The organism is Pseudomonas machongensis (assembly GCF_034961125.1).
Taxonomy (GTDB): domain Bacteria; phylum Pseudomonadota; class Gammaproteobacteria; order Pseudomonadales; family Pseudomonadaceae; genus Aquipseudomonas; species Aquipseudomonas machongensis.
On sequence record NZ_JAYFUI010000033.1, the window covers coordinates 1 to 57,671 of the forward strand.

A 57,671-nucleotide genomic window follows, 5' to 3' on the forward strand; every position below is an offset into this window, starting at 1 on the left:
GCAAACGACCTGGCTCGCCTGGGATTGACGCGGATGACCTTGTAGCCAGCGCTCTGCAGAAAGCTCAGAACCTCACGTTCGTATCCGCCTGTCGCTTCCAGCAGGACGCGCTTGACCTTGAGACCTCGAAGGCTCTTCTCCAATACCTCGAAACCTGCCCGATCGTTGGTGACATTGATCTTGAGGCTCTGGGGACGGACCGCTATGTCCAGCGTGCGACTAGAAACATCGATACCCACAAAGGAAACCATCACCAAAATCTCCTAGACTCAACAGAGTGAGAGGACTTTGGCTTGGCCCACGCTTGTGATTCGAGATCAAGGCCGCATCCAACTGTTCGGGCTCTCGCCAAAGTGGAACGGTGAATGGCAGCTTGTGCTCCCACTCGTGCTCAAGGCACACGCGGCATTCAGCTTGCCATTCACCGCTCTCACTCCAGATTCTAATCCCCTATCAAGACACAAGCGGCGGTTCGCCGCTGCGACTTGCCCGCGAAGAGGCCAGCCTCATCCCAAGCGGAAATGCCCCACCATCCCCTTCAACTCATCCCCCAACTGCGCCAGCTCCACACTCGACCGCGCATTGTCCTGCATCGCCAGCGCCGCCTGATCCGCACTACCGCGAATCTGCGTGACGCTGCGGCTGATCTCCTCGGCCACCGAGCTTTGCTGCTCCGCTGCGGCAGCGATCTGCTGGTTCATCTGCTGGATCAGCGACACGGCCGAGGCGATGCTACCCAGGGCGCTTTCGGTGTGCAGCGCATCAGCCACGGCCATGCGCACCAGCTCGGTACTGCCACGAATCTGCGCCACCGATTGCTGGGCGTTGCCGCGCAGGCTGGCTACCAGGCGCTCGATCTCCTCGGTCGACTGCCGGGTACGCCGTGCCAAGGCCCGCACTTCGTCAGCCACTACGGCAAAACCACGGCCCTGCTCACCAGCGCGCGCGGCCTCGATCGCCGCGTTGAGCGCCAGCAGGTTGGTCTGCTCGGCGACGCTCTTGATCACCTCCAGCACATCGCCGATGGTGTGGATCTCGGCACTCAGGCTGTCGATACCGGCACTGGCAGTTTCCGCAGCCTCAGCCAACTGTTCGATGCGCTGCATGCTCTGGCGGACCACCTGCTGGCCGGACTCGACCTTGTCATCGGCATCCTGCGCCGCTTGTGCTGCCTCCTCGGCGTTGCGCGCCACATCGTGCACGGTCGCAGTCATCTGCTGCATCGCGGTGGCGACCTGTTCGGTCTCCTCCTTCTGGCTGCCTACCTCGCGGTTGGTCTGCTCGGTCACCGCCGACAGCGCCTGGGCATTGCCGGCCAGTTGTTCGATGCCCTGCTGCAATCCGCTCACGATACCTGACAGCCCCGCCGCCATCTGCTGCATGGCCAGGGTGAGTTGCCCCACCTCATCGCGACCTGCCACTTGCGCCTCGACCACCAGATCGCCAGCCGCGATGCGCTGGGCGCTGGCGATCACCCGTTTGAGCGGCCCGACCACGGCGCGCGTGATCAACCAGGCGGCAACGATGCCCACCAGCAACGCCAGGGCCGTGGCGATGGCGATGGCCAGCGCGTTGTGCAGCAGCTCCTGGCGCATGGCTTCCTGCTGCTCCGCATAGGCCTGGTCAACCCGGCTGGTGACCTGTTCGGCGCTGGCCTGCAACTGGGTCTTGGTACCCTGCTCCTTGGCCAGTTCGTCGGTGTATTCGTTGAGTTTGTCGGAGAAGGTGGCGATATGCCCGGCCACTTCGCCCAATACGCTCTGGTAACCGGAATCGGTGACGGCGGTCTTGAGCTGATCGACCAGATTCGCCGCCTCGACCGTCTGCGCGATGCGCCCGGCGGACACCGCCTCGTCCCCCTTGCGCCCCTGCTCCAGACGTACCCGCGCCTCGTCCATCGCCTGCAGCATCAGGCGCGAGACCTGGGCCACCTGCGCGGCCTGATCGAGAAACTCGCTGCCCTGCTGGCCCTGGGACTGCTTGAGGGTGTAGGCGCCATCGTCCGCCAGCCCGGCCTGCAGCACATCGAGGTTATTGGCGACGCTGGACACCGACCAGCCAGCCGTATCCAGCGCCAGCTCCTTGGCCTGCACGGCCTCGACGAAGGCATCGAAGGCCTGGCCATAGGCATTGAGGTCTGCCTCGCTCGCCGCCAGCGTCGGCAGGCTGCGCACACGTTCGACCAGCGTCTGCAAACCCGCGCGCAGGGCCTCGGCCTCCTTGATGTCAGAACGCAGGGCGAAGGCTTGCTCATGCTGGCGTAGACGCAGCAGGTCGGTATTGACCTCGCCCATCTGCCGCAGCCCGTCGAAGCGCTGGCCGATATTGTTCAGGGCGTACACACCGATGGCCGCCACCGCCAGGGTCAACAGCAGCACCAGGGCGAAGCCCAGGCCGAGTTTACGTGCCATGCCCAGATTGGACAGACTACCGCGCTTGGTCGCCCCCATCGCCGCTCCCCCTTGCCCATTCAGGTGTTCCCGAATACCAAGAGTGACAACCGTGTCGGCCGGCTCACAAGAGCTTGACGTCAGAATGGTGTCAAATAGCTATGACCCTGTCGTTTTCAGCTATCTGCAGGTCGCCCTGCATGTGCGAAGAAGGCCTGGGCACGGATGTCCTGCCCATACGCGACATTGATGCGTAGCCAGTCGCTGTCGGCTCCCTGGTGATCGAAAGCGCTGCCTGGGGTAAGCAACACCGAATGCTCCAGCGCCAGGTGATCGAGCCAGGCGAAATCCCGGCCCGGCACCCGCGCCCAGACGAACATGCCGCCATAAGGCTCGCAGAACACCTCCCAACCAAAGGCCTCCAACTGGCCCAGCAACTTGGCCATGTGCTGGGCCAGGCGCAGCCGCAAGCGCTGCACGCTCTTGCGATAGCTGCCGTTGGCGAGCATCTGCCCGACCACTTGCTCGACGAAGCGTGAAGTCCCGATGCCGGTCGCCATCTTCAACTGCGCCAGTTGGCCGATCAGCTCGGCGTCGGCGGCGATGTAGCCGACCCGCAGGGCACTGCTCAGGGTCTTGGAAAAGCTGCCCAGGTAGATCACCCGCTGTTCGCTGTCCAGCGTCGCCAGTCGCGTGGCCGGGCCGTCCTGGAAGTCTGCGTAGATGTCATCCTCGATGATCCGCAGATCATGCTCACGCGCCAGCTCCAGCAAGCGGTAGGCGGTCTTGGGGCTGAGACTGGTGCCGGTCGGGTTCTGGTAAAGGCTGTTGACGAACAGGCAACGCGGGCGGTGCTCGACCAGCAGTTGCTCGAGCGCCTGGACATCAGGGCCCGCAGGGGTGCGCGGCAACGGCAGCATGCGCACCTGATGCTGGCGCAGCAGGGTGAACAGGTTGTAGTAGCCGGGGCTTTCGACCACCACCGTATCGCCGGGCTTGAGCAGGGTCCGCACCAGCAAGTCAAGGCCATGGCTGCCGCCTTGGGTGGTGAGAATGCGTTCAGCAGCGGTGGGGATATCCAGCTGCGACAAGCGCTTGTGCAACTGCTGGCGCAGGCTGGCCAACCCCAGCGGCGAGCAATAGCGGAACAGGTCTTCGGGGTCGCCACGGCTGACCAGACGTATCGCCTGGGCCAGGGCATCACGGGCATGCCAGGCGGTGGGCAGCCAGCCACAACCGAGCTTGAGCAGGGTCTCGTGACCATCCCCGAACTGCCTCCAGCTGCCATCGATGGCATCGCCCCAGGCCATGGCATCCTCCTGGGCCAGCCCGGGCTTGCGCTCGGCGACGAAGAAGCCGGTGCCGTGGCGCGCCTCCAGCCAGCCGATGGCCACCAGACGGTCGTACGCATCGATCACACAGGATTGGCTGACCTCAAGGGTGCTGGCCAGGGTGCGAATCGACGGCAGCCGCGCACCGGGTCGCAGACGCTGTTGCTCGATCCAGGCTTGCAACTGGTCGGTCAGTTGCTGGACCAGAGGGATGGGACTGAGGCGATTAAGGGAAATGTGCATGGCAAAGTGTTTGCTGATTTTTGGGGAACAGTTAATCACAAATGCCGAGTCTGTGTGTCTTGTTGGCGCAGGGAGATGAATTCAATGTGGTTTCACCCACCCCTTCGTAGATGGATACCCCATGCCCGCCCGCCTGGCCTTTGCCCTGTGCCTGATCACCCTCGCCGTGAACCTGCAGGCCCCGCTCTACACCACGTACGCCGACCTGTCCGGATACGGCGCCGCCGCTACCGCTCTGGCATTTTCCAGCTATGTGCTGGGTGTGCTTCCCGTGCTGCTGGCCTTCGGCGGCTTGGCGGACCGGGTCGGCCGCCGCCCATTGATCATGGCCGCACTGCTACTGTCGATGCTGGCCACAACCCTCGTCCTGCTCGCACCCGGCCTCGAAACCCTCGCCCTGACCCGACTGCTGATGGGCGTCGGTACGGCCTTGGCGACCACCACCGCGACCGCCTACATGGGAGAACTGCTGGGCGGCGCCGACAGTACCCGGGCTGCCAACTGGGTAACCGCCAGCACCTCGTTAGGCTTCGGGCTGGGCGCGGCACTGACCAGTCTGTTCCTGTTGCGTGGCCCGACCCTGAGCCCGGGTAGCTTCTACCTGCAACTGCTGCTGGCCGCCGTCGCCCTATTGCTGGTGTGGCGCCTGCCTGACCGTCGTCCGACACAACGCAGCGCCATGCTGCGCCTGCCCTGCTATCCGCCCGGCAGCCTGCCGTACGGCCTGGCGATCCTGCTGGCCTGGGCCTGCACCGGGCTGGTCATCGCGCTGCTGCCAGGTGTACTGCGCCAGCACGGGCTGAGCGAGTGGTCGGGCTTCTCCACCTTCTGCGTAATCAGTTGCGGCGTGCTGTTCCAGCCGCTGGCTCGGCGCCTGGCAAGCGTGCGCGCCACTCTGCTCGGCCTGACGATCCTGCCGCTGAGCTATGCCCTGTTGGCCTGGGGTGCAGAAAACGGCAGGTTGGCAGCGGTACTGGCAGGTGCCGTGGCTGCCAGCAGCGCCTGTTATGGCTTCATCTACCTTGGCGGGCTGGCGGCGGTAAACACCCTCGCCGGCAACGAGAAGACCCGCGCCAGCGCCGGCTTCTTCCTGCTCGCTTATCTGGGTTTCAGCCTGCCGGTGATCTTCACCGGGCTGCTCAGTGATCGCCTCGGCTCGCGCATGGCGCTGGTGTTGTTCGGGATAGCCCTGTCAGTGGCCTGCGTTGCTGTTGCGAAAGCCCTCTACTCGCCTGGCAAGCGTACATGCAGAGCAAGTCGCCAGACGCTAAAGAATTAAATGTCTGCAGTGGTCAGCGCAAGAGAAATGAAGAAATGTCAAAAAGATTAAAAAAGTGTAATATTACAAAAATATGACGATGGCCTTTTGATACTAACAAGGATGTTTGTGAAGCGTTTTGATTGGGTTCGCTCGCGTTTTTTCCCCCACACCTTTGACCACTGCCGGACCACGTTGCACCTTCAGGCGGCACTTCCCACACCCACGCGTGAAGCACTCGCGCAAGTGATTGGCCAAGCCTCCATAGCCAAGCGTGTCAGCAAGCCATTGGAATGCTTGCACAGCAGGTTGTTCGTCAAACGCGAGCGTTTGGATTCACTGCGCAAGAAATGGCGAATCCAGCGTGGCGTTCGCAAGCGCAACGGCCTGTTCGACTGGAGCCTGGAGGAACTGATCAATACCCGAGAGGCTAATTTGCGGGGCGCTCGGGTCCCCAAGCTGAAGGGCTACGGCTACAGCCATAGTGCCCTTGGCCTGCCTGAGCACTTCTATTTGCTGATCGAACACCTGGAAGACCACATCGATGGGTACAACTGGGTGATGCAACAGCCTCAGCGAGTGAACGAGCTGATAGAAACCGCCTTCGAGCTGCTTCACTCGCTGCATGGCCGCGGCGTGAGCCACATGGATCTTTGGGCTGGAAACCTGATGCTGCCTGTTAAAGGCAACCAACCCGCACAGGCAGTCGATCTGGAAAACTGCTTTGTCACGCCAACGAACCACTTCACTGAAGTGCTAGCGTTCCAGATCGGCTTTTTCTATTACCGCCAGGTCTATCGTTTTATCACCGAGACCGAGTACGACGCGCTGGTGGAAGATGCCTTGAAGCGCTACTTCACCAACGTTCAGCGCGACCTATTCGACCGTATCTACGCCATTGCCAAGCATCAGGATGTCGGTCGACTGGAACGGCGCGACATCTTCCACAGCGGCAAATTGCAGGCACGCTGGTAGCGCATTCTCAAATCGCGAGCGCACCACCATCCACTACCAGGCTATGGCCGGTGGTGAACTTCGCCCCATCGCTGCACAGATAAAGCACTGCGCTGGCGATCTCCTCGACCTTGCCGATGCGCCCGACCGGGTGCATCGCTGCGGCGAACTCGGCCTTGCGCGGATCGGCCTCGTAGGCGCGACGGAACATGTCGGTGTCGATCACCGCCGGGCACACCGCGTTGACCCGAATCCCTTTCTTCGCATACTCGATGGCCGCCGACTTGGTCAGGCCGATCACCGCGTGCTTGGACGCAGCATAGATGCTCATCTTGGGGGCGGCGCCCAGCCCGGCGACCGACGCTGTGTTGACGATCGCACCGCCGCCTTGGGCCAGCAGCAACGGCAACTGGTATTTCATGCACAACCAGACGCCCTTGACGTTGACGGCCATGATCGCGTCGAACTCGGCCTCGCTACCCTCGGCCAGACGCCCCTTCTCGATCTCGATTCCGGCGTTGTTGTACGCGTAGTCCAGGCGACCATAGACGTCGATGATCTTCTCGTGCAGCTGGCGCACATCGCTGTCGCGGGTCACATCGCACGTCACGAACAACGCGTCACCACCGGCTTCGCGAATCAGTGCGACGGTTGCCTCGCCACCGGCCACGTCGAGGTCAGCCACCACCACCTTCAGCCCCTCGGCGGCAAATGCCTGGGCCGTGGCTCGGCCGATACCTGCCGCGCCGCCGGTGACTAGGGCGACCTGGCCGGAAAAAGTCATGCTCATCACAGGCTCCTGCTTCACAGAGATCAAGTAGAGACTGAGTCTAGTCAGAGCACCACCCGGCTGGGCAGCATCATCAGAAGCACGGTTGGACTACCATCGTTTGCAGTGATTGTGCGCTGCCAGCCAGATCATCGAGGTGGATTACCGGGCATTCGCCAACCCGGTCAACCTTGCCTGGCCAGGCTCGACGGTCTATCAACAGGCTTTGCCATCTACAGGGAGAGATACCATGACCCAGACCAACCGCCGCTTCCTGCTCGCCAAACGCCCCGTCGGTGCCGTGCGCCGCGAAGATTTCGACTACCAGCAGGGCCCCGCCGCAGCACCCACCGACGGCCAGATCCAAGTGCGCAACCTCTACCTGTCGTTGGACCCTGCCATGCGCGGCTGGATGAACGAAGGCAAGTCCTACATCCCGCCGGTGGGCCTGGGTGAGGTAATGCGCGCGCTGGGCGTCGGCGAAGTCGTCGCCTCCAAACATCCGGACTACAAGCCCGGCGACCATGTCAGCGGCGCCCTTGGCGTACAGGACTACTTCACCGGCACGCCCCAGGGGCTGCACAAGATCGACCCGCGCCTGGCACCCCTGCCCCGCTATCTGTCTGCGCTGGGCATGACCGGCATGACCGCCTACTTCGCCCTGCTCGACGTCGGCCAGCCGAAGGCGGGTGAGACCGTCGTCATTTCCGGCGCTGCCGGCGCCGTTGGCAGCATCGCCGGGCAGATCGCCAAGCTCAAGGGCTGCCACGTCGTGGGGATCGCCGGCGGCGCGCAGAAATGCCAGTACCTCAAGGATGAACTGGGCTTTGACGGTGTCATCGACTACAAGGCCGAAGATGTGCTCGCCGGCCTCAAGCGCGAATGCCCCAAGGGCGTGGATGTGTATTTCGACAACGTCGGTGGCGACATTCTCGACGCCGTGTTGAGCCGCCTGAACTTCAAGGCCCGCGTGGTGATCTGCGGCGCCATCAGCCAGTACAACAACAAGGAGGCGGTAAAAGGACCGGCCAACTACCTGTCGCTGCTGGTGAACCGCGCACGCATGGAAGGCTTCGTGGTGATGGACCACGTCAAGGAGTACGGCAAGGCTGCGCAGGAAATGGCTGGCTGGTTGGCCAGTGGCGAGGTCAAGAGCAAGGAGGATGTGGTCGAAGGCCTGGAGACCTTCCCGGAAACGCTGCTCAAGCTGTTCAGCGGGGAGAACTTCGGCAAGCTGGTGCTGAAGGTCTAAAGCGGATACAGCTAGCCGCTCCGTTTGGGAGCGGCCTTGTGCCGCGATGGGCTGCATGGCAGCCCTTGGGTCGAATCAGCCGCGAATCTCGGCCACCACCGACGCCAGCGCCAGTGCCGGATCCGCTGCCTGGCTGATCGGGCGGCCGATCACCAGGTAATCGGAGCCAGCGTCCAGCGCCTGGCGCGGTGTGAGGATACGGCGCTGATCATCCTGGGCGCTGCCAGCAGGACGGATGCCAGGCGTCACCAGTTGCAGCGTCGGGTGCGCAGCCTTCAGTGCCGGCGCTTCCAGCGCCGAGCACACCAGGCCATCCATACCGGCCTTCTGCGCCAACGCCGCCAGACGCAATACCTGCTCCTGTGGGTCGATATCCAGGCCGATGCCTGCCAGGTCCTCACGCTCCATGCTGGTCAGCACGGTGACACCGATCAGCAGCGGCTGCGGCCCGCTGCGCTTGGCCAGCTCTTCACGGCAGGCCGACATCATGCGCAGGCCGCCGGAGCAATGCACGTTGACCATCCACACGCCCATTTCGGCAGCGGCCTTGACCGCCATCGCCGTGGTGTTGGGGATGTCATGGAATTTCAGGTCGAGGAACACCTCGAAGCCCTTGGCGCAGAGGGTCTCGACGATGCCCGAGGCGCTGCTGGTGAACAGCTCCTTGCCGACCTTGACCCGGCACAGCGCCGGATCGAGCTGGTCAGCCAGCTTCAGGGCGGCCTCACGGGTAGGGAAATCGAGGGCGACGATCAGGGGCGTCTGGCAGGCGGACATGGTCAGGTCTCTTGGCAAGTCGTAAACGGCGCGCATTGTAAACGAAGTGGGGCGCGGTTTGGGGGCCGCAGATCCACTGGGTGGGCAGGCGATGGCCGAAGGCTATAATTGAACGGACAGACTGGATTGCCGGTCGAATGAAATGACACGCAACACATTAACGATCACAGGAGAATGACAATGCCTTGGTATGCCTGGCTGATACTCATCATAGCCCTCGGTTCGATCGTCGGTGGGTTGATGATGTTGCGTGATACGGCGAAGAAACTGCCCTTGACGGAGGAGCAGTTGAGGAAGGTTCATGAGAGGAATGCGGAGATGGATGCCAAGGAGGCGCGGGATCGCTGATTAATTTCCTCAACCGACCCGCTAATGCGGGCCGGTCGGGGCAGGTTCAGTCCACCATCAGCCTGTCACGGTTTCGCTCCAACAGCGCGCTGCCGATCCCCTTGACCTCCAACAACTCATCGACAGAGGTAAATGGGCCATGGGTTTCCCGGTACGCAGTGATAGCTTCCGCCTTGGCCGCGCCCACACCTGACAATTTTTCTTTCAAAGAAGCAGCATCAGCCTGATTGAGGTTCAGCTTCTCTTGAGTCGCGGCATGATGACTGGGTAAAACTATTTCTCCTGTCTTTTCCGACGGGGCAGTCGCCGCGAGGGTGGTCATGGACATACCGGCGAATAGAGGCAGGAATAGATAGCTAAGAATAGTGTTACGCATGATTGGAATCCTTTTTGATTAATCAGAGTACGACCCTCCCGGTCGCACGTGAACTGTAGAAGCAGCAGCCACGCACTGCAATCGCAATTCAGTTGCTCTTTTTGCCAGCTTATTTCACAGCACATTACCCCATACCAATCGACAGAACTTCATCCGTAGGAATAGTCCGCTGGCCGGGTAGGATTTTTCCCCACGACTCCTCCGACTCGTATAGAATCCTGTGCTTTTCAATGGATAGGATAGCCCCAATGGCGCGTACCCCAACCGGTCGGATCGACTTTCTTGACTACATGCGTGTGTTCGCATTTGCCAGCGTGCTTATCGGCCACCTTTTTTACCAAGACCTACTCGTCGCATCTGTCGATCCCAGCCTTCATGTGGCATTCCGGCAACTGGCACGTGCCCTCTACGATATCTGTTATGCCGGCGCCAGTGGTGTGATCGTTTTCTTTCTGGTCTCAGGCTATATCATCACGCATGTGATCAGGGCGGAAACCGCCACTGACTTCATCATTCGCCGTATATTTAGAATTTATCCACTATTTATTGTCGCTGTATTTTTAGAAATTGCAGCAGCGCGCTATGTAGGCGTTCCCTTTCCCGCTTTGACAGAAGTTTTGCCAAAACTACTACTACTGGGTGACTTCTTCGGCACACCCTACTCACTGGGTGGTGTTGAATGGACATTGCGGGTTGAAATACTGTTCTACATCTTTATGGTAGCGCTCAAATCCACCGGTATTCTCTCGCTGACTCGCTCACTACCCTTCATCTTCGTCGCATTAAGCGGGCTCCTGGCAGTGCTGGCGCCTTTCCCAGGCTGGGCCGGTTGGACCAATGGCTACTTCAATATGTTCTTCCCGTTTCTTCTGATTGGCGTACTTTTCTACCTCTCGGAACACGGCCTAGCGGGCAAGGTGACTTGCATGCTAGCGGGCACGGCAATTCTGGGCATTTCACTGCTACAGATACCTACCCTCAAACCCATGCTGGCCGACAGCAATTTCGAAATCCTGGCGCTGGCCCTGTTTGGCGGGGCCTGGCTTTTCAGGCATCAAATCAAAGGCAACTGGATCACTGCAAACCTTTCAGAGCTCACCTATTCGGTGTATTTGATCCACCTGTGGCTATGGCCATACCTGGAATACGCTGTCAACAAATTTGGTGTTTCTTTCCTGCCCAACCGCTTGCAACGCCTTGTCTTTCTCTTCATCGTTTGCCTGGTGCTGGCGAAGACCGTTGAAAAATACGGCGTCAAACTAGGGAGAGCTGTCAGCAAGAAAGCCATTTCCTTCAACCTGACGAAACCGATGAATAACGCCCCTTGAGAACCTACCAATAAAAAGCGAGGCGGAGTACGGTAATCGATCGCCGCCCTCGCCTCGCTTTTTTATTTTCCAGTCAGTGATCAGACTGGCTCTTTCAGCAAACGTAGCAAATATTGACCGTAGCCACTTTTGCCCAAAGCTGCAGAGAGTTTCATGAGCTGCTCCTCTCCAATCCACTTCTGTCGGAATGCAACCTCCTCAGGACAGGCCACCTTCAAACCTTGCCGGCGCTCCAAAGTGGCGATGTACTGACTGGCTTCAAGCAGGGAGTCATGGGTGCCGGTATCCAACCATGCGTATCCGCGTCGCATGATTTCAACCGACAGCTTCTTGCTCTCGAGATAGGTTCGGTTGACGTCGGTGATTTCCAACTCACCGCGCGCCGAGGGCTTGATACTCTTGGCGATATCGACAACGTCCCTGTCATAGAAATAGAGCCCGGTCACGGCGTAATTGGACTTGGGCAGCAGCGGCTTCTCTTCGAGACTGATCGCTTTACCAGCCTGGTCAAACTCCACAACGCCATAACGCTCAGGGTCATGGACATGGTAGGCAAAAACGGTCGCCCCTTTGTCACTGCTCATGGCATTGCCAAGCAATTTCGGGAAGTCGTGGCCATAGAAAATGTTGTCACCCAACACCAGCGCTGACAGGTCACCGCCGATGAAATCCTCACCAATGATGAAGGCTTGAGCCAACCCGTCAGGAGATGCTTGGACAGCATAGGAAATATTGACTCCCCACGCCTCGCCACTGCCTAACAACTGCTCGAAACGCGGCGTATCCTGGGGGGTGGAGATGATTAGAATGTCGCGTATCCCTGCCAGCATCAGCGTGGTCAGCGGATAGTAGATCATCGGTTTGTCATAGACCGGTAGCAGTTGCTTTGAAATCGCCAACGTAGCGGGATGCAGCCGCGTTCCCGAACCTCCGGCCAAAATGATTCCTTTGCGTTTCATCTCTTTATCTCACTCATTATCCCGCATCCGTGCAACACCCCCTCTTAGGGTACCGGTCGAACGCATTTGGTTAATCAATGTCAGCGCTTACGCCTGTGGCAGACGCCAACCTGCACCAACGTCCTGCGTGAATGCAGGATGCCCACTGCAATTAGCGCGGCAGGCATAGGGATCCATTGGCGCATCGAAAGGCGCGATTTATACAGCACGCCCACTGTAGTTCTTCTCAACCCAGTCACGGTAATTACCGGACTGCACGTTTTCGACCCACGGCTGATTGGCCAGATACCATTGAACCGTCTTACGAATACCTGTCTCGAATGTCTCAGCCGGTTTCCAACCAAGCTCGCGCTCCAATCGACGGGCATCGATGGCATAGCGGCGATCGTGCCCTGGGCGATCAGTTACGAAGCTGATCTGTTCGTTATAAGAGGTGCCGTCAGCACGTGGGCTCAACTCGTCGAGGAGCGCGCAGACACGCTGCACGATCTCGATATTAGGCTTCTCGTTCCACCCTCCGACGTTGTACACCTCACCTACCTGCCCGGCCTCCAGAACGCGACGAATCGCGCTGCAGTGGTCCTTAACGTAAAGCCAGTCGCGGATCTGCTGGCCATCGCCATACACTGGCAACGCCTTACCCGCCAAGGCATTGACGATCATTAGCGGGATCAGCTTCTCCGGGAAATGATAGGGGCCATAGTTGTTCGAGCAGTTGGTGGTGAGCACCGGCAAGCCATAGGTATGATGATACGAGCGCACCAAGTGATCGCTTGCCGCCTTGCTCGCCGAATACGGGCTGTTGGGTTCATAGCGGTGCGTCTCGGTGAAGGCGGCGGCATCGGGCGCCAGCGAGCCGTATACCTCATCGGTAGAGACGTGCAGGAAACGGAAGCCTTGTTTGGCCTCTGGTGAAAGATCTTTCCAATAGGCACGCACCTCTTCCAAAAGACGGAATGTGCCCACGATATTGGTCTGTATGAAATCCTCTGGTCCATGGATGGAACGATCAACATGGGACTCGGCGGCAAAATTGATAACCGCGCGGGGCTGATGTTCCGTCAGCAACTGCTTCACCAACTGGGAATCAGCAATATCGCCTCTTACGAAGACATGTCGGGTATTGCCTTGCAGGCTGGAAAGCGTATCCAAGTTACCCGCGTAGGTCAGCTTGTCGAGGTTGATTACGGTCTCTTCGTGTACATCGACCCAGTCGAGCACAAAGTTCGCGCCGATGAAGCCGGCACCGCCGGTTACAAGAATAGTCATGTCGATATCTTTTCTATTGATTAATTGAAGCTCACCACAAGCGTCGGACTTGTGTGGCCACGTCGATTACGGTTCGGAGCGACGCTGCTGGTAGACCCAATCGACAATCTCTCCGTCTGGCGTGTAACCGCTGACGGTCTCCCTCAGCAGCTGGCGCACACTGAGGAAATCGTCCGAATCCACCGACGCCACCAACATCGAGAGTCTTTGCTTGAGCACGTCCCACGCCAAGTAGTCTTCATGGGCACTCATGATCATCGGGTGCTGGGTAGAGACCACATTGTCGCCGATCAGCAACTCCTCATAGAGCTTCTCACCAGGCCGCAAGCCTGTGAATTCAACCGCAATGTCGCCGTGAGGGTTGGATTCGTCACGTACGCTCAGGCCAGACAGATGGATCATCTTTTCAGCAAGGGCGGCGATCTTTACCGGTTCGCCCATGTCGAGCACAAATACATCCCCACCCTGCCCCATGGAGCCCGCCTGAATCACCAATTGCGCAGCTTCCGGGATGGTCATGAAATAGCGGGTGATCTTGGGGTGGGTGACGGTGACAGGTCCACCCTCCTTGATTTGCTTGTGGAACAGTGGAATGACAGACCCGGAAGACCCCAGTACGTTACCGAAACGCACCATGGTGAAGCGGGTCTTGTTGACCCTGGCCACGTTTGCCGAATCGCTATAGAGGACCGGTGCCAACTCCCGGCTCAATGCCTGCAAGACCATTTCGGCCAGGCGTTTGGTGCTGCCCATAACATTGGTTGGGCGCACCGCCTTGTCCGTAGAGATCAACACGAAGTTGGCAACATTGGCCTGCAGCGCCGCCTGTGCTGTGTACAACGTGCCAATCACGTTGTTCAGAACGCCCTCGGCAATGTTGTGCTCGACCATGGGTACATGCTTGTAGGCTGCCGCATGGTAGACAGTCTCGACCTTCCACATGGACATGGTATCCAGCAAATGCTTCTGGCTACGCACCGAGCCCAAGAATGGCAGCACACGCACAGGCAACGCTTCACGCCTCACGCGCTGTTCGAGCTCGCCAAGAATGCTGTACAGGTTGAATTCACTGTGTTCGAACAACAACAGCGTAGTCGGCTTGAGGGACAGAATCTGGCGGCAAAGTTCCGAGCCAATCGATCCACCGGCCCCGGTCACCATGACCACCTTGCCAGTGATGCAATGGGCGAGCAGGTCGCTCTGCGCTGGAACCGCATCACGCCCAAGCAAGTCGGCGACATCAACCTCCTGAATGTCATCGACCTTGACCCGTCCACTGGCCAGGTCCATGAAGCCAGGAACACTGCGCACGTGCAGGGGGAAGCTCTCCAGATTGCCGAGGATTTCACGACGACGAGCACGGGAAACCGACGGCAGTGCCAACAAGATTTCCTGAACGCCGGTCATGTCGATCAGTTTCTGAATATCGTCAGCCCTGAACACCTGCAGCCCGGAAATGACACGATCGGCAATGCTCGGATCATCATCAATGAAAGCCACCGGGCGCATGACCCGCCCCATCCGCAATGCCGCTACCAATTGGTTACCGGCAGCGCCGGCACCATAGATGGCTACCTTCGGAAACCCGTCGTCACCCCTGACAAATGGCACGTGGCGTACCGCGAAGAACCAATCGCCAAGGAAATACTGGCGCATCGCCAAACGAAGGCCACCAATGATGATCAGACTCAACCACCAGTAGTTGAAAATGATCGAACGCGGGACAATATTGGCGTGATTGCTGTACCAAAAAACGACCAGTGTCAAGATCAACGATGACAGGCTAACGGCTTTGATGATTGCAATCAGCGCATCATTACCGAAGTACCGCATCACCGCTCGGTACATACCGAAGCGGATGAACAGAGGAATGGCCACCAGTGGCGCACAGACAAAGAGCCAGAAGTGCTCTTTGATTGGATCGTCCATTTCTCCAAGACCCAGGCGCACCACGAATGCAAGCCAGAGCGCAACCCAGACTAGTATAACGTCGGTTGCAACCTGGATCAGCCTCTTCTGCCGACGCGACAACTCCAGCAGCGTTGTGCGAATCCTGCTCCTACCGCTTTCAAACACCTTTGGGCTCTCCTGATACCTGACCGCCTCGGTAACGCCGAAACGGTGATCCTGAACACATAACAAAACAGCTTGTTAATTTAACACATCCCGTCGCATCGCCGCTGACAACCGGATATGAGGCACAAGAAGTAACAAGGGCCGACACACCTGCCGGCCCTTTGCGTAACAGCTACTTCAGCGGCGCCTGATTACATTCGCTCACGAATTACCAGCCTCGCCCATGACGGTAGCCAAGACCTCGCAGGTCATGAGTATTTCGGCATCCGTCAAGGTCGGATGCACCAGGAACATCAGGCTGGTCTCGCCCAACTCTTGAGCTACAGGCAGCCGTGCCTCAGGCCGCCAGCCGGTGCCGTCGAATGCTTTCTCCAAGTAAACCTCCGAGCACGATCCAGAAAAGCATGGCACGCCTCGGGCGTTGATCTCACTCGCAATGCGGTCACGACTCCAGCCGCTCTTCAAGGACTGTGGCTCAACGAACACGTAGCACTTATAGGCCGCGTGCTCGATGTCAGTGGGCACTGCAGGCACACGCAACGCAGCGAACGCACGAGCCACCTCCCAGATTCTTTGAGCATTGGCGAGGCGCTGCTCATGCCATTGCGTAATCGCCTTCAATTGGATACGCCCGATAACGGCCTGAACCTCCAACATCCGCCAGTTGGTGCCAAAACTGTCGTGCAACCAGCGGAAGCCTGGTGGATGCTGCTTCTCGTAAACCGACGCCCAATTCTTGCCGTGATCCTTGTAGGACCACATCGCGCTCCAGAGGGTTTTGTCGTTTGTCGTGACCATCCCCCCTTCGCCGCCGGTTGTCATGATCTTGTCCTGACAGAAGGACCACGCCCCCACATGACCGATCGAACCTACCGCGCGACCTTTGTAGCGAGCGCCATGAGCTTGTGCGCAATCTTCGATCACCTTGAGATCATGCTCTTTCGCCAGCGCCATGATCGGGTCCATATCACAGGGCCAACCCGCCAAGTGCACACAGATGATGCCGCGAGTACGCGCCGTCAATACTGCTCGGATAGACTCCGCGTCAATATTTTGAGTGTCGGCGTTGACATCCGCGAACACGGGCGTCGCTCCCGCCAGGACAATAGACGAAACCGAGGCAAGGAACGTGCGCGAAGTCACGATTACCTCATCCCCAACACCGATTCCCAAGGCCTTGAGTGCAAGATCGAGCGCCACAGTGCCGTTGGCAACGGCAATGGCGTACTCACTCTCGGACCACTGGGCAAATTCCTTCTCGAAAATCCGACACTCCTGCCCCGTCCAATAATTGACCTTGTTGGACAGGATGACATCGCGTACAGCGTTGGCTTCTTCGTCGGTAAACGATGGCCAAGGGGAAAAAGGTGTATTCAACATAATGATTGCTACCCCATCAAAGACGTGTTCAAAAGCAGAGCTGATACGCGACGCTCACAATGCGCGAGCGGGGACACCAACGACCGTTGTGCCTTCCGCCACATCCTTCACGACTGCCGCCCCTGCACCGATAGTCGCCCCGGCACCTATGCGAATCAATTGACGAACGCTCGCACCGATACCGATCCAGGACGATTCACCTATAGTCACCCCCCCAGCCAGTCTGGCACCGGGGCTGAGATGGACAAAACTCCCCACCTTGCAGTCATGGTCGACGCTGCACCCCGTATTGAGGATGGCGCCCTCACCAATGACGGCATCCACATTGACCACCACCCCCGCCATCACCACCGAACCCGAACCCAGGCGGGCACGCGGGCTGAGGACCGCCTGTGGGTGCACAAGGCTCACCAATGCCACCCCAGACTCCGACAACAAGCGGGACTTCGCCAAGCGCACCGAATTATTACCAATGCCAACAATGACGCCATCAAAGTCCGAGAGTTTCTCAAGCAACGTCGCGGTGGTCCCGACAACGGGCCAATGACCGTTCACCTGGCGCGTAGGCCAGGCATCATCGAAGAACGACGGCTGCCAGCCACACAGTTCGGCGATCTCAGCAAGGACTTTGCCATGCCCACTTGCACCAAGAATCGCAAGCTGTTTCACGATTGATTGCCTGTGAATTTTGACATGGTGGCTTCTCCCGCAGCGCTGATACCGTCACGACGAACCACTTTCAAGACCGTCATGAAAATGATTTTCAGGTCCAGCCAAAAACTCCGATTATCCACGTACCACGTATCCAGCTTGAACTTCTCTTCCCAGCCAAGCGCATTCCTGCCATTGATCTGCGCCCACCCGGTGACACCGGGCCTGACTGCATGACGACGGTACTGCTCGGGCGAATAAAGCGGCAAATACTCCATCAATAAAGGACGCGGCCCGACAATACTCATGTCACCCTTGAGGACATTCCACAACTCGGGCAACTCATCAAGGCTGGAAGAACGCAAGAATGCGCCGAACGGCGTCATGCGCTCGGCATCCGGCAATACAACACCGTTGGCATCTACCGCGTCACGCATCGTGCGAAACTTGATCATTCCAAATGGTTTGCCATTGACACCCGGGCGAACCTGACGAAACAGCACGGGAGCACCCAACTTACGCTTCACCTGCCATGCCACAAATAACATGACAGGAGATAACAGCAACAACCCCATTGCGGAGGAAAAAATATCAAATAACCGCTTCATGTGAAAATCCTGGTTTATCGCACCGTCAATCCTGGGCCTAGTGTATCTCGCACGAACACACCGTCACCCAATCAATCCAGCGTATTGCGGAAGAATCGTACCATTTCGCCAACAATGAACTCTTGGGAAAACTGCCCATGGGCACGTTCACACGCCTGCCGAGAGAGTCTCATCCGTAGCTCGTCATCCACGTATAGTTTCTGCAACGCCTCACTCAAGGCACCAACGTTACCAGGCTCATGGAACACGCCTGAGATATTTTCTTCGACCGCGTCTGACAAACCGTAGATATGAGAGGCAATAGCAGGCAGTCCCGCACCTGCCGCCTGGATCGTCGCAAGGCTGAACCCCTCACGGAAACTCGGAATGCAGAAAACGTCTGCCGCAGCCATGTAGCCTTCCGGGTCATACGTGTAATGAACCCTGTGGAAGCGGGAGGCACAGTCAGCAAGCTCGTCGGCCAGTTGCTCCTCGATACCGTCTTCATCCGGCCCAATCACCAGCAGATGAGCACGAGGCATGAAGGGAAAGGTCCGCCGAAAGGCTTGAGCAAGGTGAAGAATACCCTTGATATGGGTAAGCCGGGCCATGAACAGGAATACGATGTCACCCGGCTCGATACCCAATTCCCGCCGGTACTTTTCACGCGCTATCGGATCAGGTTTGAAGCGGTCGACATCGACTCCACTGATAGAGCCCTTGCCCAAAACCGATATTTTCTGGGCCTTAACAATGTTCTGATCGATCAGAAACTGCCGCTGGGATGGACTATCGGCAAGCAGGTGAGTAGCACACCACGCCAAGAGCTTGTCCAAAGCCTTCAAGCCAGATCGTACGAGACCTTGTTTCGTAGACCACACCTGCCCTGTGAACATATGGAAGCGATTCGGTACCCGCGCCAAGAACGCCGCGATCATCGACAGCAGGCCCGACTTCGGCATGATCGAGAACACGCAGTCAAAGCGTTCGTTTGCGAAAAAGCGATACAACGCCCACAGCGCTCGAACATCGCTCAAGAGCGAAACCTTACGTTCGATGGGCAACGGTACGAACCGCACGGACTTATCGAATACCCCGTCCATCTCATCGCTTTCGGCCTTTGCCATCAGCGTAACGTCATAAAAACGGGACAGTTCGCAGATATGTTCCAGCATGAACACGCGCAATGCCACCGGCACGGTTGCGACGATGCAGATTTTCTTTTTGGTCATGCCTGCTCACTCTTTTCATTCGTTCCAGCCTGAACTTCACCACTCAGAACGTCCGCTATGCATCTCGGCAGCGGGCGCTCGAACCTGAAATCCAACACGCGCTGGATATGGCCTGTGTCATAACCACCTTTCTTGGTCAGCGCATCAATTCGCTCCAGCGTCAACGGTAACTTGATCGAGGCTGGAACACAGCGAAGCAGCCAACGGAGCAAACCTTCCGGCATGCCCATGCGGGGCGCGGGAACCCCTGCATAAGATGCCATCGCGTGGATGAGTTCAACCTGGCGACAATCACTCGAAAGCAGGAAAGTATTGCCCCTCGCCCGGGGATCATTGCCGCAAGCGATCAACGCCCTGACCACGTCATTAACATGGACATAGGTAGAGCGATTGGTATTTCGGTCGCCGATATAGAAGAACAGTTTGCGACGCACCATATTCGCCAACTGGAAGAACGAACGGTTCGGCATGCGTTCGCCGATCACAATTGAGGGGCGCACAATCGTGTAGCTGAACAGAGGTTCACATTTGGCAAATGCTTCCACCAACGCATCGGATATCGTCTTCGTCACTTCATAGTCACCCTCGGGACTGGGCCGAAATGATTCATCGATGATGGAGCGTTGCGACAGTGCACCGTAGGCCCCCGTGCTGCTCAACTGCACCCAATGCACCGGGCGCCCAGTCCTCGCAATCTGGCGCTGCACTGCTGCCAACAAGTTTGCCGTTCCATTCACGTGCAGGTCATACATGAGCTCAGGACTCTTCAACTCACCCGCACAGTGATAAACCACCTCACAATCAGCAACAAAGCCGTCCAGGCTATCGCTATCGTCTACCAGATTGCCCACCGTGCACCCTGGTACGCTCTGATTCATAGACCGACGCGATAACCAGCGAACTGAATCCCCTCGGGCAGAGAGCGCCTCTAGCAACAATCCACCGATAAAACCTCCCCCTCCCGTTACCGACACATTCATTTTTGCAAGTCCTTATAAAGTCGCGAACCAAAGGGCACGGGGGTTGCCTGTTCTTGTGCAGACGAATGACGCGCCAAGGCACGCTGCTTCGCTTGATAGACCAGCGCACAAGCAATGACGACGCAAATATAGTTATAAATTCTCAACCGAATAGCGGTACCCAGATTATCGTTACCGAGCAACCAAATTGTCGAGTACGCGAAGAAGAACACGACTATAAAATCAACGAACCGTGATGCATATTTGCGATTCTTGAACAGGTACATCAGCGCAAAAATAACGGGCAAGCTTTCCATAATGAAAAACAGGACCGCCAGCGGCCCCGGAAAGAAAAGACCCAACATCTGAGAAAAGAAACTGTGCAAGTAATCGGGAATAAAGTAATACACAGAATCGAAGCGGATTCCCAGATTCGTTCCGCCTTCCACATTATTGAACAGCGCGCGATACTGCATAAGCGGACGCAACAAACCGACAGCGAAAAGGCCATTGAGCACTAATAAAAGGGGGACAACGTGAAAAACCAGCGAAAATCGCTGGAACTTGAAAAAGTGGAACACAACCAGTGACAACGCGAACGCGACCCCCAGATATGCCCTCAACCCGAAGAGCGAGGCAGCGACAATAAAAGCCATCAGAAAGGCAACCAAGCGCACCGCCTGCGATTCTGAGCTGACAGACGAACGGACGCAAAAAAGACCCACGACAAACACGAACAACATAAGGACATCACGATAGATATCCAGCGCATAATAAAAAATCGTGGGATATAGACTCACAATGAGCAGCACCATCCACCCCACCCGCTGATCCCTCCAATGACGGCTCATCAAGGACAGGCGCGCCACCAGCACCGGAATGAGAATTGCGCTCAACAGCATTAAAAAAAAACTGACACCTTCGCGAGAATATAAACCTACATCATGAAGCCCACGAAGGATTTCAGGCCAAGCGCTCGAGGCAGCAAGATTCGCACCCTGCGCGTAGGCGTCATAATAAACAGAATCATTGCCACCGACATCCAACATGCCAGGATGAAACAACAACACCAAATAAACCAGAATCTTGGCAACTACAATGGCCGCAAAAACCAGCATATAAATCATAGCAATGAATTCCAGTAATTTATATACTGCTCCCCCACCAGGCTGGGCGCATGATATTTCTCGACAAACTCACGAGAAGCTCTGGAGCGTTCCGTTATTGAGCCTCGCTCTTCCAGGATTTGCTCGAGGGTTGCCGTCAAGGCACGCTCGTCTGGCAACAGGTTGTATACCGGCGGTACGAGACCGTGGTAAAGGATGCTCGACTCCGCCTCCGCTCCACCGGCCACGACCTTACCCTGCGCCATCGAGTAGAGAGCGTTCATTGCCAAGCTATAGGAAAACACTTGGTCCACGGAAATATGGGTTCGCGAAAGAACATTCATATATTTGTCGAATGCCATGCGCCCTTCGATCATGCACTCCACATCATTGGGATACTTTAACTTCAGTGTCTCAAAGCTCTTTTCGACCAGAAAAGTACCTTTGAAACCCGGGCGATTCAAACCATGGAAAAACACCAATTTACCGTCGCCCGCTTGGGTCTCGGCATAGGAAATACGCTGGGTATCGATCGGAATTGGAATAGGCTTAGCCACTTTGCCAGCATAGCCCGCTGCACAAAATGTCGAATAGTATTCATACATAATGGGGATGACACCATCAATGTATTGCATGCACGCGCGCATCGCCGCCAGGTGTGACTGAGCACGCATGTAATAGGGTTGCCCCCTGTCGTACTTTTCATGCCATGGAATCGGACTGTAGCGCATGGTCTCTTCGGAGTACTTCACAAAAAAGGGGTCATCCCCCGACCCTGACAGAGTCACAATTGAATTGTGTTTTTTCAGGTACCGAATAAACCACAAATTAAGATAGGGCAACCGTGGAACAGTGTAAAAATTTATCAAATGAACGACATCATAGCCCTTGAACTGATTAATTTTCAGAAAGGGCAATGCCAGCTGTCGAGCCTTGTAGCTATAGATATTTGACCCGTAACCCAGGTTAATATCAGCATCGAATTTCTTCCAGAAATCACTGGCTGCCGCCAGCGTCACGTCGTGCCCAAGTGCCACGAGGGCGCTCTTGAGCTCCTTATGCAAACCGCTGTACTCACCGATGAGCAGGATCTTCATTTTTTCAACCCAAAATCATTAAACCATACCACGCCGCATGAGTACGCGCTCATCATCTCAACACTCGATTAAAGCGCAAAACCACATATACGTAGACCAGATAGAATGCATAATTCAATGCATGGGCTATCGATGCCCCGACGATACCGTGGTCATCCAACAGGACAACCAATGCATAAAACAGTATCGTCGATAGAATCTCCCCTACAATATAAGTCTTCCATAGCGCACGCGCAGTCATCACATACGCCATTACCCAACTGGTAACTTTCAGGACGTCACCCACTGCCTGCCACAAAAAAAGATCGCGCATAGGTGAGAACTCATCAGTGAAGAGAAGACTGATGATGAAGTCGCGCAGTACATACATGACGATACCGATGGCAACCGCCACCGGGATGATGACTTTATACCCCTGCAATATTTCCCGCCTCAACACCGAAGCCTCGCGAATCTCCGAGAACCGTGGCAGGAAGTAGACACTGATGGTGGTCGTTAGTAGCATCAAATAAGCGGCGCTCAGTCGCCAGCTCGCCTCCCAATAGCCTGCGGCCGACCAACCCTGTGTCTCGCCCAGATGATTACGCACCAAGATCTGACTCAACGGTACACAAACCGCCGACGTAATCGCCATCAAGGTGAACTTACCAAGGTTTAGCACCACTTGATTGTCTACACGGCCAATCAGGTGACGTACCTTGAACCAAGGCGCTCTTAGGCATAGGCACAGCGTGACGAAGCAGGCGATGGACTGATAGATAGCAAGCGCTACCAGTGCACCGTACAAACCAAACCCCATGGTCATGACAACCGTGGTCAGCAGCGCAAAAACACTTCCACCAATATTCGCCACAACATAGCGCGGGATATCTTTCTTACCGTTCAGAATGGCCAGGAGCAGGGCGTTGAAAGTGAATAACACCAAGGTGGCGGCGAACCACAGAAATACCCCACCATAACCCTCATCCTTGAGGAACCACCCAGCGAGCGGGCGGTTCCCTAAAGCAATGACCACACTCGCTAACAGGGAACTAGCCAGTACAATCGCCCCCGCCGTGCGCCACACCGTGCGCTGGCGAACCTCGTCCCCTTCATACTCTGCCGTATACTTGGTGACGCCGGTGCTGATCGCCCCTGTGGCAAAGGTAGTGATCATCTGTACCGCGTTCTGAAACTGCCCCAGCGCTGCATAGCCTGTAGGGCCTACATAGACAGCCAAGACTTTGTTTATGCCGAGCAGGGTCAGCAACTTAATAACGACAGCAATGCCATTCAGCAGGCTGGTCTTCAACAATGTCATGAAGCGTCGGCCACCACAAAGCGGTTACACGCAGCGATGACACTGTCAACCTCGTCATCCGATAACGTAGGGCCCATCGGCAAGCTCAACACTTCTTCGTGCAAACGCTCCGTAAGCGGGAACGACAGTTCATTCCACTCTTTATATGCATTCTGCTTATGCGGAGGAATTGGATAATGGATCAGTGTCTGCACACCCTGCGTGGACAAATATTGCTGTAGCTCTGAACGGCACGGAGTACGGACAACAAATAGGTGCCAGACATGCGACTCGAATTCCAACGCCGATTGTCCTTGGATTTGCGGCAGCTTGATCAGTGGGTTATTGATACCAACCAGGTACCGCTGGGCGATCTCACGACGGCGCAACGTCTGTGCATCGAGCGACTTCAGTTTGATGCTCAACAATGCCGCTTGCAGTTCATCCAGCCTGCTGTTCACGCCCCTGTAGAGATTCTCGTACTTCTTGTGCGACCCGTAATTACGCAGCGCACGTAGAGTATTGGCCAGGGTCTCGTCACTGGTTGTGATCGCTCCGGCATCGCCAAGCGCCCCTAGATTCTTGCCGGGGTAGAAACTGAAACCAGAGGCGTCGCCTAGGTTACCCGATTTTTTCCCTGCAACTGCTGCACCGTGGGACTGAGCCGAGTCCTCAAGTAGCAACAGGCCTCTTTTTCGAGTCAACGCGTTAAGGGCTGGCATGTCGGCGAGCTGACCATATAGATGCACCGCGAGAATCACTCGGGTCTTGTCGGTAATCGCCGCCTCGGCGCGAACAGGGCAGAGATTGAAGGTCGCCTCGTCCGGCTCTACCAGAACGGGGACCAGTTGATTTTGGCTAATGGCAAGGATACTTGCAATGTAAGTGTTGCTCGGAACAATTACTTCATCACCATCAGACAGAAGCCCAAGCGCCTTCCAGGCCTGCAAAGTCAAGATCAAAGCATCAAGGCCATTGGCGACCCCGATGCAGAACCGTGAACCGCAATATTCTGCAAATTCACGCTCAAACTGTGCCAACTCGTTACCCGCAATATACCATCCAGAATCAATCACGCGCTCACAGGCTTCGAGCATCGCTTGGCGATCCAGTTGGTTAATGGCTTTCAAATCAAGGAAATTAATCATGCGAGAGAGTCCTGATAACTTTTGCCGGATTGCCTACGACCACGGCAAAATCGGGCACGGATTTTGTCACAACCGCCCCCGCGCCAACCATGGCACCTTTTCCAATTGTGATACCTGGCAGCAGTGTCGCATTAGCGCCGATACTCGCCCCTTGCTTTACCACGATCCCTTGAAATGCATCAGGATACACTTTGGAGCGCGGCATTGGGTCATTTGTAAAGGTCGCATTAGGGCCGATGAATACGTCATCCTCAATACGCGTTCCGTCCCAGAGGAAAACACCTGACTTCAAGGTCACCCGATCACCAATGACCACATCTCCTTCGACCAATACATGCGCGCACAAATTGCAGTCACTGCCAATACGGGCGCCCGACATCACGACAACATATTGCCATATGCGAGAGCCATGACCGATATCATCGGTATGCACATCGGCCAAGGGGTGAATTTTCACGCCTGACGCCCTACGCAGAAACTCATCATGATTACGTATATAGTCGCCTTCATCGTAATGATCACTGGCCAATACCAGCAAGACGCAATCTTCGCTAAAGTCGTGCATTTCATGCCAGATCATCTTGCGAATACGGACAGCTTTATCAGGTGCATCCAGCAGCACGCTTTCCTCGGTCTGCCCATCGCTCAGTAGCATCCTGCACTGCCCTGAAACACAAACAGCTACCTGCTCCAGCTCCTTGTGTGCATGAAAGCCACGAGACACACCCAACTTGGTCGACGTCAGATAATAAACCCGCTTCACTTCAAAGGGGACGTTTCCATTTTCTTCCAGGACATTCAGATATCCACGTTCATCACCGCGAACTTGAATATCAAGGAACTCAACCAGACTCATCTCACCGCCTCATACCTTGTTGGGACGTATCCATTTTTTGCGCCTACCCATAGTGCCACAGGTCAATTCGCCCGCCCGGCGCGAACCGGGCCCTCCAGCGGGCCACCTTGAGATTCAGACCTCGGTGACCCTTCCTATGTTCTTCGCGGAACCGGACTTCGTAACCGTTATCGCTCGAACGCCTCGCCCGCGTGACAGGCAATTATACGGAACTCTTGCTTTAATGAAACTCGCCCCGCTCGGCAGCATGATGGCACCCAAGCCTCCTGCCCCCCACTCCAGACTCATCAGGCGCGCAGTGAGCACACCCGGGCCCTGGTCGGGACATCCACTTTCGAAACAACGACAAATCCGCGACAGCTCGCGCTGCCGCGGATGGAAGGGATGAACTAGACAGGATTTTCGATGATTGGGTAAAGGGCAGAGGGAGCAGAGCAAAAAAAAAGAAACGTCCGACAGAAAATGCCTAGAAAACGCCAGCAACAAGCGCCATCACAGCAACATCATCGATCCATACGTAAACGACGCTTGCCTCGAACGGAAGCAACCCCTACCAAAATTGGCCCAATGACCAACCCTAATACCAGGGAGGCGAGGACCACTATCGCCAGGGGTAGTGCCGGGGTCGACCACCCCAAAATCACCAACGAAATGTCCTGCTGATTATCAAGCACGAAGAAGAGCGTAAAAGCCGCCAGTAACAGCGAGAAAAGCAGCAATAGGGCACGCGTAATATTTCGCATCCGAACCTTCCTATGCCGCTTCAGGGATTAGCGACATGCTCATCCTCGTTGACGCGGTCGCGCAACTCCTTGCCAGGCTTGAAATGCGGAACATACTTGCCTTCAAGACTCACCGATTGCCCGGTTTTTGGGTTGCGACCAACACGCGGCGCCCGATAATGCAGGGAAAAACTGCCGAACCCGCGGATTTCGATTCGATCACCGGTAGCCAAGCATTGGGACATCTGTTCAAGCATTGTCTTGATAGCCAACTCTACATCCTTGGACGAGAGCAGCCCCTGGTGAGTGACTATACGTTCGATCAGCTCCGACTTCGTCATATTTTTCCCTTCGTTATCAAGCAGCTAGATCATTGCTCTAGCTGTTTGTAGCACGCTTGGAAAGATTTGAACAGGGCCACCCTTGACTTCAAGAAAAAATTCAAATTAAGCGGAAGGTTCAACCCACTAGCCTAAGGCTCACCCAATCTCGCTAGAGGCTCTGTGCTTACGGATACTCAAGTCATTGCGCAGCAACATGGCAAAGAGCGCCACAAGCACACCTACAGCAGCGCCCAGCACCCCCCCAACCAAAAGGATCAGGCGCTTGGCAACCCCTTTCGGATGAACCTCTATAGCCCCATTTTGACGATAAGGCCTGAAAACAGCCGACTCGACTTTTTGCTCACGATAGCCTGAAAGGCTCTGCTCCAGCGGCCGAAGCTCCTTGATATAGGCGTCGTCCGAAGCTCGCAGTTGCAGCGCCTTAACCTCAGCCTCCAAAGCCTTGACCCCCCGCAAATAGGCAACCTCATCAGCACCCGTAGCGTTCGCAGAAATCCCGCCTGCAATCAACAATGGCTTATCGATACCCAGGATACGCGCGATACCTAACGACTCGTTTAGGCGAACGATGTGGTCATCCCGCATTCTCCTAGCGGTTTCGCGCAGGACAGCAATCTTCTTTTCCACACTACCAACCCGCTCAGCAATCTCCTCGGCATGATGCTCCAACAAGTCATGCTTGGTTTTCTCTGCCGCAGCTTTAGCAAAGCGCTCAAGCAAAACACCCGCCTGCCGCCCGTCAGTCGCCGTCATTGAAAGATACCCACCCCTCGCCTCTTCCACCACCGAAAACGTGGCAGAGAACTCAGCATAAGGCAAGCCAGGCGCCTCTTTATCCGCCCGTTCTTCAAAGAAGGTTTGACGCACAGACTCAGAGCGCAAATCCGCTACAAAATCCTTGAACACCGCAACATTGGAAAACGGCTCCAAGCCAGCCTCTTTTCGCGCGACATTCAACTGCGCAAGATCTCCACGCGCCGGAAAGTCGATCGATAGCTTAACCTCGTACTTAGGCTCCATCCTCATCACCATTATCGCAGCGACCAGAACCCCCCCTAATGCACACGCGAGGATGAGCAACCAGCGCTCGCACATTCCCTTGACCAATTCAAGGACATCAAGATCTCCATCAAGGCCCTTGTTCATATTCAACATTTTCTAGCGCCTTGCTCCAACAAAAAACTATCCATAAACTCTATCGGGCACCATTCTATAACAATAGATAATGGCATTTGGATATTATATCGAAGCAAAAAAAAGGCGACCGAAGTCGCCTTTTTTCCGATCAAACAGAACTCAGTTCTGCTTGGCCATTGCTTCGCGCAGCAGCGCAGCCATGGTGGTGTCGGCAGCAGCTTCCGGAGCGGTGTTTTTCAGGCTTTGGATTGCTTCTCGCTCTTCAGCATCGTCCTTCGACTTGATGGACAGGCTGATGACGCGGGACTTGCGGTCAACGCTGATGATCTTGGCTTCGATCTCTTCGCCTTCCTTCAGGACGTTACGCGCGTCTTCAACGCGGTCACGGCTGATTTCGGAAGCTTTCAGAGTAGCTTCGATGTCGTCGGCCAGAGTGACGATGGCGCCCTTGGCGTCAACTTCCTTCACGATGCCCTTGACGATTGCACCCTTGTCGTTGACAGCAACGAAGTTGGAGAACGGATCGTCTTCCAGCTGCTTGATGCCCAGGGAGATGCGCTCGCGCTCTGGATCAACCGACAGGATGACGGTTTCCAGCTCGTCGCCCTTCTTGAAACGACGCACGGCTTCTTCGCCGGTTTCGTTCCAGGAAATGTCGGACAGGTGAACCAGACCGTCGATGCCGCCATCCAGGCCGATGAAGATACCGAAGTCGGTGATCGACTTGATGGTACCGGTGATCTTGTCACCCTTGTTGAACTGGCCGGAGAAGTCTTCCCATGGGTTGGATTTGCACTGCTTGATACCCAGGGAGATACGACGACGCTCTTCGTCGATGTCCAGAACCATGACTTCCACTTCGTCGCCAACCTGAACGACTTTCGACGGGTGGATGTTCTTGTTGGTCCAGTCCATTTCGGAGACGTGCACCAGACCTTCAACGCCTTCTTCCAGCTCAGCGAAGCAGCCGTAGTCGGTCAGGTTGGTGACGCGAGCGGTAACACGAGTACCTTCTGGGTAGCGGGAAGTGATAGCAACCCACGGATCTTCGCCCATCTGCTTCAGACCCAGCGAAACGCGGTTGCGCTCACGGTCGAACTTCAGAACGCGAACGTCGACTTCGTCACCAACGTTGACGATTTCGGACGGGTGCTTGATGCGCTTCCAAGCCATGTCGGTGATGTGCAGCAGGCCGTCGATACCGCCCAGGTCCACGAATGCGCCGTAGTCGGTGAGGTTCTTGACGATACCTTTGACCTGCTGGCCTTCCTGCAGGGTTTCCAGCAGGGCTTCGCGCTCGGCGCTGTTCTCGGCTTCCAGCACGCTGCGACGGGAAACGACAACGTTGTTGCGCTTCTGGTCCAGCTTGATGACCTTGAATTCCAGCTCTTTGCCTTCCAGGTGGGTGGTGTCGCGCACTGGGCGGACATCAACCAGGGAGCCCGGCAGGAACGCACGGATGCCGTTAACGTCGACAGTGAAGCCGCCCTTAACCTTACCGTTGATAACGCCCTTGACCACTTCTTCGGCAGCGAAAGCAGCTTCCAGAACAATCCAGCACTCGGCGCGCTTGGCTTTTTCACGGGACAGCTTGGTTTCGCCAAAGCCGTCTTCGACCGCGTCCAGCGCAACGTGAACTTCGTCACCGACCTTGATGGTCAGCTCGCCAGCTTCGTTGTAGAACTGCTCGAGCGGGATGACGCCCTCGGACTTCAGACCAGCGTGAACGGTAACCCAGTCGCCGTCGATGTCGACAACGATACCGGTGATGATTGCGCCCGGCTGAAGATTGAGGGTTTTCAGGCTTTCTTCAAAGAGTTCTGCAAAGCTTTCGCTCATTTTAATTCCTGTAAATTCGGGCGAGACAGACGCCCATCGCCACATTCCAGACAATGTGGGTTTCGTTTAAGTAAAGGAAAGCGGGCAGGACGTTGACTGGTGCCCCTGCCTGCTTTCCTGGCGATCAGAGCAGGTCGCGCAATGCGAGCTCGCTTCTGATCCGTTGCAGCACCTGCTCGATGGACAACTCGGTAGAGTCCAGCTGGATTGCATCGGCCGCCGGCTTGAGCGGGGCCACTGCGCGCTGGGTGTCGCGCCCATCGCGCGCACGAATCTCATCTAGCAGACTCGACAGACTAACATCTTCGCCTTTGCCCTTCAACTGCAGGTAACGACGGCGGGCACGCTCCTCGGCACTGGCAGTGAGAAACACCTTCAGTGGCGCATCGGGAAACACCACGGTGCCCATGTCGCGACCGTCGGCAATCAGCCCCGGCGCCTCACGAAACGCGCGCTGGCGCTGCAGCAGTGCCTCGCGCACCGCTGGCAGAGAAGCGACCATCGAGGCGCCCGCCCCTACCGTTTCGGTACGGATGACATTGCTCACATCCTCGCCCTCGAGAATGATCTGCTGCAGCTTGCCCGGCTCGGCGGCGATGAACTGCACGTCCAGGTGGGCGGCAAGCGCCTTGAGCAACTCTTCATTGGTCAGGTCGACGCCATGGTTCGAGGCGTTGAACGCCAGCAGGCGATACAACGCTCCGGAATCCAGCAGCCGCCAGCCAAGCTCGCGTGCCAGCAGGCCAGCGACCGTGCCCTTGCCCGAGCCGCTTGGCCCGTCGATGGTGATGACCGGCGCCTGCGAATTCACGACTTGCCCTCTTGCGCCACGCGGATGCCGACTTCGGCGCAAAGCGCCAGGAAGTTGGGGAAGGAAGTGGCGACGTTGGCGCAGTCGTGAATACGGATCGGCGCACTGGCACGCAGCGAGGCAATGCTGAAGGCCATGGAGATACGGTGATCACCGTGACCGTGGACTTCACCGCCACCGATCTGGCCGCCATCGATGATGATGCCATCCGGGGTCGGCTCGCACTTCACGCCGAGAGCGATCAGGCCATCGGCCATGACCTGGATACGGTCCGACTCCTTGACCCGCAGCTCCTCGGCGCCACGCAGTACGGTACGCCCCTCGGCGCAGGCGGCCGCGACGAACAGCACCGGGAATTCGTCGATGGCCAGTGGCACCAACTCTTCTGGAATCTCGATACCCTTGAGTTTCGCGCCACGCACACGCAGGTCAGCGACAGGCTCGCCACCGACTTCACGCTGGTTCTCCAGGGTGATGTCGCCGCCCATCAGGCGCAGGATGTCGATCACGCCGGTGCGGGTCGGGTTGATACCGACGTGCTCCAGCACCAGCTCCGAACCTTCGGCGATGGACGCCGCGACCAGGAAGAAGGCCGAGGACGAGATATCGGCTGGCACTTCGATCCGAGTGGCAGTCAGCTTGCCGCCGGACTGCAGTGAGGCGACAGGGCCATTGCTCTGCACGCTGTAGCCGAAGCCGCGCAGCATGCGCTCGGTGTGATCACGGGTCGGTGCCGGCTCGGTGACGGTGGTAGTGCCTTCGGCGTACAGGCCAGCCAGCAGCAGGCAGGACTTAACCTGGGCACTGGCCATCGGCAGGGTGTAGTTCAGCGCCTTGAGCTTCTGGCCACCGCGAATGGTCAGCGGTGGGCGCCCCTCGGGGCCGGTCTCGACCACGGCGCCCATCTCGCGCAACGGATTGGCCACGCGGTTCATCGGACGCTTGGACAGCGAAGCGTCACCGGTCATGGTCACGTCGAACGGCTGTGCGGCCAGCAGGCCCGACAGCAGGCGCATCGAGGTCCCGGAGTTACCCAGGTAGATCGGACCAGGTGGCGGCTTCAGGCCGTGCAGGCCGACACCATGAATGGTGACGCGGCCGTGGTGCGGCCCCTCGATGACCACACCCATGTCGCGGAAGGCTTGCAAGGTCGCCAGGGCGTCTTCGCCCTCGAGGAAGCCTTCGACTTCAGTGGTGCCCTCGGCCAGCGAGCCGAGCATGATCGAGCGGTGGGAAATCGATTTGTCGCCCGGTACGCGAATCCGTCCGGACACGCGGCCACCAGGTTGGGCCAGGAAGATCAGGTCGTTGGCGTTCATAGCGTCCACATAGGCCCGGCGGGCCAGGATTTTACTGAAATGCTCGCGGGCGACCCGAGCGCGGGTGAACACACCCAGCAACTGGTGCCCGTCCCCTGCATCGACCGCGTCGCGCAAGGCGTCGAGATCGCTGCGAAATGTATCCAGCGTGCGCAGGACAGCGTCGCGATTGGCGAGGAAGATGTCATGCCACATGATCGGGTCGCTGCCAGCGATTCTCGTGAAATCGCGGAACCCTCCCGCAGCGTACCGGAAGATGTCGAGGTTTTCATTGCGTTTGGCCAGCGAATCCACCAGGCCGAACGCCAGCAGGTGCGGAAGGTGGCTGGTGGCCGCCAGGACTTCGTCATGACGCTCGACCGGCATGTGCTCGACGTCGGCCTCCAGCGCGCGCCACAGGCGATCGACCAGGGCCAGGGCTGCCGGATCGGTTTCGGCGAGCGGCGTGAGGATCACCTTGTGACGACGGAACAGTGCAGCATTGGAAGCCTCCACACCGCTCTGCTCGGACCCTGCGATCGGATGGCCGGGTACGAAACGCGCCAGACGCTCGCCGAACACGGCCCGCGCGGCACGCACCACATTACCCTTGGCGCTGCCGACATCGGTGATCACCGCAGCCCCCAGGTCGAGCGACGCCAGGCGGGCCAGAAGCTTTTCCATGGCCAGGATCGGTACCGCCAGCTGGATCACGTCAGCACCGACACAGGCCGCGGCCAGATCCTCTTCGCAGCGGTCGACCACGCCGAGGGCGACAGCCTGCTTGCGCGACTGGGCATCCAGGTCGACACCGACCACTTCACGGCACAGGCCGCTTTCACGCAGACCCTTGGCGAAGGAACCACCGATCAGGCCGAGGCCGACGACGACCAGGCGATTGATGAGCGGTGCGGGTTTGTTTACAGCATTAACCACGAGTGCGAACCCTGTTCAGAACAGCAACATGTGCCAAATTACAGCCTACAGATGGGTGGGAAGCAGCAGGGCTGCGGTGGAGCGAAAAGCACCCCACCCACGAGCAACAATAAATTCAGAGCACCGCCTTCGGATAAGACCCCAGCACCTTCAACGCCACGGCCTCCTGGCTGATCTTCTCCAGCACCGCCTTGATCAACGGATCGCGGTGGTGGCCAACGAAGTCGATGAAGAACACGTAGGTCCACTTGCCGCTGCGCGACGGGCGGGTCTCGATGCGGGTCAGGTCGATGCCGTTATCGTGGAATGGCACCAGCAGTTCATGCAGCGCGCCTGGCTTGTTGCTCATCGAAACGATGATCGAGGTCTTGTCGTCGCCGGTTGGCGGCACTTCCTGGTTACCGATCATCAGGAAGCGCGTGGAGTTGTCCGGACGGTCTTCGATCTTCTCTGCCAGACGGGTCAAACCATAAAGATTGGCTGCCATGTCACCGGCGATCGCCGCCGAGTTCCACTCACCCTTGACCCGCTTGGCCGCCTCGGCATTGCTAGAAACTGCAACGCGCTCGACGTTCGGGTAGTGCGCGTCCAGCCACTTGCGGCACTGGGCCAGCGACTGGGCGTGCGAGTAGATACGGGTGATGCTGTCGGTCTTGGTGTTTTCGCCCACCAGCAGGTGGTGGTGGATGCGCAGCTCGACCTCGCCACAGATCACCATGTCGTGCTCGAGGAAGCTGTCCAGCGTGTGGCTGACCGCACCTTCGGTGGAGTTTTCCACCGGCACCACGCCGAAGTTGACAGCGCCGGCCGCGACTTCGCGGAACACTTCATCGATGGCCGCCATCGGACGGCTGATCACCGCATGACCGAAATGCTTCATGGCCGCAGCCTGGGTGAAGGTGCCCTCGGGGCCGAGGTAGGCAATCTTCAACGGCTCTTCCAGGGCCAGGCACGACGACATGATTTCGCGGAACAGACGCGCCATCTCTTCGTTACCCAACGGCCCCTTGTTGCGCTCCATGACGCGCTTGAGCACTGCAGCCTCACGCTCAGGACGATAGAACACCGGCTTCTCGCCTTCGGCGAGCGAAGCGGTCTTGACTCGCGCCACTTCTTCGGCGCAGCGGGCACGATCGCTGATCAGCTCGAGGATTTTCTCGTCGAGACTGTCAATGCGAACGCGCAGGGCCTTGAGTTCCTGTTCGGACATCAGCCGTGCTCCTTCTCGAATTCGGCCATGTAGGCCACCAGGGCTTCCACCGCATCCAGCCCCAGCGCGTTGTAGATCGAGGCACGCATGCCACCGACCGAACGATGGCCCTTGAGATTGAGCAGGCCACGGGCGTCGGCACCGGCGAGGAATGCCTTGTCCAGGCGCTCGTCGGCGAGACGGAACGGCACGTTCATCCAAGAGCGGGCGTTGTGGCTGATCGGGTTGGTGTAGAACTCGCTGGCGTCGATAAAGCCGTAGAGGCGTTCTTTCTTGGAGCGGTTTCGCTGCTCCATGGCCTCGACGCCGCCCTGCTCCTTGAGCCACTCGAACACCAGGCCCGACAGGTACCAGGAGTAGGTAGCCGGGGTGTTGTACATCGAACCATTATCGGCCGAGATCTTGTAGTCGAGCATGGTCGGGCACGTGCTGCGCGCGCGACCGAGCAGGTCTTCGCGCACGATGACCACCACCAGGCCGCTCGGGCCGATGTTCTTTTGCGCACCGGCGTAGATCAGGCCGTACTGCGACACGTCGATCGGGCGCGAGAGGATGTCGGACGACATGTCGACCACCAGCGGAACATCACCGGTTTCAGGTACCCAGTCGAACTGCAGGCCGCCGATGGTTTCGTTGGAGGCGTAGTGAACGTAGGCAGCCCCTGGGGTCAGCTTCCACTCGTTCTGACCAGGAATGGCCAGGTAATCGTAGGGCTTGGCACTGGCGGCAACGTTGATATTGCCGAAACGGCGCCCTTCCTCGATGGCCTTCTTCGACCAGATACCGGTCTCGATGTAGTCGGCGGTGGCGTTTTCCGGCAGCAGGTTCAGCGGGATCTCGGCGAACTGCTGGCTGGCACCGCCCTGCAGGAACAGCACCTTGTAGTTCGAGGGAATGGTCAGCAGATCACGCAGGTCTTGCTCGGCCTTTTCAGCGATCGCCACGTAGTCATCGCTGCGGTGGCTCATTTCCATCACTGACAAGCCCTTGCCGCGCCAGTCCAGCATTTCGGCCTGAGCACGCTGCAGCACAGCGTCGGGAAGCGCGGCAGGGCCTGCGCAGAAGTTAAAGGCTCGTTTGCTCACATCCACTCTCGCTCTAATAGAACAAAATCTAACCAGCTGGTTCAGCGGTAATCCTGTGGGAGCGGGCTTGCCCGCGAACACCGGCGAAGCCGGCGCCATACATCGCACCGCCTGCTTCGCGGGCAAGCCCGCTCCCACAAAAACCAGACGTTGCCGTCGCTAATCAGTCAAACGGGGCGACCTTGGTCGCCCCGTTCGGGTAGTGCACTGGCTTAGTCCTGCGGCGCCTCTTCGGTGCCTGCGGGGTCTTCGCCAGCCGTGTCCAGCGCGTCGTTGTCGACGCCCTCCTCGCCCGCCTCGACGATGTCGTCGAGCTCATCCTCGGACGGTTCCTGGATACGTTCCAGCCCCACCAGCGTCTCGTCGCTGGCCAGTTTGATCAGCGTCACACCCTGGGTGTTACGGCTCAGACTGGAGACCTCGCCAACCCGTGTACGCACCAGCGTACCCTGATCGGAAATCAACATGATCTCCTCGCCTTCCTGAACCTGGATAGCACCGATCAGCAAACCGTTGCGCCCCTTGGTGCCCATGGCGATCACACCTTGCCCACCACGACCACGACGCGGGAACTTGGACAGCGGAGTACGCTTGCCGAAGCCACGCTCGGAGGCGGTGAGGATCTGTGCGCCGGACTCGGGGATCAGCATGGAAATCACTTCCTGCCCCTTGCCCAGCCTCATGCCACGCACACCGCGCGCAGTACGGCCCATCTCGCGAACCACGCTCTCGGCGAAGCGAATCACCTTGCCGGCGTTGGAGAACATCATGACTTCTTTCGCGCCATCGGTGATGGCAGCAGCGATCAGGGTGTCACCTTCCTTCAGCTTGAGCGCGATCAGGCCATTGGAGCGTGGGCGAGCGAACTGCACCAGCGGGGTCTTCTTGACGGTGCCGGAAGCGGTCGCCATGAAGATGTAGGCGCCGGTAGGCTCGGCGACCAACTCCGGCGTATCGCCGTCTTCTTCGTCGATCTCTTCCGGCTCGATCACTTCGCCTTCGAGCACCGCGTCTTCCGCCTCGTCGATCTCTTCATCGAGATCGGCACTCTGCTGCAGGGCTTCGAGATCAATCTGCAGCATCGCGGTGATGCGCTCGCCGTCTTCCAGCGGCAGCAGGTTGACCATCGGGCGCCCGCGCGCGGCGCGGGAGGCTTCAGGAATGTCGTAGGTCTTGAGCCAGTACACCTTGCCCTTGCTGGAGAACAGCAGCAGCGTGGCGTGGCTGTTGGCAACCAGCAGGTGCTCGATGTAGTCCTCGTCCTTCACGCCGGTCGCCGACTTGCCCTTGCCGCCGCGGCGCTGGGCCTGGTAGGCGGACAATGGCTGGGTCTTGGCATAGCCACCGTGGGAGATGGTCACCACACGCTCTTCTTCCGGGATCATGTCGCCGTAGTTGAGGTCGTGACGGGCATCGAGGATCTGGGTACGACGGGCATCGCCGTACTCGGCGCGGATCGCTTCAAGCTCTTCGCGGATCACTTCCATCAGGCGCTGGGCACTGTTGAGGATGCGGATCAGCTCGCCGATCTGCTCGAGGATCTCTTGGTACTCAGCCAGCAGCTTCTCGTGCTCCAGGCCGGTCAGGCGGTGCAGACGCAGGTCGAGGATGGCTTGAGCCTGCTCAGGCGACAGCCAGTACTTGCCATCACGCAGGCCGTACTGTTCCGGCAGGTCTTCCGGACGGCAGGAGTCGGCGCCGGCGCGCTCGACCATGACCTGCACGGCACTGGATTCCCACGGCGTGCCGATCAGGGCTTCCTTGGCTTCCGACGGCGTCGGCGAGGCTTTGATCAGGGCGATGACCGGATCGATGTTGGACAGCGCGACAGCCTGGCCTTCAAGGATGTGCCCACGCTCGCGCGCCTTACGCAGTTCGAACACGGTGCGACGGGTGACCACTTCGCGACGGTGACGAACGAAGGCCTCGAGCAGGTCTTTCAGGTTCAGCAACCGCGGACGACCGTCGATCAGCGCGACGATGTTGATACCGAATACGCTCTGCAGCTGGGTCTGCTGATAGAGGTTGTTGAGCACCACCTCCGGCACCTCGCCGCGACGCAGCTCGATGACGATGCGCATGCCGTCCTTGTCGGACTCGTCGCGCAGCTCGGTGATGCCTTCGATCTTCTTCTCTTTGACCAGCTCGGCGATCTTTTCGATCAGACGCGCCTTGTTCAGCTGGTACGGCAGCTCGGTGACGACGATCTGCTGACGGCCACCGACCTTGTCGATGTCTTCGATCTCGGAACGGGCACGCATGTAGATGCGGCCACGACCGGTGCGATAGGCCTCGATGATGCCCTGGCGACCGTTGATGATGCCGGCAGTCGGGAAGTCCGGGCCTGGGATGAACTGCATCAGCTCATCGACGGTGACCTCGGGGTTGTCGATCAGCGCCAGGCAGCCATCGATGACCTCGCCCAGGTTGTGCGGCGGAATGTTGGTCGCCATGCCCACGGCAATACCGCTGGAACCGTTGACCAGCAAGTTGGGGATCTTGGTCGGCATGACAGCCGGGATCTGCTCGGTGCCGTCGTAGTTGGGCACCCAGTCGACCGTTTCCTTGTGCAGGTCGGCCAGCAGCTCGTGAGCCAGCTTGGTCATGCGCACTTCGGTGTATCGCATGGCCGCGGCGTTGTCGCCGTCCACCGAACCGAAGTTGCCTTGGCCATCGACCAGCAGATAGCGCAGCGAGAACGGCTGCGCCATGCGCACGATGGTGTCGTACACAGCGGTATCGCCGTGCGGGTGGTATTTACCGATGACGTCACCGACCACACGGGCGGACTTCTTGTACGGCTTGTTCCAGTCGTTGCCCAGCTCGCTCATCGCGTACAGGACGCGGCGATGCACAGGCTTCAAGCCGTCACGCGCATCGGGCAGCGCTCGCCCGACAATCACGCTCATCGCGTAGTCGAGGTAGGACTGTCTCAGTTCGTCTTCGATATTGACCGGGAGGATTTCTTTGGCCAGTTCGCCCATGAGAAGCCTGATTCCTTTTTCTGGTGAAACTTCGCCATATCCATCGGTGGACGAACGAAGCTCGTCGCCGCAGCGTTCGACAGTGCGACGACATACGACAAATCAATGAGTTGTGCCCAGGATCTGCGCAATGAAGGCCGCGGAAAAGAGCGGCCTTGGAAACTGTCGGATGGTATCACAAAGGGTTGGCGGGTGGGAGATGGGGCAGGATGCCACTGAAGCGGAAAGTCCCGAGCGCCATCCCCCTCGCGAAAACACTCAATGCAAGCGCTTGCGACACATCAACTGGGCGATTTTTGCAGCGTCCGGGCGCTCGACAATACCTTTTTCGGTCACGATCACGTCGATCAGATCCGCGGGGGTCACATCGAAAACAGTGTTGAACACCTCGACATCCGCAGCAACCCGCTTCCCGGCCACTTCCAGCAACTCGTCTGCCTCGCGCTCTTCGAGAGGGATGTCATCACCGCTGGCGAGGTTGAGGTCAATGCTGGTACTCGAAGCCACCACCATGAAACGTACGCCGTGGTGCATGGCAGAGACCGCCAGCTGGTATGTGCCGATCTTGCTCGCCATGTCGCCATTGGCCGCGATGCAATCGGCACCGACCACAACCCAGGTGATGCCCTTGGTCTTCATCAGGTGCGCCAGCGCCGAGTCTGCACACAACGTGACCGGTATCCCCTCATGGGACAGTTCCCAGGCTGTCAGGCGCGACCCCTGCAACCAGGGGCGGGTTTCAGCGGCATAGACGCGCTCGACCATGCCCTCCAGATAGGCAGCGTGGATCACCCCCAATGCAGTGCCGAAACCACCGCTGGCCAAAGCTCCGGCATTGCCGTAGGTCAGCAAGGTCTGCTCGCTGCCCTGGTGGCGACGGATCTGCTCGATGCCGCTCTGCGCCATGGTCAGGTTGGCTTCGCGATCGCTGTCGTGGATCGCCACAGCTTCAGCCTCCATGGCTGCGAGCACGTCCTCGTCGGGGCGCAACCGTTGCAGGCGCTCGCGCATGCGGTTGAGCGCCCAGAACAGGTTGGCAGCAGTCGGGCGCGCCTCGGCCAGTTCGAGAAAGTCCTCTTCCAGCGCCTGCTCCCAGTCATCGTCCTCGGCCAGGCGTTGCCGCAGCGCAAGCACCAGCCCATAGGCAGCACTGATGCCGATAGCAGCCGCACCGCGCACCGCCATGCCGCGGATCGCCTGGACCACGGCTGCCACATCGGCGCAAGTCAGCCAGTGCTCGCGGGTCGGCAGCAGACGCTGGTCGAGCAGATGCAGGGTGCCATCACGCCACTGGATGCTGGTCACCTTCTCCGCCGCCAAAAGTCGCTCGCGCATCGCCTCTCCCCGCAATTCACTGATCAAAAGCGGACGATTATAGCGAGCCTCGGGCGCAGGCGCTCGGGTATACTGCGCGTTCCATTTAACGGAACCCGGTAGCCTGCCTATGCTTTCAGCCTCTTCGCCGCTCGACCTGCTGCTCGCACCCCGCTGGCTGGTGCCCGTGGAGCCGGCCGGCGTGGCGCTCGAAGGGCACGCCCTGGGCATTCGGGACGGGCTGATTGCCTGGATCGGCCCCCGCGAGCGGGCCCCACAGGCACGCGAGGTGCGCGAACTGCCCGACTGCGTGCTCACCCCGGGGCTGGTCAACGCCCACGGGCACGCCGCCATGACCCTGTTCCGCGGCCTGGCCGACGACCTGCCGCTGATGACCTGGCTGCAGGAGCACATCTGGCCGGCCGAGGGGCGCTGGGTCGACGAAGCCTTCGTGCGCGACGGCACCGACCTGGCGATCGCCGAGCAGCTCAAGGGTGGCATCACCTGCTTTGCCGACATGTACTTTTTCCCCCGCGAAGCCTGTGACCGCGTGCACCGCAGCGGCATCCGCGCCCAGGTGGCCGTGCCGTTGCTGGACTTCCCCATCCCCGGTGCGCGCACCACCGACGAGGCCCTTCACCTGGCCATCGAGCTGTTCGGCGACCTGCGCCATCACCCGCGCATCAGTGTCGCTCTCGGCCCCCATGCCCCGTATACAGTCAATGACGAGAATCTGGAGAAGATCCGGGTCATCGCCGACCAGCTCGACGCGCCGCTGCACATGCACATCCACGAGACCGCCGGCGAGGTCGAGCGGGCCGTGGCCGAGCACGGCGAACGCCCGCTGGCACGCCTGGCGCGCCTCGGCCTGCTGGGTCCGCGCCTGCAAGCCGTGCACATGACCCAGATCAGCGACGACGACCTTGCCCTGTTGGTAGAAAGCAACACCAGCGTGGTGCACTGCCCGGAATCCAACCTCAAGCTGGCCAGCGGCTTCTGCCCGGTCGAACGCTTGTGGCAGGCCGGGGTCAACGTTGCCGTGGGCACCGACGGTGCCGCCAGCAACAACGACCTCGACCTGCTTGGCGAAACCCGGACCGCAGCATTGCTGGCCAAGGCCGTCGCCGGTTCGGCCACGGCCCTGGACGCCCACCGCGCCCTGCGCATGGCCACGCTCAACGGCGCCCGCGCCCTGGGGCTGGAGGCCAGCATCGGCTCGCTGGAGGTGGGCAAGGCCGCGGACATCACCGCCTTCGACCTCTCGGGCCTGGCCCAGCAACCGGTGCATGACCCGGTTTCGCAACTGATCTACGCCACCGGCCGCGACTGCGTGCGCCATGTCTGGGTCGCGGGCCACCACCTGCTCGACGACAGGCGCCTGACCCAGATGGACGAAGCCGCACTGATCGACACCGCCCGCACCTGGGGAGCGCGCATTCGCGCTGGCAAAGAATGACCGGCCGGCAGCTGCGGCTGCCGCCTGAGACACCTTTTATCGAAGTTTTCAGAGGATCTGTTCAATGAGCAACGTCGACCGCGCCGAAATCGCCAAGTTCGAGGCCCTGGCTCACCGCTGGTGGGACCGCGAGAGCGAGTTCAAGCCCCTGCACGAGATCAACCCGCTGCGGGTCAACTGGATCGACGAGCGCGCCAGCCTCGCCGGCAAGAAGGTACTGGACGTCGGCTGCGGCGGCGGCATCCTCAGCGAGGCAATGGCCCAGCGCGGCGCCACCGTGACCGGTATCGACATGGGCGAAGCACCACTGGCCGTGGCGCGCCTGCACCAGCTGGAATCGGGGGTCGAGGTCGAGTACCGGCAAATTACCGCCGAGGCGCTCGCAGAAGAGCTGCCTGGCCAGTTCGACGTGGTCACCTGCCTGGAAATGCTCGAACACGTACCCGACCCTTCCTCGGTGATCCGCGCCTGCCATCGCCTGGTCAAGCCCGGCGGCCAGGTGTTCTTCTCCACCATCAACCGCAACCCCAAAGCCTACCTGCTGGCGATCATCGGCGCCGAGTACATCCTCAAGATGCTGCCGCGCGGCACCCATGACTTCAAGAAATTCATCCGGCCATCGGAGCTCGGCGCCTGGAGCCGTGTTGCCGGCCTCGAAGTGAAGGACATCATCGGCCTCACCTACAATCCGCTGACCAAGCACTACAAGCTGGCCAGCGACGTCGATGTCAACTACATGATCCAGACCCTGCGCGAGGAATGAGCATGCGCCTGCGAGCAGTACTCTTCGACATGGACGGTACCCTGCTGGACACCGCGCCAGACTTCATCGCCATCTGCCAGGCCATGCTCGCCGAACGCGGGCTGCCGGCCGTGGACGACGAGTTGATCCGCGGCGTGATCTCCGGCGGCGCCCGGGCCATGGTCGCCACCACTTTCGCCATGAGCCCTGACGCCGAAGGCTTCGAAGCGCTGCGCCTGGAGTTTCTCGAGCGCTACCAGCGCGACTGCGCGGTGCACAGCAAGCTGTTCGAGGGCATGGCCGAACTGCTGGACGACATCGAAAAAGGCAACCTGCTGTGGGGCGTGGTCACCAACAAGCCGGTACGCTTCGCCGAGCCGATCATGCAGCAGCTTGGCCTGGCCGAGCGCTCGGCGCTGCTGATCTGCCCCGATCACGTGAAGAACAGCAAGCCCGACCCCGAGCCGCTGATCCTCGCCTGCAAGACGCTTGACCTGGATCCGGCCAGCGTACTGTTCGTCGGCGACGATCTGCGTGATATCGAATCCGGCCGCGATGCCGGCACCCGTACCGCAGCCGTGCGCTACGGCTATATTCATCCAGAGGACAACCCCAACAACTGGGGCGCCGACGTGGTGGTGGACCACCCGCTGGACCTGCGCAAGGTGATCGACAGTGCGTTGTGCGGCTGCTGAGCTGTAAGGGCTGGCAGCACACACAGGGATAAAAAACAGGGAATTCTCAATGTTCGACTACATCGCCCGCCCCGACCTGCTCAAGGGTCGGGTCATTCTTGTCACCGGCGCTGGCCGCGGCATCGGCGCTGCCGCCGCCAAGGCCTATGCAGCACTGGGGGCCACCGTGCTGCTGCTGGGCAAGACCGAGGCCAACCTCAACGAGGTCTACGACCAGATCGAGGCCGCCGGCCACCCACAACCCGTGGTGATTCCGTTCAACCTGGAAACCGCCCTGCCCCATCAGTACGACGAACTGGCGGTGATGGTCGAAGAACAGTTCGGGCGCCTCGACGGCCTGCTCAACAACGCGTCGATCATCGGCCCGCGTACGCCGCTGGAGCAGTTGTCGGGCGACAATTTCATGCGTGTGATGCACATCAACGTCAACGCGACCTTCATGCTGACCAGCACACTGCTGCCGCTGCTCAAGTTGTCCGAGGACGCCTCGGTGGTGTTCACCTCGTCGAGCGTGGGGCGCAAGGGCCGGGCCTACTGGGGCGCCTATGGTGTGTCGAAGTTCGCCACCGAAGGCCTGATGCAGACCCTGGCCGACGAACTGGAAGGCGTGGCGCCGGTGCGCGCCAACAGCATCAACCCGGGTGCCACGCGCACGGCGATGCGAGCGCTCGCCTATCCCAGCGAGAACCCGCAAGACAATCCGTTGCCCGAAGACATCATGCCGGTGTACCTGTACCTGATGGGCCCTGACAGCAGCGGCGTGAACGGACAAGCATTCAACGCCCAATAAACGCCGGCAACTGCACCGGCCTCATCTCTGCAAGCGCGCGATGAGGCCGGGCACCTGATCAGCCCGCCGCCAACACCGGCTTGCTGAAGGTCTGACGCTGCACAGGCTCCATTGCCAGGCAACGCTCCAGGAACAGGTACATGCAGTCGTAGCTCTTGCAGATTGCCTTGCGCAGTTGCGCCTGCAATTCCTCGGAAGGGTTCTCGCCCACCAGCGTGCAGATGATCTCCAGCGCCTCCCATGGGTGAGCATCATCGTACTCGGCGTGCAGATCCAGCCACCTCATGGCCGCCTTGGACTCCTTGTCACCTCGCTGGATGAAGGCCTGCGCATAGTCCGTGTCGGGATACACCTTCGCCGACCACTCGCCCGTCGCCCCTTCGATCGCATAGTTGGTCGCGGCCATCGCAATGGCCAGGGACTCAGTCGCACAGACACGCCAGCACCAATCGTTCAAGCCGTTCAGCTCAGGCGGAACATCCTGGGCCTGCAAGTCTTTCAAGGTAATGTCGTGCGCCTTGCACCACTTGACCCAATGGTCGGCATGATTGAGTTCGACACGGATATTGCGTATCAACCAACGCCGCGCCATATCTTCGCCCTGGCTTCGGCCGTAGCGGGTCTTGGTGAGGTTGTGGGCCATGTACAGCGAGAACTGTTCGACCACCGGCCAGCCACCGATCAAGTACTGGCGGATCGTCTTCTTGCTCAGCTTGCCGTCGCTCAGGCGCTGGTAGACCTCATGCTCGACCACCTTGCGCTTGCTCTCGGCGCAATCATCGATCATTTTCTGCGCCCAGTCGGGATAGCTCTTGGCGTCCATCAATGGACCGATCCGAACGAATGCTTCAATCACTGTCAGCTCCTTGATTCCCTGTGATTTCCCGGACGGCTACTGGTATCAGCGGAAGGTCCCTGGCGCCCGGTGCAACAGGGGCCTTACTGCAATCCGTTGTCGCTGAAGGCTGCCACAGGTGAACACCTGCGGCCGCTCGATCAGATAACCCTGCGCGAAATCCACGCCGATCTCCTGCAGCGCCTGCTCGATCAACGGCGTTTCGACGAATTCGGCGATGGTGCGCTTACCCATGACATGGCCGATATGGTTGATCACCTCCACCATAGCCCTGTTAATGGGATCGTCGAGCATATCTTTGACGAAACTTCCGTCGATCTTCAGGAAGTCTACGGGCAAATGCTTCAAATAGGCGAATGACGACATCCCGGCGCAGAAATCGTCGAGGGAGAACTTGCAGCCCAAGCCTTTCAATTCGTTGATGAAGCGAATAGCACTTCCCAAATTGGCGATTGCGCTGGTCTCGGTTATTTCGAAACAAATCATGTGCGGAGGAATCTGGTACTCGGCGAACGATCGCTGCAAGTACTCCAGGAATTTATCGTCGCCAATGCTGCTACCCGACAGATTGATCGCGCACATCGCCAGCGGCCGGCTGCAACCTTCATCCAGCGCCTGACGAATCACCTGAAACACATTGCGCACCACCCAGCGATCGATTGCGGTCATCAGGCCGTAGCGTTCGGCAGCAGGGATGAAGCTGTCAGGCAGAACGGTCCGGCCGCTCTCGTCATGCAGGCGCAGGAGAATCTCTATGTGCCCGGCGCCCATGTCGGGCTTGAGCGGGGCGATTTCCTGGGCATACAAGCAGAAGCGGTTTTCCTCGAGCGCGACATGCAGGCGCTGGATCCAGGCCATCTCGCCAAAGCGCATCGACAACTCGCTGTCGTCGGCATGGTAGACCTGCACACGGTTGCGACCCTTCTCCTTGGCCATGTAGCAAGCCATGTCGGCTGCCCGCAGCGAAGCCTCAAGGGTGCCAGGCGACTGGGCAATGTGTACCAGGCCAATACTGACGGTGGTGACGAAGGGTCGTCCCTTCCAGACGAAATGCAGGCTCTGCACGGTCTGGCGCAAGTGCTCGGCAATCCGCTCGGCCTGGTCGGGTGGGCAGTTTTCCAGCAACACGCCGAATTCATCACCGCCCAGCCGGGCCAGGGTGTCACCTTCGCGCAGGCCTGCCTGCAGCACGGCGCAGATATGGCGCAGCAACTCATCGCCCGCAGCGTGTCCGCAGGTATCGTTGACCAGCTTGAACTGGTCAAGGTCGAGAAACATCAGCGAATGGCGCCCCGACTGACGGACCAAGGTGTTGAGCGCCTGCTCCAGGCGATACTCGAACTCGCGGCGGTTGGCCAGGCCCGTCAGGGCATCGTGAGTCGCCTGCCAGGACAGGTTGGCGATGTACTGTCGCTCCTGCGTCATGTCATGCAAGGCCAGCACGATACCGCTGATCTGGCCGTCGGTGTGGATCGGCGATCCAACCAGGTTGACCGACACCGTGCTGCCATCCAGGCGCTGGATCAGCCGGGCATGCTCGGCGCCCCCCTTGAGGCTGCCGCTGAGTACCTGCTCGACCAGGGTCAGGCTGTCCCGCTCGGCATTCTCATCGAGCAGACTGAACAGCGCCGCCAGCGGCAAGCCATGGGCCTGGGAGGCCTGCCAGTGGGTCAACTGCTCCGCGGCAGGGTTCATGTAGACGATGCACCCCTCGACATCGGTGGTGATCACCGCATCGCCAATCGATTCAAGGGTGGTCTGTGCCCGCTCACGCTCCACCTGCAAAGCGCTGGCAAACGCCTGGCGCTGGGACAGCAACCGTGCAGAACGGCGCCAGGCCAGCGCGATGAGAAACAACGCCGTGAGCAGATTGGTGACCATCAACACCCGCAGCAGCACCCGCGAGCCTTCACCCAATGCATCGCTGAATGCCTTGGCGGCCGGCGTCACGCCCTCGTTGATCGAGACGATACGCGCTTTCCAGTCCGCCACCTCGCGTTCAGTGGCCACCCCCTGGACGAAGGCCTCGCGCATTTGCTGGGCCAGGCCGTCCAGTTGTCGCAGGTAGTCGTCGCCGGTGTTCCAGTAGCCGATGGCATTCTGCATGTAACTGATCTGGCGAAAATTGCGGTAGAACCAGATGATCCGGTTGACGTCGTCCGGATGGTTACCACCCTGCAAGATCCCGCGCCGCGCCGCCTCCAGGTCCGGGACAGGCTGATCGAGAGCCACCCGTAGCTCACGGTCGCCCTGGGGTATGGCAATGGCCTGGCGATAACGCTCGAAGATGCGTTCGTCCTGGCTTTCGGCATACAGATTGAGGTAATAGATGGCGTCTTTCTGTGCCTTGGACCACAGGCTTTCGCCGGCCACGTACGCACGCATGGCCGAAAGCGAATAAAGACTGAGGCTGCCCAACAGCACCTGGAAAACCACCACTGCGACGAAGGGCCAGATGATTCCCAGCAACCTTGGCGCCTCGAGAGTCCGATTTCCCTTCATGTAGTCCCTGTCTCAGAGCGGATATGGCACGAATCGACCCAGACAAGCACAGCGTAGGCCATTTGCCATAACTGCGCGGAGCTTTTTGTCGCAGCCACTGCACCTATTGATGCACCGCCCGATCAGGACTGTTGCAGGTGCCCATACAGCTTGGCGTACAACCCGCCTTCGGCGATGAGCTGCTGGTGGCCGCCGTCTTCGGCCACATGACCGCCGTCGAATACCAGAACCCGATCAGCCTGTTTCACCGCGGACAGGCGATGGGCAATGATCAGGGTGGTGCGGCCGCTGAGGAAGCGCGCCAGGGCCTGATGGAGGTTGTATTCGGTGGCCGCATCGAGGGCCGAGGTGGCCTCGTCGAGGATCACCACCTTCGGCTCGGCCAGAACCATGCGGGCAATCGCCAGGCGTTGACGCTGGCCCCCGGACAGGCGCACACCAGAGCGCCCGACCACACTGTCCAATCCCTGCGGCAGCGCGGCGATGGTGGCATCGAGCTGGGCAATGCGCAGTGCCTGCCAACAGGCGTCGTCACTGCACTCGCGGCCCATGGTCAGGTTGGCGCGCACACTGTCGTTGAACAACGATGGATGCTGCAGCACCACCGCGACATGTTCGCGCAGGGTCTCCAGGCCGATCTCCTGAAGGCTGGCACCGCCAAAGCGAATGGTCCCGGCCTGGGCGCTGTACAACCCCAGCAGCAGCTGAACCAGCGTGCTCTTGCCGCCGCCGCTGGCACCGACGATAGCCACCTTCTCGCCCGGAGCGATGGACAGGTCCAGGTGATCGAGCACCGGCTCATCGGCATAGGCGAAGCGCAGGTCGCGCACCTCGATACCCACCGTCGCGTGCCCCGCGAACGGATCACAGGCGGCCGGATACTGCGGCTCGTCCTCTCGCGACAGCAACTCGTTGAGCCGGCTCAGCGCACCACCGGCCGCGTAATAGGCGTACTGCAGGTTGAGCAACTGTTCCACCGGGCCGATCATGAACCACAGGTAACTGAACACAGCCAGCATCTGCCCGATCGACAGGTCGGAGAACAACACCGTGAGCATCGCCGCAGCGCGGAAAATGTCGATGCCGAACTGGAACAGCAGACCGCTGGCCCGACCACTGGCGTCGCTCTTCCACTGCGAGGCCACCGCATAGTCACGCACTTCCCGGGCACGTACTCCAAGGCGCCCGAGGAAATAGCCCTGGCGGTTGCTTGCGCGGATTTCCTGGATGGCGTCGAGGGTCTCGCTCAGCGCCTGGGTAAAACGCCCGGTACTGTCGTTCTCGAGCTTCTTCAGGTGCTTGACCCGCTTGCCCAACTGCACGGTGAAATAGATCACCAGCGGGTTGAACAGCAGGATCAGCAGCGCCAGCTTCCAGTGCATCCAGATCAGGATCGCCGCAGTGCCGGTAAGCGTCAGCATGGCCACCAGGAAGCGGCTGAGGGTTTCACCGACGAACTTGTCCAGGGTGTCCAGGTCGGTGACCAGATGCGTAGTGACCGTGCCACTGCCCAGGCTTTCATACTCCTTGAGCGAGATCCGCTTGAGCCGCTCGATCAGGCGGATTCGCAAGCGGTACACGATATCCTTGGCCAGCCCGGCGAACTGCCTGGCCTGGATCACACCGAAGGCCAGCGAGGCCAGGCGCAGGCTGAGGGTCGCAACCAGCATCAAGCCGATATAACCGGCTGCCACCTGCCATTGGCTCGGCAGGAACTGGTTCATCCATTTCAAGGCAGCGTCGCCATGGCCCAGCAGCACTTCATCGACGAGCAAGGGCAGCAGCAAGGGAATCGGCACGCTGCAGAGGGCGGCAAGCACGGCAACCAGGTTGGCAGTCCACAAGGCCTTCTTGTGGTGCAGCGCCAGGCGGCGGATTTCCGCCCAGCTCAGACGATCGTGCGCAACGGGGGGCTTCCCCGGCACAGGGTCGCTAGACCCTGGCAGATCAAGCACAGGCAGCCTGCTGCAGCCAGCGGCCCAGCAACGGCTGCAGGCGATCGAGCGGCTGATAGCCGTTGGTCAGCAGGGCCAGTTGACCATTGCGCTCGGCCAGCAGGGTCGGGAAGCCGGCGATACCCAGGTCCTGAACCCAGGCAAAGTCGGCTGTCGTGGTCGTGCGGGTCTCGACGCTTGCGAACGCTGCAGAAAACCGTTCGCGGTCGAAGCCTGCCTGCCCGGCCAGATCCACCAACTGCGGGGCACGGGTGACATCCAGGCCCTGTTCGTAGAACGCGCCCTGGATCAGCTTGAGCAGCGCCCAACCGCGCTCGGCATCGAGATCACGCGCCGTGACCAAGGCGCGACAGGCCGGCTCGGTGTCATAGACGAACCCGTCAGGCATGGCGCCCTCGAAGCGAAACGCCTGACCGGTGGCCTCGGCGACCGCCTGCCAATGCTCGAGGATGTACTTGCGCGTCGAGCTATCCAACGCGCTGCTACCGCTGCGCAGGCCACCCACCACCAGGCGCGTCGGCACACCGGCATCCCGCGCCTGGGCGATCAACGCCTCGGCCACGGGAGCGAAGCCCCAGCACCAGGAACACATCGGGTCCATCACATAGAGCAGGCGTGCAGTCATGCATCAGGCCTCGGCTTTGTAGTTGTAACCGATCGGGTGCGGCAAGTTGCGCGCCTTGGCCAGCTCGATCTGCTTCTGGCGGTCGATGGCGCTGCGCCGGGTCTTCTCGCTCAGGGTGTCCCAGCAATGCGGGCAGCTCACCCCGGGCGAATAATGCTCGGACGCACGGTCATCCGCATTGATCGGATGGCGGCAGGCATGGCACTGGTCGTACTCGCCCTCGGACAGGTCGTGGCGCACCGTGACGCGGTTGTCGAAGACGAAGCAGTCGCCGTCCCAGAGGCTTTCTTCCTGAGGCACTTCCTCGAAGTATTTCAGGACCCCTCCCTTAAGATGATAGACCTCCTCGAAGCCTTCACCGAGCATGTAGCTGGACGCTTTTTCACAACGAATGCCGCCGGTGCAGAACATCGCGACCTTCTTGTGTTTACTCGGGTCGAAGTTGGCCTTGATGTAGTCGGGAAACTCGCGGAAGGTCTCGGTCTTCGGATCGATGGCGCCCTTGAAGGTGCCGATGGCCACTTCATAGTCATTGCGGGTGTCGATCAACAGCACTTCGGGGTCGCTGATCAGCGCATTCCAGTCCTTGGGGTCGACATAGGTACCGACCTGCTTGTTGGGGTCGACGCCCGGCACGCCGAGGGTGACGATCTCTTTCTTGAGCTTGACCTTGGTGCGGTAGAACGGCTGCTCGTCGCAGTACGACTCTTTATGGTCGACATCCGCCAGGCGCGGGTCGTTGCGCAGCCAGGCCAGCAGGCCGTCGATACCTTCACGGGTGCCGGAGACCGTGCCATTGATACCCTCGAGCGCCAGCAGCAAAGTGCCTTTGACGTCATTGTCCTGCAAGGTTTTCAACAATGGCTCACGCAGATCGAGGTAGTCTTCGAGGGTGACGAACTTATAGAGCGCCGCCACGACGATCGGTTGGGACATGAATCTGTATCTCCAGGTGGTTGCCCTCGTAAGGGGCGGACCGGGTTTGACAAAAAACACGGGGGCCGCAAAGCGGCCCCCGGATGAAGCGGATTCTACCAGAACGACGGACAGGTTTCAGTGCCCGCCGCCGGCACACACCGGCGAGGCCGGCGCCACCCCTACCTGCGCCCATTCTTCGGGCGTGTAGGTGTGGATCGCCAGGGCATGAATCTCGCCCATCAGCTCGCCCATGGTGGCGTAGACCTTCTGGTGACGCTTGACGCTGTTCAGGCCGGCGAACTGTTCGCTGACCAGCACCGCCTTGTAGTGCGTCTCCTGCCCACGACTGTGCATGTGGCTTTCATTCAGCACCTGCAGGTGCTGATCGCCAAGCGCTGCCAGTTGCTGCTCGATGCGTTGTTGCATGCTCATCGATTCAGGCTCACTTCTTCGCTGGAGCGGCGGCCTTGCCAGCGTTCGGGTCCAGCTCCTTGGTCATGTCGTCCAGCAGCTTGTTCACCACCGGCACTGCAGGCTCCAGGCTCTGCTGGGTCAGCTGGGCCGACTGCTGGGTGACCTTGGGCATTTCGCGCAGGACTTTCTTGCCCAGCGGCGACTCGTAGAACTTGACCAGGTCGTTGAGCTCCTGCTCGGTGAAGGTCGCGGTGTACAGGTTGACCATCTGCGGCTTGAGCTTCTTCCAGCCAATGGCATTGTCCAGGGCGGCGTTGGCCTTGGCCTGGTAGCTGTCGAGCACGGATTTCTTCGCGGCCGGGGCCTTGGTCTGCTCGAAGCGCTGGGCGAACATCTGCTGGACCTGCATGTACACCGGGGTGCCCAGCTTGTCGGCATTGGCCAGGGTCAGGAACTTCTCGGCGGCGGCGTTGTGGCTGGCAGTTGCGGCGAGGACCTGGCCGCTGGCACAGGCCAGGGCGACGGCGGCAAAGAGGACACGGAGGCGGGTCATTGCAATTCCTTCATGAGAGGGTGAGGCGGATACCTCAGAGTAGAGCATTCTGCGCCGCGATGGGCACTGTGCTCAAGTGGGAAGACGAGCGATTGACCGCCCGGGTGGATCAGGGCCTAAACTGCGACTTCTGACTGAACAAAGGAGTGAGCGCAGCATGAGCCGTATCGAGACAGACAGCCTGGGCCCGGTCGAAGTTCCAGAGGACGCCTACTGGGGTGCGCAAACCCAGCGCTCGCTGATCAACTTCGCCATCGGCAAGGAGCGCATGCCCCTGGCTGTCCTCCACGCCCTGGCGCTGGTCAAGAAAGCCGCGGCACGAGTCAACGACCGCAACGGCGACCTGCCAGCCGACATTGCCCGACTGATCGAACAAGCCGCCGACGAAGTGCTCGACGGCGAACACGACGATCAGTTCCCCCTGGTGGTCTGGCAGACCGGCAGTGGCACCCAGAGCAACATGAACGTCAACGAAGTGATCGCCGGGCGCGCCAACGAACTGGCTGGCAAGGGCCGTGGCGGCAAGGTGCCGGTCCACCCGAACGATCACGTCAACCGCTCGCAGAGCTCCAACGACTGCTTCCCTACCGCCATGAGCATCGCCGCCGCCCAGGCCGTGCATGGCAAGTTGCTGCCGGCCATCGCCGAGTTGTCGTCGGGCCTGGCAGAACTGTCGGCGCGTCACTCGAATCTGGTCAAGACTGGCCGCACGCACATGATGGACGCCACGCCCATCACCTTCGGCCAGGAAATCTCGGCCTTCGTTGCCCAGCTTGACTACGCCCAGCGGGCAATTCGCGCCACCCTTCCGGCAGTTTGTGAGCTGGCCCAGGGCGGCACGGCCGTCGGCACCGGTCTCAACGCCCCACACGGCTTTGCCGAAGCCATTGCCGCTGAGCTCGCGGCGTTGTCCGGCCTGCCCTTCGTCACCGCACCCAACAAGTTCGCCGCCCTCGCCGGCCATGAGCCGCTGACCAGCCTGGCTGGCGCGCTCAAAACTCTCGCCGTGGCCCTGATGAAGATCGCCAACGACCTGCGCCTGCTGGGTTCCGGCCCGCGTGCCGGACTTGCCGAGGTGCGCCTGCCGGCCAACGAACCAGGCAGCTCCATCATGCCGGGCAAGGTCAATCCGACCCAATGCGAAGCCCTGTCGATGCTGGCCTGTCAGGTACTGGGCAACGATGCGGCGATCGGCTTCGCGGCCAGCCAGGGGCACTTGCAGTTGAATGTGTTCAAGCCGGTGATCATCCACAACCTGCTGCAGTCGATCGAGCTGTTGGCCGATGGCTGCCGCAACTTCCAGGAGCACTGCGTGGCCGGCATCGAGCCGGACGCCGAACAGATGGCCGCCCACCTGGAGCGCGGGCTGATGCTGGTGACGGCGCTGAACCCGCACATCGGCTACGACAAGGCTGCGGAAATCGCCAAGAAGGCGTACAGCGAGGGCAAGACCCTGCGCGAGGCAGCGCTGGAGCTCAAGTACCTGACCAACGAGCAGTTCGATCAGTGGGTGCGCCCGGAAAACATGCTGGCACCGGGGGCCAAGGGCTGATCCTGAGCCGATAGGGGCCTCTTCGCGGGCTTGCCCGCGAAGAGGCCATCGCCGATTATCAGCGAACCTCTGCCACCCTGGCCCGCCGCGCCCGCCACCCCGCCACCAGCGAAGGCCCCAGCGCCACCAGTGCCGACCCTGCCACCACCGTCACCGCCCCGGCATAGCCCAGCGCATTGATCTGTTCGGCATGCACGTACTCAGGCCACACCCAGGCCGATAGCGCTACCGCAATAAAGGTGACCAGCGGCGTCAGCGCCAAGGTCGCACTCACCCGCGATGCTTCCCAATGCGCCAAAGCCTCGGCAAATGCGCCATAGGCGACCAGGGTGTTCAGGCAGCACGCCAGCAGCAACCAGCCTTGTACAGCCGTCAGTTGCAGCGCCTCCAGCGGATGCACCCAGGGCGTCAGCAGCGCCGCGCAGCACAGGTAGATCACCATCATCACCTGCTGCGAATGCCAGACCGTCAGCAACTGCTTCTGGCTCAGGGCATAGAATACCCAGATGCTGGTGGCCAGGATGATCGTCAGTACACCGGTGGTATAGGTCCCAAGTGATGTCAGCAGCTCGTCCAGGCGCTGGTTGAAGAACAGCCCGAAACCGGCCAGCAACACCAGCAACCCGATACCCTGGCCCAAGCTGAAACGCTCTTTGAACACAAACACACTGGCCACCAGCAACAGCACCGGCCCCAGTTGCACCACCAACTGCGCAGTACCAGGGCTGAGCAGTTTGAGACCGACCAGATACAGCACGTAGTTACCCATCAGCCCACACACGGCCACCGCTACCAGGCCCAAGCCCTTGCGCCCCAGCCGCTGGACTGGCGGCAGGCGCCGGTTGGCGGCCAGCCAGGCGAACAACAGGCCGCCGGAGACCAGCAGCCGATACCAGGTGACCGTGATCGGATCCATCACCTGCAGCACCTGCTTGAGCTTGATCGGCAGAATGCCCCACAGCAGCGCGGTCAGCAGCGCCAGGAACAGGCCATGGACCCAGCGTCCGGAAGAAATGTGCATAGCGTCCTCGATCAATGCCCTGAGTGGGGTGATTGAAGTCTAAGGGCTGCAAAGGTGGGGCTGGCAGAAAGTGCCGGGAAAAGAATTCATCAGGTCATTCCCGCGAGGCATGGCTGCCCCGCGGCGGACGGGATGCGTCACTTCTTGTGCCTGGCGAACGCCGCTTCCAGGGCATCGTTGATGGTGCGCAACACCTTGACCCGCGCCCAGCGCTTGTCGTTGGCCTCCACCAGCGTCCAGGGGGCTATCTCGGAGCTGGTACGATCAACCATGTCACCCACCGCCTCGGCGTAAACATCCCACTTGTCGCGGTTGCGCCAGTCTTCCTCGGTGATCTTGTAGCGCTTGAACGGGATCTCTTCACGTTCCTCGAAGCGCTGCAGCTGTGTCTCTTGGTCGATTGCCAGCCAGAACTTCACGACCACGATGCCCGAGTTGCTCAACTGCTCCTCGAAATCATTGATCTCGCCATAGGCGCGCATCCAGTCGGCCGGGGTGCAGAATCCTTCGACCCGTTCCACCAGCACCCTGCCGTACCAGGAGCGATCGAAGATGGTGAACTTGCCGCGCGCCGGTACATGTCGCCAGAACCGCCAGAGGTAAGGCTGGGCTCGCTCCTCTTCGGTGGGCGCAGCGATCGGCACGATGCGGTACTGGCGTGGGTCCAGCGCGGCGGCCACGCGGCGAATCGCCCCACCCTTGCCCGCAGCATCGTTGCCTTCGAACACCGCGACAAGGGCGTGCTCGCGCATGCGCTTGTGCCGCAACAGCCCGGCCAGGCGCGCCTGCTCGGCGACCAGCTGCTTCTGGTAGTCGTGCTTGTCGAGGCGCCGGGTGAGATCCAGAGCGCCGAGCAAGCTCAACTGATCGATACTGCGCCCCAATGGCGCGACATTGCCCTGGTGCTTGCCCTTCGGCGCATTGGCCAGCGCCGCGTTCAGGCTTTCGAGCAGAATGCGCCCGGCCGCCAGCGCACGGTAGTGCGGATCGACACCCTCGATCACATGCCAAGGCGCGTAGTCGCGGCTGGTGCGCCGCAGAACCCGCTCACCGAAACGTACGAAGCGGTCGTAGGTCTCGGACTGCTGCCAGTCCAGCGGACTGATGCGCCAACTGTGCAGCGGATCGTCGCGCAGCACCTTGAGCCGGGTCTTCATCTGTTTCTTGGAGAGGTGGAACCAGAACTTGATGATCAGTGCACCTTCGTCGCAAAGCATCTGCTCCAGGCGCTCGGCGCCGGTGATGGCCTGGTCAAGCACCGCATCCTTGAAGCGACCATGCACCCGCCCTTGCAACATCTGGCTGTACCAATTGCCGAAGAACACGCCCATTCGCCCTTTTGGCGGTAGTGCACGCCAGTATCGCCAGGCGGGTGGGCGCGCCAGTTCTTCGTCGGTCTGCTGGTCGAAGGTGAGCACATCGATCATCCGCGGGTCCATCCACTCGTTGAGCAGCTTGACCGTCTCGCCCTTGCCAGCACCCTCGACACCGTTGATCAGTACGATGACCGGGAATCGCGCCTGCTGCTTGAGCTCGAACTGGGCCTCCAGCAACGCCTCGCGCAGGGCCGGCAATTCGGCCTCGTAGGTTTCCTTGTCAATGCTGTGACCGATTTCCGCGGATTCGAACATGGCTCACTCCTTCGATGGATAAGCAAGAGTAGCGGATTGCACGCCAGTCTTGCGCCCTCTTCCCACGGCGGATACAGCGTCGGCGACGCAGATGGCATAAAATCTTCGCTTCACTGCCAGCCGAACCGACCATGCCTGATACCCCACTCCCCCAGCACGCCCAGATCGACTGGGACGACCAGGGCCGCCCCCACTCGCGGCAATACGACGACGTCTATTTCTCGAAGAACGAGGGCGTGCACGAAACGGTATACGTCTTCCTCGAGCGCAACCACCTGGCCCGGCGCTTCGCCGAGCTTGCGCCGCACGCCTGCCTGGTGATCGGCGAGACCGGTTTTGGTACCGGCATGAACTTCTTCTGTGCCTGGCAACTGTTTGCAGAAAAGGCTCACCCCGAGGCGCGGCTGCATTTCGTCAGTGTCGAGAAGTACCCACTCAGTCGCGCCGACCTGGCCCGCGCTGCAGCGCTGTGGCCGGAGCTTTCGCCCTTCAGCGAACCCTTGGTGGCGCAGTATGTGGCCGTGCATCCAGGCTTCCAGCAGTTCAGCTTCGAGCAGGGCCGGGTCACCCTCACCCTGCTGGTCGGTGACGTGCTGGAACAGTTGCCCCAGCTCGACGCGCCCATCGACGCCTGGTTTCTGGACGGCTTCGCCCCGGCGAAGAACCCGGACATGTGGACGCCGGAACTGTTCGCGCAACTGGCACGGCTGTCACGCCCCGGCACCACGCTGGGGACCTTCACCACCACAGGTTGGGTGCGCCGCGGCCTGGCAGCCGCCGGTTTTGCCATCAAGAAAGTGCCGGGGCTGGGCAAGAAGTGGGAAGTGATGGGGGGAGAATTCGTCGGCTGGCCTGAAGACCTGCCGACGCCGCCACAACCAGCCCCCTGGTATGCACGCCCCGCCCCCGTGGACGGCCCCCGTCGCGCGCTGGTCATCGGCGCCGGGCTGGCCGGTTGCGCCAGCGCCGCCAGCCTGGCTGCACGCGGTTGGCAGGTCGAAGTGCTGGAACGCCACGACGCCCCGGCCCGAGAGGCCTCCGGCAACCCCCAGGGCGTGCTGTACCTGAAGCTGTCGGCACACGGCACCGCCTTGTCGCAGATGATTCTCGCCGGGTTCGGCTACACCCGCCGTTGGCTCGAACGCCTGCAGCGTGGCCGCGACTGGGATGACTGCGGCGTGCTGCAACTGGCCTTCGACACCAAGGAGGCCGAACGCCAGGCCAAACTTGCCGGCGCCTTCGACAGCAGCCTGCTGCAGTGCCTGGATCGCGAGCAGGCCGAGGCGATCGCCGGGGTCGCCCTGGCCAGCGGTGGGCTGTTCTACCCCGAGGGCGGCTGGGTACACCCGCCCGCGCTGTGCCAGGCGCAACTGCAACATCCACGCATCCGCCTGCTGAAATCTCACCAGGTGATCGAGCTGCGCAAGGTCGATGACCTCTGGCAAGCCTGGGACGGCGAGCGCTTGCTGGCCAGTGCGCCGCTGGTGGTACTTGCCGGCGCAGCGGATGTGCGCAACTTCCCGGCATGCGCCGAGCTGCCGCTCAAGCGTATCCGAGGACAGATCACCCGCCTGCCGCTGACCGAGCGCAGCCAGGCGCTGGGCACCGTGGTCTGCGCCGACGGGTACGTCGCCCCGGCGCGCGATGGCGAGCACACCCTAGGTGCCAGTTTCGACTTCCATAGACTCGACCTCGCCCCCACTGCCGGCGAGCACGCAAGCAATCTTGGTCTGCTGGAGGCGATTTCTGCCGACCTGGCGCAGCGGCTCGACACGGCCGCACTGGATCCGGCGCAATTGCAGGGGCGCGCAGCGTTTCGCTGCACCAGCCCGGATTACCTGCCGATTGTCGGGCCGCTGGCCGATCCTGCTGCTTTCAGCACGACCTATTCAATGCTGGCCAAGGATGCCCGACAGGTTCCGGCGATCGCCTGCCCCTGGCTGGAAGGCTTGTACGTCAACAGCGGCCACGGCTCACGCGGCCTGATTACCGCGCCTTTGAGCGGCGAGCTGATTGCCGCCTGGGCCAGTGGCGAACCGCTCCCGGTGCCCCGGGCTGTGGCCGAGGCCTGTCATCCAAACCGTTTCACGCTGCGCAAGCTGATTCGCGGCAAATGAAACAGCACCCACCCGTCCCATATAACAGATTGATCTAAAACTCCCGCAAATCCCCTGGGTCAGTTCCTTAAGGTGCCCCATGTGGGGGCACTCTTTCCCCAACGGCAAAACCGGTAAGGACTTATGTGCGGATTAGCAGGAGAGTTGCGTTTCACCCCCATCGACCAAGCCCCCCGCCCGGCGGATCTCGCCGCGGTGGAGCGCATCACCCATCATCTGGCGCCACGCGGCCCTGATGCCTGGGGCTTCCACAGCCAGGGGCCGATCGCCCTCGGCCATCGGCGCCTGAAGATCATGGACCTGTCCGACGGCTCGGCGCAGCCGATGGTCGACAACACCCTCGGCCTGTCCCTGGCGTTCAACGGCGCCATCTACAACTTCCCGGAACTGCGCCAGGAACTGCAGGACCTGGGCTATAACTTCTGGTCAGACGGCGACACCGAAGTGCTGCTCAAGGGCTACCACGCCTGGGGCGCCGCGCTGCTGCCCAAGCTCAACGGCATGTTCGCCCTGGCCATCTGGGAGCGCGACAACCAGCG

Annotated in this window: 50 protein-coding genes and 1 pseudogene (1 of these 51 running past the window's edge); 12 read left to right on the plus strand and 39 right to left on the minus strand. The window is 59.9% G+C overall.

The genetic code is table 11. The features are described from left to right. The 4 genes and pseudogenes from VA602_RS00570 to VA602_RS00580 form a co-directional block, all read right to left on the minus strand. Positions 1–251: IS110 family transposase (locus tag VA602_RS00570; RefSeq protein WP_323452175.1), on the minus strand; the 251-nt coding region annotated here is incomplete at its 3' end. 255 nt (positions 252–506) lie between these two features. Next, positions 507–1,382, minus strand: coding sequence for a methyl-accepting chemotaxis protein (locus VA602_RS26690; RefSeq protein WP_371264443.1), 876 nt, complete (start codon positions 1,380–1,382; stop codon positions 507–509). Continuing rightward, positions 1,371–2,450 (minus strand): annotated as a pseudogene (locus VA602_RS26695) (HAMP domain-containing protein); the annotation flags it as partial. The pseudogene VA602_RS26695 and the gene VA602_RS26690, both read right to left, overlap by 12 nt. Before the next feature lie 116 nt (positions 2,451–2,566). Next, entirely contained in the window at positions 2,567–3,964 is a 1,398-nt protein-coding gene (locus VA602_RS00580) for an aminotransferase-like domain-containing protein (RefSeq protein WP_323452177.1), read from the minus strand. Between the two features lie 121 nt (positions 3,965–4,085). Between VA602_RS00580 and VA602_RS00585 the strand changes: the two genes are divergently transcribed. Together VA602_RS00585 and VA602_RS00590 are read left to right on the plus strand one after the other, a co-directional pair. Then, positions 4,086–5,243: an MFS transporter gene (locus VA602_RS00585; protein ID WP_323452178.1), complete on the plus strand. Its 1,158-nt coding sequence runs from the start codon at positions 4,086–4,088 to the stop codon at positions 5,241–5,243. Between the two features lie 102 nt (positions 5,244–5,345). After that, the gene (locus VA602_RS00590) at positions 5,346–6,197 is read left to right on the plus strand and encodes a lipopolysaccharide kinase InaA family protein (protein ID WP_407682485.1); all 852 of its coding nucleotides are present in this window, start codon (positions 5,346–5,348) and stop codon (positions 6,195–6,197) included. Between the two features lie 7 nt (positions 6,198–6,204). On the opposite strand, the gene VA602_RS00595 is transcribed toward VA602_RS00590, so the two are convergent. Further along, a complete protein-coding gene (locus VA602_RS00595) occupies positions 6,205–6,966 on the minus strand; it encodes an SDR family oxidoreductase (protein ID WP_323452180.1) in 762 nt (253 codons plus the stop codon). Between the two features lie 229 nt (positions 6,967–7,195). Here VA602_RS00595 and VA602_RS00600 point away from each other — a divergent pair, with 229 nt between their 5' ends. Further along, complete coding sequence (locus tag VA602_RS00600) at positions 7,196–8,197, plus strand: NADP-dependent oxidoreductase (RefSeq protein ID WP_323452181.1); 1,002 nt, start codon at positions 7,196–7,198, stop codon at positions 8,195–8,197. Between the two features lie 75 nt (positions 8,198–8,272). Here the strand turns inward: VA602_RS00600 and pyrF are convergent, their stop codons facing one another. Continuing rightward, complete coding sequence (pyrF, locus tag VA602_RS00605; RefSeq protein ID WP_323452182.1) at positions 8,273–8,974, minus strand: orotidine-5'-phosphate decarboxylase; 702 nt, start codon at positions 8,972–8,974, stop codon at positions 8,273–8,275. A gap of 180 nt (positions 8,975–9,154) precedes the next feature. Between pyrF and VA602_RS00610 the strand changes: the two genes are divergently transcribed. Next, entirely contained in the window at positions 9,155–9,322 is a 168-nt protein-coding gene (locus VA602_RS00610; RefSeq protein WP_323452183.1) for a DUF2897 family protein, read from the plus strand. Positions 9,323–9,368: 46 nt separating this feature from the next. Here the strand turns inward: VA602_RS00610 and VA602_RS00615 are convergent, their stop codons facing one another. Continuing rightward, positions 9,369–9,698, minus strand: coding sequence for a ComEA family DNA-binding protein (locus VA602_RS00615; RefSeq protein WP_323452184.1), 330 nt, complete (start codon positions 9,696–9,698; stop codon positions 9,369–9,371). 248 nt (positions 9,699–9,946) lie between these two features. On the opposite strand from VA602_RS00615, the gene VA602_RS00620 reads away from it, so the two are divergent. Beyond that, positions 9,947–11,026 carry an acyltransferase family protein gene (locus tag VA602_RS00620; protein WP_323452185.1) on the plus strand — a complete coding sequence of 360 codons (1,080 nt, stop codon included), beginning with the start codon at positions 9,947–9,949 and terminating at the stop codon, positions 11,024–11,026. Positions 11,027–11,106: 80 nt separating this feature from the next. Here the strand turns inward: VA602_RS00620 and rfbA are convergent, their stop codons facing one another. The 23 genes from rfbA to mtnA all read right to left on the minus strand — a co-directional run bounded on the left by rfbA (position 11,107) and on the right by mtnA (position 39,326). Next, positions 11,107–11,985 (minus strand): glucose-1-phosphate thymidylyltransferase RfbA, encoded by an 879-nt coding sequence (gene rfbA, locus VA602_RS00625; RefSeq protein ID WP_323452186.1) that lies wholly within the window; start codon positions 11,983–11,985, stop codon positions 11,107–11,109. 198 nt (positions 11,986–12,183) lie between these two features. Next, complete coding sequence (gene rfbB, locus VA602_RS00630; protein ID WP_323452187.1) at positions 12,184–13,254, minus strand: dTDP-glucose 4,6-dehydratase; 1,071 nt, start codon at positions 13,252–13,254, stop codon at positions 12,184–12,186. A gap of 66 nt (positions 13,255–13,320) precedes the next feature. Continuing rightward, the gene (locus VA602_RS00635; RefSeq protein WP_323452188.1) at positions 13,321–15,330 is read right to left on the minus strand and encodes a polysaccharide biosynthesis protein; all 2,010 of its coding nucleotides are present in this window, start codon (positions 15,328–15,330) and stop codon (positions 13,321–13,323) included. Positions 15,331–15,531: 201 nt separating this feature from the next. Further along, on the minus strand, positions 15,532–16,710 hold the full coding sequence (locus VA602_RS00640; RefSeq protein WP_323452189.1) for a DegT/DnrJ/EryC1/StrS family aminotransferase: 1,179 nt from the start codon (positions 16,708–16,710) through the stop codon (positions 15,532–15,534). Positions 16,711–16,764: 54 nt separating this feature from the next. Next, entirely contained in the window at positions 16,765–17,379 is a 615-nt protein-coding gene (locus VA602_RS00645) for an acetyltransferase (RefSeq protein WP_323452190.1), read from the minus strand. After that, on the minus strand, positions 17,376–17,969 hold the full coding sequence (locus tag VA602_RS00650) for a sugar transferase (protein ID WP_323452191.1): 594 nt from the start codon (positions 17,967–17,969) through the stop codon (positions 17,376–17,378). Before VA602_RS00650 ends, VA602_RS00645 begins: the two co-directional genes overlap by 4 nt. Before the next feature lie 71 nt (positions 17,970–18,040). After that, on the minus strand, positions 18,041–19,180 hold the full coding sequence (locus VA602_RS00655) for a glycosyltransferase (RefSeq protein WP_323452192.1): 1,140 nt from the start codon (positions 19,178–19,180) through the stop codon (positions 18,041–18,043). Then, complete coding sequence (locus VA602_RS00660) at positions 19,177–20,160, minus strand: NAD-dependent epimerase/dehydratase family protein (protein ID WP_323452193.1); 984 nt, start codon at positions 20,158–20,160, stop codon at positions 19,177–19,179. The genes VA602_RS00655 and VA602_RS00660 overlap by 4 nt, the downstream gene beginning before the upstream one ends. Continuing rightward, on the minus strand, positions 20,157–21,266 hold the full coding sequence (locus tag VA602_RS00665) for a hypothetical protein (RefSeq protein ID WP_323452194.1): 1,110 nt from the start codon (positions 21,264–21,266) through the stop codon (positions 20,157–20,159). The genes VA602_RS00660 and VA602_RS00665 overlap by 4 nt, the downstream gene beginning before the upstream one ends. Beyond that, positions 21,263–22,342 carry a glycosyltransferase family protein gene (locus tag VA602_RS00670; RefSeq protein WP_323452195.1) on the minus strand — a complete coding sequence of 360 codons (1,080 nt, stop codon included), beginning with the start codon at positions 22,340–22,342 and terminating at the stop codon, positions 21,263–21,265. Before VA602_RS00670 ends, VA602_RS00665 begins: the two co-directional genes overlap by 4 nt. 52 nt (positions 22,343–22,394) lie before the next feature. After that, on the minus strand, positions 22,395–23,642 hold the full coding sequence (locus VA602_RS00675; RefSeq protein ID WP_323452196.1) for an O-antigen translocase: 1,248 nt from the start codon (positions 23,640–23,642) through the stop codon (positions 22,395–22,397). After that, positions 23,639–24,769, minus strand: coding sequence for a DegT/DnrJ/EryC1/StrS family aminotransferase (locus tag VA602_RS00680; protein WP_323452197.1), 1,131 nt, complete (start codon positions 24,767–24,769; stop codon positions 23,639–23,641). Before VA602_RS00680 ends, VA602_RS00675 begins: the two co-directional genes overlap by 4 nt. Beyond that, a complete protein-coding gene (locus VA602_RS00685; protein WP_323452198.1) occupies positions 24,762–25,625 on the minus strand; it encodes a WxcM-like domain-containing protein in 864 nt (287 codons plus the stop codon). The genes VA602_RS00680 and VA602_RS00685 overlap by 8 nt, the downstream gene beginning before the upstream one ends. Before the next feature lie 503 nt (positions 25,626–26,128). Beyond that, complete coding sequence (locus VA602_RS00690) at positions 26,129–26,368, minus strand: LapA family protein (protein ID WP_323452199.1); 240 nt, start codon at positions 26,366–26,368, stop codon at positions 26,129–26,131. Between the two features lie 20 nt (positions 26,369–26,388). Beyond that, on the minus strand, positions 26,389–26,688 hold the full coding sequence (ihfB, locus tag VA602_RS00695) for an integration host factor subunit beta (protein ID WP_323452200.1): 300 nt from the start codon (positions 26,686–26,688) through the stop codon (positions 26,389–26,391). Between the two features lie 138 nt (positions 26,689–26,826). Beyond that, positions 26,827–27,846 (minus strand): Wzz/FepE/Etk N-terminal domain-containing protein, encoded by a 1,020-nt coding sequence (locus VA602_RS00700; protein ID WP_323452201.1) that lies wholly within the window; start codon positions 27,844–27,846, stop codon positions 26,827–26,829. 141 nt (positions 27,847–27,987) lie between these two features. Next, the gene (rpsA, locus tag VA602_RS00705; protein WP_054893880.1) at positions 27,988–29,667 is read right to left on the minus strand and encodes a 30S ribosomal protein S1; all 1,680 of its coding nucleotides are present in this window, start codon (positions 29,665–29,667) and stop codon (positions 27,988–27,990) included. Positions 29,668–29,791: 124 nt separating this feature from the next. Continuing rightward, entirely contained in the window at positions 29,792–30,478 is a 687-nt protein-coding gene (cmk, locus tag VA602_RS00710; protein ID WP_323452202.1) for a (d)CMP kinase, read from the minus strand. Beyond that, positions 30,475–32,712, minus strand: a complete 2,238-nt coding sequence (locus tag VA602_RS00715) for a bifunctional prephenate dehydrogenase/3-phosphoshikimate 1-carboxyvinyltransferase (protein ID WP_323452203.1) — start codon at positions 32,710–32,712, stop codon at positions 30,475–30,477. The genes cmk and VA602_RS00715 overlap by 4 nt, the downstream gene beginning before the upstream one ends. A 115-nt stretch (positions 32,713–32,827) precedes the next feature. Then, positions 32,828–33,922, minus strand: coding sequence for a prephenate dehydratase (gene pheA, locus VA602_RS00720; protein ID WP_054893877.1), 1,095 nt, complete (start codon positions 33,920–33,922; stop codon positions 32,828–32,830). Next, positions 33,922–35,007: a 3-phosphoserine/phosphohydroxythreonine transaminase gene (gene serC / locus VA602_RS00725; RefSeq protein WP_054893889.1), complete on the minus strand. Its 1,086-nt coding sequence runs from the start codon at positions 35,005–35,007 to the stop codon at positions 33,922–33,924. The genes pheA and serC overlap by 1 nt, the downstream gene beginning before the upstream one ends. Positions 35,008–35,219: 212 nt before the next feature. After that, a complete protein-coding gene (gyrA, locus tag VA602_RS00730) occupies positions 35,220–37,991 on the minus strand; it encodes a DNA gyrase subunit A (protein WP_323452204.1) in 2,772 nt (923 codons plus the stop codon). Between the two features lie 258 nt (positions 37,992–38,249). Next, entirely contained in the window at positions 38,250–39,326 is a 1,077-nt protein-coding gene (gene mtnA, locus VA602_RS00735) for an S-methyl-5-thioribose-1-phosphate isomerase (RefSeq protein WP_323452205.1), read from the minus strand. A 109-nt stretch (positions 39,327–39,435) separates the two neighbouring features. Between mtnA and VA602_RS00740 the strand changes: the two genes are divergently transcribed. The 4 genes from VA602_RS00740 to VA602_RS00755 all read left to right on the plus strand — a co-directional run bounded on the left by VA602_RS00740 (position 39,436) and on the right by VA602_RS00755 (position 42,988). Continuing rightward, positions 39,436–40,761, plus strand: a complete 1,326-nt coding sequence (locus tag VA602_RS00740; RefSeq protein ID WP_054893874.1) for a TRZ/ATZ family hydrolase — start codon at positions 39,436–39,438, stop codon at positions 40,759–40,761. A gap of 64 nt (positions 40,762–40,825) precedes the next feature. Beyond that, complete coding sequence (gene ubiG / locus VA602_RS00745; protein ID WP_112898930.1) at positions 40,826–41,524, plus strand: bifunctional 2-polyprenyl-6-hydroxyphenol methylase/3-demethylubiquinol 3-O-methyltransferase UbiG; 699 nt, start codon at positions 40,826–40,828, stop codon at positions 41,522–41,524. A gap of 2 nt (positions 41,525–41,526) precedes the next feature. Then, positions 41,527–42,198: an N-acetylmuramic acid 6-phosphate phosphatase MupP gene (mupP, locus tag VA602_RS00750; protein WP_054893872.1), complete on the plus strand. Its 672-nt coding sequence runs from the start codon at positions 41,527–41,529 to the stop codon at positions 42,196–42,198. 49 nt (positions 42,199–42,247) lie between these two features. Continuing rightward, the gene (locus VA602_RS00755; RefSeq protein ID WP_054893871.1) at positions 42,248–42,988 is read left to right on the plus strand and encodes a YciK family oxidoreductase; all 741 of its coding nucleotides are present in this window, start codon (positions 42,248–42,250) and stop codon (positions 42,986–42,988) included. 58 nt (positions 42,989–43,046) lie between these two features. Here VA602_RS00755 and VA602_RS00760 read toward each other — a convergent pair whose 3' ends face one another. The 7 genes from VA602_RS00760 to VA602_RS00790 all read right to left on the minus strand — a co-directional run bounded on the left by VA602_RS00760 (position 43,047) and on the right by VA602_RS00790 (position 50,811). Further along, on the minus strand, positions 43,047–43,844 hold the full coding sequence (locus tag VA602_RS00760) for a TenA family transcriptional regulator (protein ID WP_323452206.1): 798 nt from the start codon (positions 43,842–43,844) through the stop codon (positions 43,047–43,049). Between the two features lie 45 nt (positions 43,845–43,889). Continuing rightward, entirely contained in the window at positions 43,890–46,346 is a 2,457-nt protein-coding gene (locus tag VA602_RS00765) for an EAL domain-containing protein (RefSeq protein ID WP_323452207.1), read from the minus strand. 122 nt (positions 46,347–46,468) lie between these two features. Continuing rightward, positions 46,469–48,301, minus strand: a complete 1,833-nt coding sequence (locus tag VA602_RS00770) for an ABC transporter ATP-binding protein (RefSeq protein ID WP_054893869.1) — start codon at positions 48,299–48,301, stop codon at positions 46,469–46,471. Next, positions 48,294–48,926 carry a DsbA family protein gene (locus VA602_RS00775; RefSeq protein ID WP_323452208.1) on the minus strand — a complete coding sequence of 211 codons (633 nt, stop codon included), beginning with the start codon at positions 48,924–48,926 and terminating at the stop codon, positions 48,294–48,296. The genes VA602_RS00770 and VA602_RS00775 overlap by 8 nt, the downstream gene beginning before the upstream one ends. A gap of 3 nt (positions 48,927–48,929) precedes the next feature. Beyond that, positions 48,930–49,862, minus strand: coding sequence for an oxygen-dependent tRNA uridine(34) hydroxylase TrhO (gene trhO / locus VA602_RS00780; protein ID WP_323452209.1), 933 nt, complete (start codon positions 49,860–49,862; stop codon positions 48,930–48,932). A 117-nt stretch (positions 49,863–49,979) separates the two neighbouring features. Further along, on the minus strand, positions 49,980–50,276 hold the full coding sequence (locus tag VA602_RS00785; RefSeq protein ID WP_323452210.1) for a BolA family protein: 297 nt from the start codon (positions 50,274–50,276) through the stop codon (positions 49,980–49,982). Between the two features lie 10 nt (positions 50,277–50,286). Beyond that, positions 50,287–50,811, minus strand: a complete 525-nt coding sequence (locus VA602_RS00790) for a DUF2059 domain-containing protein (protein WP_054893865.1) — start codon at positions 50,809–50,811, stop codon at positions 50,287–50,289. 157 nt (positions 50,812–50,968) lie between these two features. Here VA602_RS00790 and VA602_RS00795 point away from each other — a divergent pair, with 157 nt between their 5' ends. Then, the gene (locus tag VA602_RS00795; protein ID WP_197893343.1) at positions 50,969–52,363 is read left to right on the plus strand and encodes a class II fumarate hydratase; all 1,395 of its coding nucleotides are present in this window, start codon (positions 50,969–50,971) and stop codon (positions 52,361–52,363) included. A 58-nt stretch (positions 52,364–52,421) separates the two neighbouring features. Here VA602_RS00795 and VA602_RS00800 read toward each other — a convergent pair whose 3' ends face one another. Both VA602_RS00800 and pap read right to left on the minus strand, forming a co-directional pair. Beyond that, the gene (locus tag VA602_RS00800; RefSeq protein WP_323452211.1) at positions 52,422–53,384 is read right to left on the minus strand and encodes a DMT family transporter; all 963 of its coding nucleotides are present in this window, start codon (positions 53,382–53,384) and stop codon (positions 52,422–52,424) included. Between the two features lie 137 nt (positions 53,385–53,521). Further along, positions 53,522–55,015, minus strand: coding sequence for a polyphosphate:AMP phosphotransferase (gene pap, locus VA602_RS00805; protein ID WP_054893862.1), 1,494 nt, complete (start codon positions 55,013–55,015; stop codon positions 53,522–53,524). A 131-nt stretch (positions 55,016–55,146) separates the two neighbouring features. On the opposite strand from pap, the gene mnmC reads away from it, so the two are divergent. Both mnmC and VA602_RS00815 read left to right on the plus strand, forming a co-directional pair. Further along, complete coding sequence (gene mnmC / locus VA602_RS00810) at positions 55,147–57,132, plus strand: bifunctional tRNA (5-methylaminomethyl-2-thiouridine)(34)-methyltransferase MnmD/FAD-dependent 5-carboxymethylaminomethyl-2-thiouridine(34) oxidoreductase MnmC (protein WP_323452212.1); 1,986 nt, start codon at positions 55,147–55,149, stop codon at positions 57,130–57,132. A 123-nt stretch (positions 57,133–57,255) separates the two neighbouring features. Next, positions 57,256–57,671 carry the beginning of an N-acetylglutaminylglutamine amidotransferase gene (locus tag VA602_RS00815; RefSeq protein WP_323452213.1) on the plus strand. 1,372 nt of this gene lie beyond the right edge of the window, so only the first 416 of its 1,788 coding nucleotides appear in the window; the start codon lies at positions 57,256–57,258; the stop codon falls past the right edge of the window.

What these genes read in the sequence shown, in the direction of transcription:
- VA602_RS00680 (WP_323452197.1), bottom strand. Translation starts at nt 24,769, where the DNA reads ATGATTAATTTCCTTGATTTGAAAGCCATTAACCAACTGGATCGCCAA.
- VA602_RS00590 (WP_407682485.1), top strand. Translation starts at nt 5,346, where the DNA reads ATGTTTGTGAAGCGTTTTGATTGGGTTCGCTCGCGTTTTTTCCCCCAC.
- mtnA (WP_323452205.1), bottom strand. Translation starts at nt 39,326, where the DNA reads ATGCGCGAGCGACTTTTGGCGGCGGAGAAGGTGACCAGCATCCAGTGG.
- VA602_RS00615 (WP_323452184.1), bottom strand. Translation starts at nt 9,698, where the DNA reads ATGCGTAACACTATTCTTAGCTATCTATTCCTGCCTCTATTCGCCGGT.
- pheA (WP_054893877.1), bottom strand. Translation starts at nt 33,922, where the DNA reads ATGTCCGAACAGGAACTCAAGGCCCTGCGCGTTCGCATTGACAGTCTC.
- trhO (WP_323452209.1), bottom strand. Translation starts at nt 49,862, where the DNA reads ATGTCCCAACCGATCGTCGTGGCGGCGCTCTATAAGTTCGTCACCCTC.
- VA602_RS00740 (WP_054893874.1), top strand. Translation starts at nt 39,436, where the DNA reads ATGCTTTCAGCCTCTTCGCCGCTCGACCTGCTGCTCGCACCCCGCTGG.
- VA602_RS00775 (WP_323452208.1), bottom strand. Translation starts at nt 48,926, where the DNA reads ATGACTGCACGCCTGCTCTATGTGATGGACCCGATGTGTTCCTGGTGC.
- VA602_RS26690 (WP_371264443.1), bottom strand. Translation starts at nt 1,382, where the DNA reads ATGCAGCAGATGGCGGCGGGGCTGTCAGGTATCGTGAGCGGATTGCAG.
- VA602_RS00655 (WP_323452192.1), bottom strand. Translation starts at nt 19,180, where the DNA reads ATGACCAAAAAGAAAATCTGCATCGTCGCAACCGTGCCGGTGGCATTG.
- VA602_RS00795 (WP_197893343.1), top strand. Translation starts at nt 50,969, where the DNA reads ATGAGCCGTATCGAGACAGACAGCCTGGGCCCGGTCGAAGTTCCAGAG.
- VA602_RS00665 (WP_323452194.1), bottom strand. Translation starts at nt 21,266, where the DNA reads ATGATTTATATGCTGGTTTTTGCGGCCATTGTAGTTGCCAAGATTCTG.
- pyrF (WP_323452182.1), bottom strand. Translation starts at nt 8,974, where the DNA reads ATGTCCGCCTGCCAGACGCCCCTGATCGTCGCCCTCGATTTCCCTACC.
- VA602_RS00595 (WP_323452180.1), bottom strand. Translation starts at nt 6,966, where the DNA reads ATGAGCATGACTTTTTCCGGCCAGGTCGCCCTAGTCACCGGCGGCGCG.
- VA602_RS00600 (WP_323452181.1), top strand. Translation starts at nt 7,196, where the DNA reads ATGACCCAGACCAACCGCCGCTTCCTGCTCGCCAAACGCCCCGTCGGT.
- rfbB (WP_323452187.1), bottom strand. Translation starts at nt 13,254, where the DNA reads ATGACTATTCTTGTAACCGGCGGTGCCGGCTTCATCGGCGCGAACTTT.
- gyrA (WP_323452204.1), bottom strand. Translation starts at nt 37,991, where the DNA reads ATGGGCGAACTGGCCAAAGAAATCCTCCCGGTCAATATCGAAGACGAA.
- VA602_RS00670 (WP_323452195.1), bottom strand. Translation starts at nt 22,342, where the DNA reads ATGAAGATCCTGCTCATCGGTGAGTACAGCGGTTTGCATAAGGAGCTC.
- mnmC (WP_323452212.1), top strand. Translation starts at nt 55,147, where the DNA reads ATGCCTGATACCCCACTCCCCCAGCACGCCCAGATCGACTGGGACGAC.
- rfbA (WP_323452186.1), bottom strand. Translation starts at nt 11,985, where the DNA reads ATGAAACGCAAAGGAATCATTTTGGCCGGAGGTTCGGGAACGCGGCTG.
- mupP (WP_054893872.1), top strand. Translation starts at nt 41,527, where the DNA reads ATGCGCCTGCGAGCAGTACTCTTCGACATGGACGGTACCCTGCTGGAC.
- VA602_RS00675 (WP_323452196.1), bottom strand. Translation starts at nt 23,642, where the DNA reads ATGACATTGTTGAAGACCAGCCTGCTGAATGGCATTGCTGTCGTTATT.
- VA602_RS00610 (WP_323452183.1), top strand. Translation starts at nt 9,155, where the DNA reads ATGCCTTGGTATGCCTGGCTGATACTCATCATAGCCCTCGGTTCGATC.
- VA602_RS00765 (WP_323452207.1), bottom strand. Translation starts at nt 46,346, where the DNA reads ATGAAGGGAAATCGGACTCTCGAGGCGCCAAGGTTGCTGGGAATCATC.
- ubiG (WP_112898930.1), top strand. Translation starts at nt 40,826, where the DNA reads ATGAGCAACGTCGACCGCGCCGAAATCGCCAAGTTCGAGGCCCTGGCT.
- VA602_RS00700 (WP_323452201.1), bottom strand. Translation starts at nt 27,846, where the DNA reads ATGTTGAATATGAACAAGGGCCTTGATGGAGATCTTGATGTCCTTGAA.
- VA602_RS00790 (WP_054893865.1), bottom strand. Translation starts at nt 50,811, where the DNA reads ATGACCCGCCTCCGTGTCCTCTTTGCCGCCGTCGCCCTGGCCTGTGCC.
- pap (WP_054893862.1), bottom strand. Translation starts at nt 55,015, where the DNA reads ATGTTCGAATCCGCGGAAATCGGTCACAGCATTGACAAGGAAACCTAC.
- VA602_RS00660 (WP_323452193.1), bottom strand. Translation starts at nt 20,160, where the DNA reads ATGAATGTGTCGGTAACGGGAGGGGGAGGTTTTATCGGTGGATTGTTG.
- VA602_RS00585 (WP_323452178.1), top strand. Translation starts at nt 4,086, where the DNA reads ATGCCCGCCCGCCTGGCCTTTGCCCTGTGCCTGATCACCCTCGCCGTG.
- ihfB (WP_323452200.1), bottom strand. Translation starts at nt 26,688, where the DNA reads ATGACGAAGTCGGAGCTGATCGAACGTATAGTCACTCACCAGGGGCTG.
- VA602_RS00800 (WP_323452211.1), bottom strand. Translation starts at nt 53,384, where the DNA reads ATGCACATTTCTTCCGGACGCTGGGTCCATGGCCTGTTCCTGGCGCTG.
- VA602_RS00620 (WP_323452185.1), top strand. Translation starts at nt 9,947, where the DNA reads ATGGCGCGTACCCCAACCGGTCGGATCGACTTTCTTGACTACATGCGT.
- rpsA (WP_054893880.1), bottom strand. Translation starts at nt 29,667, where the DNA reads ATGAGCGAAAGCTTTGCAGAACTCTTTGAAGAAAGCCTGAAAACCCTC.
- VA602_RS00685 (WP_323452198.1), bottom strand. Translation starts at nt 25,625, where the DNA reads ATGAGTCTGGTTGAGTTCCTTGATATTCAAGTTCGCGGTGATGAACGT.
- VA602_RS00650 (WP_323452191.1), bottom strand. Translation starts at nt 17,969, where the DNA reads ATGAAGCGGTTATTTGATATTTTTTCCTCCGCAATGGGGTTGTTGCTG.
- VA602_RS00690 (WP_323452199.1), bottom strand. Translation starts at nt 26,368, where the DNA reads ATGCGAAATATTACGCGTGCCCTATTGCTGCTTTTCTCGCTGTTACTG.
- VA602_RS00755 (WP_054893871.1), top strand. Translation starts at nt 42,248, where the DNA reads ATGTTCGACTACATCGCCCGCCCCGACCTGCTCAAGGGTCGGGTCATT.
- VA602_RS00785 (WP_323452210.1), bottom strand. Translation starts at nt 50,276, where the DNA reads ATGAGCATGCAACAACGCATCGAGCAGCAACTGGCAGCGCTTGGCGAT.
- VA602_RS00580 (WP_323452177.1), bottom strand. Translation starts at nt 3,964, where the DNA reads ATGCACATTTCCCTTAATCGCCTCAGTCCCATCCCTCTGGTCCAGCAA.
- VA602_RS00640 (WP_323452189.1), bottom strand. Translation starts at nt 16,710, where the DNA reads ATGTTGAATACACCTTTTTCCCCTTGGCCATCGTTTACCGACGAAGAA.